This is a genomic window from Brucella tritici, from assembly GCF_902825325.1.
In the GTDB taxonomy this organism is placed as follows: Bacteria; Pseudomonadota; Alphaproteobacteria; order Rhizobiales; family Rhizobiaceae; genus Brucella.
The window spans coordinates 57,672-114,475 of the sequence record NZ_CADEAR010000001.1; the positions used below are offsets into that span (position 1 = coordinate 57,672).

Genomic DNA, 56,804 nt, shown 5'->3' on the forward strand with positions numbered 1-56,804 from the left:
GACGGCTTCCGCCAGTTTCTCGTTCAGAACGGCGTTGGGAATGTTGTAGCCAAACGCAGTCTCGTCGATTTCCCCGGCACGGAAAGTCACGACAGGGCTTCTAACAAGGCGTCGCGTCGCGTCGATAATGCGCATGGAAGCAAGAGCCGCCGCTTCCGGCTCGATATCCGACCAGACGCCCAGTCCCTGCAGCAATCTGATAGCAGGCATCATGAGCGCTGTGGTGCGGCGATCACCCTTGTCGGTCTCCGGTCCCAGCAACACGGTGCGATAGCCTTTTGCGCCGAGCGCCAGCGCGGCCATCATTCCTGCAGGTCCGCTGCCGCTGATGACAATATCAGTGAGAGGCTTGTTCACAACAAGATCGTTCATCGTGTTTCATCCCTGGTCCGACAGTGCGGACCTCGTGCACCGTCTGATGATTCCAGCTGCACTTAAACCGAATTGCAGCCAAAAGGCCATTCTTCCGTGGGATTATGGCGGATTTGCCTCACGCCTTACTTGCTCTTTTGTGCTTATTCAGGGAAAGCTGCTGCAGGATCATGGCTTTTCCTAGAGGAGAAGCTATTCAACGATCTTGAGGGTTGGGGACGTCAGTTTGTTTGGTGTACGCGTTTCCCGTTTGATGAAATGTACTCGCTGCCTTGGGGAATGTCCTGGGCGGGATATGCGCGGCGACAAACTGAAATGGCGGACGGCGTGAAAACCAAACTGACCGGAAAACTCAAAGCCAAGAAAGTCACCGCGCCGCAAGCCAAGGCGTTTTCGGTTCATCTTCTGACGGCATCGGGTTCGTTTCTGGCGTTCCTTTCCATCGTGGCGGCCAGTGACGGGCGCTATACGGCCATGTGGTGGTGGCTGGGGCTGGCGCTTTTCGTCGACGGTATCGACGGTCCTATCGCGCGCAAGCTCGAGGTCAAATATGTTCTGCCAAACTGGTCTGGCGAACTTCTCGACAACATCATCGATTACGTTACCTATGTTCTGATACCGGCCTTCGCGCTTTATCAGAGCGGATTTATGGGGACGTATCTGTCATTCATCTCCGGCGCGATCATCGTGGTTTCGAGCGCGATTTATTATGCTGACACCGGCATGAAGACGAAGGAGAACTTCTTCAAGGGCTTCCCGGTCGTCTGGAACATGGTGGTCTTTACGCTTTTCATAGTCAGGCCGGGAGAGTGGGTCGCCTTTGCAACGGTCGTCGTGTCGGCAATCCTGTCGTTCCTGCCGATCAATTTCCTGCATCCGGTGCGCGTTGTGCGCCTGCGACCACTTAACCTGACGGTTTTCCTGCTCTGGTGTGCCTTTGGTGCGGCTGCCCTCTATTATACTCTGGACGCGCCGCTGTGGGTCCGCGTCGGCATATCCGTGACGGGCCTCTACATCTACTTCATCGGCGCTGTCATGCAGTTTTTCCCGGGATTGGGACGAACTGCCACCGTCATCGCGGCTGAGAAAGCCGCTGCCGCAAAGAAGACTGGAGAAGCATGATGATCAATGCCATTCGCGTCCATCAGACCGGTGGACCTGAAGTCATGAAGTATGAACAGATTGATATAGGTGAGCCTGGTCCGGGTGAGGCGAAGGTGCGCCATGAAGCCGTTGGTCTCAATTTCATCGACGTCTATTTCCGTACCGGGCTTTACAAGGCGGCCCAAATGCCGTTTACGCCCGGCAACGAAGGTGCTGGCACGGTCATAGCGGTTGGTCCGGGCGTGGGGGATGTTCAAGTCGGCGACAGTGTTGCCTATGTGGCAACGCCGGGTTCTTATGCGGACGAGCGCATTCTGCCAGCCGACCGGCTGGTCAAGGTTCCGGATAATGTTGACCTGAAAACCGCCGCCTCCATGATGTTGAAGGGCATGACGGCGCAATATCTTCTGCGGCGTACATTCAAGGTGGAGCCGGGGCAGACGATATTGTTTCACGCGGCCGCTGGCGGGGTCGGGCTGATTGCCGGACAATGGGCGAAACACCTTGGCGCCAAGGTCATCGGTACGGCGGGATCGGAAGAAAAGATCGCGCTGGCCAGAAAGCATGGCTACGACCATGTCATCAACTACCGTACCGAGAACTTTGCCGAAAAGGTGAAGGAACTGACCGACGGAGCGGGGGTTGACGTCGTCTATGATTCCGTTGGGCGCGATACCTATATGGGCTCGCTCGACGTGCTGAAGCCGCTTGGCATGTTTGCCTGCTTCGGGCAATCGTCTGGCGTCATTCCACCGTTCGATCTTGGCATTCTGGCGCAGAAGGGTTCGCTGTTCGCCACACGTCCAACGCTATTCAATTACATCGCCAAGCGGGCGGACCTCGAAAAGACGGCTGCAGAGCTTTTCGATGTAGTCGGAAGCGGAGCCGTCAAGATCGAGATCAACCAGACCTATGCGCTCAAGGATGCGGGCAAGGCACATGAGGATTTGGAGGCCCGCAAGACGACTGGAACCACCATTCTGCTTCCGTGATAAGGCTGATGATTGCAGCGGTGTGCATATGTCCGCCGCTGCTTGCTTTTAGGCTTTTCAAGAGCAGGCTTGCTGGATAAGGTCGCACAAAAATACAATTGGGGAACAATGACAGCGCCTTTAACCGACCGGCCTCTTCTGGATGTCCGCCGGCTCACGAAAGTATTTGGTCAGCTGCGGGCCTGCGATGGTGTCGATCTCACCATCGGGGAAGGCGAAATTCACGCGCTTCTGGGTGAAAACGGCGCCGGAAAATCCACCTTTGTGAAAATGCTGTTCGGCGCATTGCAACCTCTTGAAGGCGAAATTGTCTGGAAGGGGCAGCCGGTCACCATAGATGAACCCGGTGTCGCAAGAAAGCTCGGCATTGGCATGGTTTTTCAGCATTTTTCGCTGTTCGACTCGCTTACTGCCGCTGAAAATATCGCCCTGTCTCTAGACCGTTCGTTGCCGCTTTCAGATGTTGCAAAGCGTGCGCGTGAGGTTGGCAAGATGTACGGTCTTCCGGTTGATCCGCAGGCCCATGTTGGTGATCTGTCGGTTGGCGAACGCCAGCGTATCGAAATTGTACGCTGCCTTCTTCAGAAGCCGGATCTCATCATTCTGGATGAGCCGACTTCGGTGCTGACGCCGCAGGAAGCGGACAAGCTGTTTGAAACGCTGGAACGCCTGAAAGCTGAAGGCAAGTCGATCCTCTATATCAGCCACCGTCTCGAGGAGGTGAAGCGTCTCTGTGACCGCGCAACCGTGTTACGGCATGGCAAGGTCGTCGCGCACTGCGATCCGCGCAAGGAAACTGCTGCATCGCTTGCCCGTATGATGGTTGGTAATGATATCAATGTCGTGGCACGCAGCCCAATTGTGGCAGTAAATGCCGGGAATGATGCGCTTTTTGAAATCCGATCATTGTCGCAACCGCCGCGTGGACCATTTTCGACGGCATTGAGGGATATTTCTCTCTCGGTTGCCGCTGGCGAAGTCGTTGGCATCGCCGGTGTGGCAGGCAACGGGCAAGGTGAGTTTTTCGAAGCTGTTTCAGGGGAAGTGCTACAGTCGATTCCATCGAATGTGCGTATTCGCGGAAAGGATGCGGGCAAGGCCGGTATCAGCGAAAGGCGCATGATGGGCGCGGCTTTCGTGCCGGAAGAGCGGCTTGGTCACGGTGCCGTTCCGACCATGACGCTGACCGACAACCTGTTCTTGTCCCGATACAAAACCGATGCAAAAATGTTTCTGCGTGGCGGCAAGATGAAGCTGATCGTAGAGAGTGCGCTTCGGTCGGCCGCAAAACGCATTATTGAACGGATGGATGTGCGCAAGAGCGCTGAAAATCCGCCTGCCTCTGCCCTTTCCGGCGGAAACCTGCAGAAATTCATTATAGGGCGTGAGCTTGACCGTTCACCGTCGGTCATGGTCGTGAACCAGCCGACATGGGGCGTTGATGCCGGTGCCGCGGCACATATCCGGCAGGCGCTTGTCGATCTTGCGCGCTCCGGTTCGGCGGTTCTCGTCATCAGCCAGGATCTTGATGAGCTTCTTGAAATCAGTGACCGCATTGCCGTGATGAATCATGGCCAGCTTTCCGATCCTCTGCCGATTGCCGATGTAACGCTGGAAAAGATCGGCCTTCTGATGGGCGGTATCTCTGGAGAGGCGGGAGCTGCATGATGCGGATCGAACTCGTCAAACGCCCGCAGCCGTCGAGACTTTTCAGTGCTTTGTCACCATTGCTTGCACTGTCGCTGACGCTGATTTTCGGTGGACTTGCTTTTGCGCTGATGGGCAAAGACCCATTACATGCGCTTTACGTCTTCTTTGTCGAACCGTTATTCGACATCTGGTCATGGCATGAATTGCTCGTGAAGGCCGCACCGCTGATCCTGATCGCGGTTGGTCTCTGCGTCTGTTTTCTATCCAACAACTGGAATATCGGTGCTGAGGGACAGTTTATCGCCGGTGCCATAGCGGGATCGGTCCTGCCTGTCATGTTTCCCGACCTGCAGTCATGGGTGGTTCTGCCCTTGATGATGCTGATGGGGATGGCGGGTGGCGCGGCTTATGCATCCATTCCGGCATTGCTGAAAGTGCGCTTCAATACCAATGAAATCCTGACCAGCCTCATGCTTGTCTATGTCGCGCAACTGTTCCTCGACTGGCTGGTGCGCGGGCCGTGGCGCAACCCGGAAGGATATAATTTCCCGGAAACCCGTCAGTTCAGCGATAGCGCCATTCTGCCGGAAATCTGGAGTGCATCCGGTCGTGCGCATTGGGGCTTCATTTTCGCGCTCGTTGCAGCGATTTTCGTCTGGTTCCTGCTCAAGCACACGCTGAAGGGCTTTGAGGTCAAGGTTATCGGCCAAAGTCCGAGGGCAGGGCGTTTTGCGGGTTTCAGTGCAGGCAAGATGGTGTTCTTCGTCTTTGCGGTTTCGGGTGCTCTTGCCGGCCTCGCGGGCATCGCGGAAACCTCCGGTGCCATTGGCCAGCTTCGTCCGGTCATATCTCCGGGCTACGGTTTTACGGCGATCATTGTCGCATTTCTGGGGCGCCTCAACCCGCTGGGAGCAATAGCAGCCGGTCTGGTGCTGGCGCTTTCCTATCTTGGCGGCGAAGCTGCACAGGTTGCTATCGGCATCTCCGAAAAATCTGCGCGCGTGTTTCAGGGCATGATCCTATTCTTCGTTCTCGCTTGCGATACACTCATCCTTTATCGCATTCGCTTCATATCCGGTCGCCAAGCGGGAAAGGCCTGATCTCATGGATTTGACGCAGGCTATTCTCCTCACGATTGCAACAGCAGCGACGCCACTCCTGATCGCCGCCATTGGCGAGCTTGTCGTGGAACGCTCCGGCGTGCTCAATCTCGGCGTCGAAGGCATGATGCTGATGGGAGCCGTGTCCGGCTTCGCCATTGCACAAATGACTGGCTCCGCTTGGTTGGGCTTGGTTGCTGGCGTTCTGGTCGGTGTGCTTTTCTCCGCCGTTTTTGGCTTTCTGACGCTCATACTCGTCACCAATCAGGTGGCAACCGGGCTGGCACTGACGATCCTTGGCGTCGGGGCATCGGCCTTGCTTGGCGAAAGCTTTGTCGGGCTTCCCGGCGTCCGGCTTGAAGCTATCCATATTCCCTATCTCACCGATCTGCCGCTTGTCGGGCGGTTCCTCTTCGGTCAGGATCCGATCTTCTATATGTCTATCCTGCTGGTTGCCGGTGTGGCATGGTTTCTGTTCCGCACGCGAGCAGGGCTTACATTGCGCGCCATCGGCGACAGCCATGGCTCAGCCCATGCGCTCGGCGTGCATGTGGTGCGCACGCGCTATCTGGCGGTTCTGTTCGGCGGTGCTTGCGCCGGTCTTGCAGGCGCGCAATTGTCGCTCGTCTATGTGCCGCAATGGGTGGAGAACATGACAGCCGGGCGCGGCTGGATCGCTCTTGCTCTTGTCGTTTTTGCTTCGTGGCGACCATGGCGCGTATTGATCGGTGCTTATTTGTTTGGCGCGGTGACCATCGGCCAGCTTCACGCGCAGGCGCTTGGCTTTGGCTTGCCGTCGCAGTTTCTGTCTGCGCTGCCTTATCTTGCGACGATTGTGGTGCTGGTCATCATCTCGCGCAACAAACGCCTGACGATGATGAATACGCCGGCTTCGCTCGGCAAGCCGTTTGTTCCTGACCGATAGAAAGAACGGCTGAGGGGTAGACGTAAACCGTCCCAAGGGTTTTCGTTTTGGTTAGTGGGTAAAAACAAGGAGTGCAGGGAACATGAAAAAGACGCTTATGGCTATGGCCACTGCGGCCAGCTTTATGCTTGGCGGCGCAGCGCATGCAGAAGATAAACTCAAGATCGGGTTCATCTATATCGGACCTCCGGGCGATTTCGGCTGGACCTATCAGCACGATCAGGCCCGCAAGGAGCTTGTCGAGGCGCTTGGCGACAAGATCGAAACCACATTTCTGGAAAGCGTTCCGGAAGGCGCCGATGCCGAACGTTCCATCGAACGTCTGGCACGTGCTGGCAACAAGCTGATCTTCACGACGTCGTTCGGCTATATGGACCCGACCCTTAAGGTCGCCAAGAAGTTCCCGGACGTGAAGTTCGAACACGCAACCGGCTACAAGACCGCCGACAACATGTCCGCCTATAATGCGCGCTTCTATGAAGGCCGTTATGTGCAGGGCGTGATCGCTGCCAAGATGTCGACAAAGGGCGTTGCAGGTTACATCGCATCCGTTCCGGTTCCTGAAGTCGTGCAGGGCATCAACGCATTCATGCTTGGCGCACAGTCGGTCAATCCGGACTTCAAGGTCAAGGTGATCTGGGCTAACTCCTGGTTCGATCCGGGCAAGGAAGCCGATGCAGCCAAGGCCCTGATCGATCAGGGCGTGGACATCATCACACAGCACACCGATTCTACCGCCGCCATTCAGGTGGCGCATGATCGCGGGATCAAGGCTTTCGGTCAGGCTTCGGACATGATCAAGTTCGCGCCCGACACGCAGCTTACCGCTGTCGTGGACGAATGGGGGCCGTATTATATCGATCGCGCCAAGGCTGTTCTCGACGGTACGTGGAAAAGCCAGAACATCTGGTGGGGTATGAAGGAAGGCCTCGTGAAGATGGCGCCTTATACCAACATGCCGGACGACGTGAAGAAACTGGCCGAGGAAACCGAAGCCAAGATCAAGTCGGGCGAACTGAAGCCTTTCACTGGCCCGATCAAGAAGCAGGACGGCTCCGTCTGGCTGAAAGAAGGCGAACAGGCTGACGACAAAACCCTGCTGGGCCTGAATTTCTACGTCGCTGGCGTGGACGACAAACTACCGCAGTAAGCTTCTCCATACTGAAACAGAAAAAGGGCGCTCAAAGCGCCCTTTTTATTTTTTTACAATGGATTAAATCTGCCCGTTAAAGCGATAGCTTAAGGCCATCGTGACTATCCGAGAAGCCGAGCGACTGATAGAAACGCAGCGCGTCGGAACGCGATTTATCCGTCGTCAGTTGTACGAGACCACAGCCGCGCTCACGGCACTGCTCGATTGCCCACCCGATCATCTGGCGGCCTATTCCACCGCCACGAATGTGGCTTGCAATCCGCACACTTTCGATCTGTCCGCGCCACATGCCCATTCGCGACAGGCCGGGTATGAAGCTGATTTGCATGCAGCCGATGATCTCGCCATCATGTTCAACGACAGCCAGAAGCTGATTGGGATCAGCATCGATTGCTGCAAAGGCGTTGCGATAAGAATCCCGCAAGGGGAGGCTCGCATCTTCGCGCTGTGCACCGAGTGCGTCGTCTGCAAGCATGGAGACAATCGCCGCCACGTCAGCCGCTGCGGCTTTTCTGATCGCTATGGCAACTTCCGCCGCCATCAGACCGCCATGCCATGCAGGTCGTAAGCGTCGCTCGCTTCGATCTTCACCGTCACGATGTCGCCGACGCGAAGCGGACGGCGCGACTGGATGTGAACGCTGCCGTCGATTTCCGGAGCATCGTAGCGCGTACGGCCCTTGGCAATCGTGCCGTTTGTCTCATCGATAATGACAGGCAGGCGCTTCCCGACCTTCTTCTTGAGGAGATTGGTCGAAATCTGCTGCTGCTTGGCCATGAAACGATGCCAGCGCGCTTCCTTGATTTCTTCAGGAACCTGCTCAAGGCCGAGATCATTAGCCTTCGCGCCCTTCACCGGCTCATATTTGAAGCAGCCAGCGCGCTCGATTTTGGCTTCGTCGAGCCAGTCGAGAAGCATCTCGAAATCTTCTTCCGTTTCGCCGGGATAGCCGACGATAAAGGTGGAACGCACGGCCAAATCCGGGCAGGTTTCACGCCAGGCCTGAATGCGGCGCGAGGTCTTTTCCTGATGTGCCGGACGGCGCATGTTTTTCAGAACTGCCGGTGAGGCGTGCTGGAAAGGAATATCCAGATAAGGCAGAATCTTGCCTTCAGCCATCAGCGGAATGACTTCGTCGACATGCGGGTAGGGGTATACATAGTGCATACGCACCCATACGCCCATATCGCCCAGCTCGCGCGAGAGGTCGAGGAACTTGGTACGAACCGTGCGGTCCTGCCACATGGCTTCCTGATATTTGATGTCGAGGCCGTAGGCACTCGTATCCTGCGAGATGACGAGGATTTCCTTCACGCCTGCGTTGACCAGCTTTTCCGCTTCACGCAGCACCTGATCGATCGGGCGCGACACCAGATCGCCACGCAGCGCCGGGATGATGCAGAAGGAGCAGCGGTTTGAGCAGCCTTCGGAAATTTTCAGATAGGCGTAGTGGCGCGGGGTAAGCTTCACGCCCTGTGGCGGCACCAGATCGACAAAGGGGTCGTGCGCGGGAGGGGCGGCTTCATGCACCGCGCTCATCACGCTTTCATAAGCCTGGGGGCCGGTGATGGCCAGCACGTTCGGATGGCGCTCACGGATGACATCGGGTTCGGCGCCAAGACAACCAGTTACGATGACCTTCCCGTTCTCGTTGAGTGCAAGGCCGATCGCATCGAGCGATTCATCACGTGCGGAATCGAGAAAGCCGCAGGTATTGACGATGACCAGATCGGCTCCGTCATGCTTCCGGGAGATTTCATAGCCCTCGGAGCGGAGGCTGGTGATGATGCGTTCCGAATCGACAAGCGCCTTCGGGCAGCCGAGTGAAACGAAACTGACGCGCGGTGCGCTCATGGTGATACCTTGCGAATTTCGGAAAATTGGGCGCGCAATATCACGATAAAGGGGCAACGGTAAAGTTGAGATGATAAAAAAAGCCGGAGCGCAAAGCCCCGGCTTTTGTTTACTTGGCGAGTTTGGCTTATTCTGCCTGATCGGCCGGAGCTGCGTTGAGCTGGCCGTAACGCTCTTCGCCGATCTTGGCGAGGAGGTCGAGCTGGGTTTCAAGGAAGTCGATATGACCTTCTTCATCCGCCAGAAGCTCGTCGAAAAGCTGCTTGGAAACGTAGTCGCCGAGCTCATCGCAGATCTCGCGCGACTTCTTGTAGGAAGCACGGGCGTCATATTCACCGGCAAGATCGGCTTCCAGAACTTCCTTGACGTTCTGGCCGATGCGCAGCGGTGCGAGAGTCTGCAGGTTTGGGTGACCTTCGAGGAAGATGATGCGGTCGATGATCTTGTCAGCGTGATGCATCTCTTCGATGGATTCTTCACGCTCTTTCTTGGCAAGACGCGTGAAGCCCCAGTCGTTCAGCAGGCGGTAGTGCAGCCAATACTGGTTGACGGCGCCGAGCTCGAGAAACAGAGCCTCGTTAAGCCGCTCGATGACCTTTGGTTCGCCTTTCATTCCATGAACTCCCGAATTTGTCGCGTAGAGAACGTACACGATCCATGAACTGGACCACGTTTTCGTCCATTTGGTTATGACGAAGATGATACTCTTCAGTCACCCTTATGATCGTTTCCACGACGTTTGGGAAGCAGCCACAGCAACGGCCGCGCTTGGACATGATATTATAGACGGTGCCGGGAACGATAAGCTGCCAGCAATCCTGATCAAGAAGCTCGATAACAACGGCTTCAATGTCTTTATCGGTAATAACGTTGCAGCTGCAAACTAGCATGAGAAACTATCTCCCATGCCTGTAAAGCAGAAACCAGATGCAAAAAGCACCAAATGGAGAGACTTTACCGGCTCACTGCGTATTTCTACTATATTGCTGGCCTGAAAAATGGACAGCTTTATTTCACTTGTGGCGCAAGGCCGAACTGAACCGGTCAATGGTTCCTCCAACTGCAAGGGTTAAAGGCCCGAACATTAAAGGCATTACTTAAGTGGTGTTTATAAAACCCACCAAATTAAGTCAGGTTATGGCCGGTGAGGCTCCAATCTGTCAATTTTTATGTTTTTGAAACGTTCTAAAGATCAATAAGTTAGAATCATTCTAAATATGAGTTAACTACCCATCTTTAAACGATAATTGTCATTTTAGTATAGCCATGGCAGCGTTCCAATGGCGCCGCCATGCCATTATGCGCTATTTCGCCGCACCTTGTGGACAGGCGTTTCTCCCGAGCGTCAGGAGCCAAGAACGGAGCTGAAGCCTTCGAACTGCGGAGGTCCGAGATAGAGCGGCTTGTTGTCTCCAGCATTGCGATGAGCATCGCGGAACTGTTCGGACTTGGTCCAAGCGACAAAATCATCGCGATTGCGCCATACCGTGTGCGAGGCATAAAGCGTGTAGCCTTCCTCTTCGTTGGTCGCACCGCGCAGGAGGTGAAAGCTTTCAAAACCGGGAAGTTCGGACAATTTGGAGTCTCGGTTTTTCCACACAGTCTCAAAATCGGTTTCGCTGCCGACGCGAACCTTGAAGCGATTCATGGCTATGAACATTGCTGATCCTTTTCCATCAGGTTTGGGACTGACTACTTTATATAACTTTTGGCGAGTGCAGCGGTAGGGGCTGCACTCGCCGCGTCACATCTCGGGATCAGAAGGCCGCCGCGGTCAGGTTGGCCGGTCTTCGAAGATGCGACGATCATGAACGAGAGACGAGAACGCCTCTCAAAGGTTTAGAACTGGAACTGTGTCGAGACGAGGAAAGTGCGTCCGCGACCAGAGCCATAGGTGCTGAGAGCAGGAGTATATTCCTTGTCAGTGATGTTCAGCACCTGAAGCGAAAGATCAACCGTGTCAGTGAACTTGTACTTCGCGAAGACGTCCACCAGCGTATAGGGATCGGTGTCGTTTCCTGTGATGCTTCTGCCACTCGAAACATGTTGAACGCGCAGACCGCTCTCAAGCTTGCGTTCGAAGAAGCGTGCACCAGCCGTAACTGTTACGACATCTTCAGGCAGATACTGGTTTGCCCCGAGGCCCGCCGTCTGTTCCGGGAGTTCGGAGGTGGAGTGCGTGTAAGCAATGCCACCAAAGGCGAAGCCGGCATCGTAACGGGCATCAAGTTCGAAGCCTTTCACATCGGAAATGCCATCCACATTGATGAACTGGCTGTTCGTGCTGGAGGCGGTGATGTAGTCCTCAACACGCATCATGTAGTAGTTGGCTTTGATGCGCAGGCCGTCTTCTGCTGTAAATATGCCGTCGCGTGCGATATTGACGCCGAACTCCCATCCGCGCTGCTTTTCAGGGCGTAGATCCGGATTGCCACGCAAACCTGTTGTACCCGCATGGGCCACGCCACCAAGGAAGGTTTCCTGCAAGGTTGGCGAACGCATGGAATGCGCATATGTAATATAAGGCTGCAGCCAGTCGGTCACGTTATAGGCAACTGTGACCTTGGGGCTGAGTTCGCCATCGCTGTTCGAAATGGAGCTGTCTTCGCTCTCAAGCTTGAAATAATCGTAGCGAAGGCCGGTGATGACCTGCAAGGCTTGATAGTTCCAGGTCGCTTCCGAGAAGACCGCGCTGCGATTGGAAGTGGCGTCTGTCGGGTTGACACCAGTAATGTTGCCACCAGCATTGTCGCGATTAATTTCAAAGCCGTTCTTCCACGCGACAGCTACATCACCAAAGGTGAATCGTGACGTGTTTGAGGCGGTCATCCCTGTGGTGTCTGTTGAAATTTGACGCCCGACGTAGCTGCCATTGCCGCCCACCCAGTTCTGCAGCGTGCTGTTGTGGTAGAGGTTGACGTCGAGGTCGATGAGATCGTTGTCGGACGGGTTGTAGTTATATTGTGCGAAGAACGTGCGGTTCTGCAGGAACATATCGTAGATCGTATAGGTTCCCGGACGGTAGCCGTTGGCATATGTTCCGTAGTGGTTGTTGTAGAGGACACCGCCAAGCGTCAGCTTCTGGTCTTCACCAAGACCGAACTCAGCCTTGAACAGACCGGAGGTCAGTTCCTCGCCGGACTTCTCGACAGTCGCGCCGTCGCCGTTTTTGTAATCGCTGGAATCGTGACGGCTGATGGCCGCAACAATCCCGATGGAATTGACGCGGGCAGCACCTGCCAGCATTTCGGAGAAACCGGTGCCATTGCTGCCCCAGGAAGCGCGGCCGAGGACGCCCTTGTCCTTGCCATCCAGAATGACATCATCAACGCCGATCGTGCGGAAATTGACGCTGCCGGCAAGGCCGGTGCCGCCCTCGGTCGTCACGGCGCCGCGCGCCACATCGATTTCTGACAGCAGGTTCGGGTCAATATAGGCATAACCCTGCGCATCGTGCGCGGTGTTGCGATAGCTTTGCGGCACGCCGTCGATCATCATGTTGACGCGGCCGGAGCCTTCGAAACCACGAATATTGACCGCGACACCCGGATTGGACGCATTTTGCAAGGTGAACACGCCAGCCGTGCCACGCAACACATCATCGAGCTTCGCGCCACCGAAACGATTGATCTCTTCGCGGTCGACCCTACCGACCGGTGCCGCCTCTGTCGCCCGGCGAATGGTGATCGTCTTCAACGCAACGCCAGCTTCTTCTTCAGAGGCTTTCTGTTCCTGCGCAAAGGCTTGTGACGTCATCGCCACAAGAATGACAGCAAGCCCCGTGCTCGCCAGAATTGAATGTTTGTGAACCCCACCAGTCGCCCGCATTTCCAATGTTTCCTTCATTAACCAGACGCGCTTCATCGACCCGACGGGTGACGAAGAAACTAGAAAATTCAATTGTTTATGACTTCCCCCTCAAGAGAAGGCCGCGTGCTGGCTGGGAAGACGGTTTCTTCCGGGCTTGCGCTGAAAAAGCGAGATTTAAACTTGACTCGATTATTCCAGTAATGCAGTGATTAATAAACATGACTGTTGATGTCAACAAAACAAATTTGCTGTCATCACCGTGTGGAAAGTCGATGCTGAGGCGAGAAAATGAACAGGCGAATCCATATCGACATGCAGGTGCGGTTACCGCGCGGACCCGTTTCCGACAGAACTGCAAATCGCATTCCTGAAAGCCAGCTCAGCGGCGATTCAACCGGGTCTGTCCCGGCTCAGATAAAACCTCGCTTCGGCGAGAATGCACTTGAGCCGCAACTGAAAACCTATGGCAGTCGCGAACTCTTCGACGGCTCCCGGGAAGTGGGCATAGAGCACGGCGGCTCGCTCTATCGCCTCAAGATCACCCGCCAAGGCAAGCTCATCCTAAACAAGTAGGCAACCATCAGATGACGACTCATTCCAAGCCCTCCCCAGAGCAGATTCTCAAGGCACGGGCTGATAATCCGAAAATGCGTGAACGCGATTTTGCGCAGAGCCTCGGTATATCAGAAGCCGATTTCGTAGCAGCGCATTGCGGACAAGATGCAACGGCACCGATTTCGGCGCGGCGTGTTCGCGCCGATGTCGAAACGCTGTTGAATCGCATTGGGGCCGTCGGCGAAATCATGGCGCTGACGCGCAATGAGAGTGTTGTCCATGAGAAGATCGGGCCTTTTGAAAAGACGATCTGGGGGCCACATGCTTCGCTGGCACTCGGCAAGGAAATCGATCTTCGTATTTTCCCGAAGCATTGGGTTCACGGTTTTGCGGTTTCCAAGCAGGATGGCGAAGCAACGCGCCGCAGCCTGCAGTTCTTCGACGCCACGGGCGAGGCGGTCTTCAAGATTCATCTGCGTCCGGCTTCCAACGTTGAAGCCTACGAGGCGCTCGTCAACGATTTGCTGCTGGACGATCAGTCCCCAGTCATTGAAACCAGCGTTCTCGCGCCAAAAGGACCGAAGGTCGACGTATCGCTTCTCGATATCGACGCATTCCGTGAACGTTGGGGCGCTCTCACCGATGTGCACCAGTTTGTCGGCTTGTTGAAGGATTTCGGCGTGGATCGCCATCAGGCTGTGCATCTTGCCGGTCATGATTTTGCCTGGCGTGTCGATACGTCGTCGGTCGAGGCTATGATGAACCATGCTGTGCAGGAAAAGCTGCCGATCATGTGCTTTGTCGGCAGCCGTGGCTGCATCCAGATTCATACGGGTCCGATCCTCGAGATCAAGATGATGGGCCCATGGCTTAACGTACTGGATCCGACGTTCCATATGCACCTGCGCGTCGATCACATTGCCGACGTCTGGGTGGTGCGCAAGCCTACGAAGGATGGTCATGTGACATCGCTGGAGGCCTATGATGCCAATGGCGAACTGATTGTTCAGTTCTTCGGCGAGCGTCATGAAGGCGAAGCGGAGCTGGCCGACTGGCGCATGATCGCGGAAAATCTTCCGCGTCTGCCGCAGTCGTCTGCGGCATGAGGTGACGGCAATGTCGTTCATTTCCTTGCGCTTCAGGCGCGGAGCTGCTCTGGCTGCCGTGGCATTATCGCTGGCGGCTGGTGGTGCTGCAGGTGCCGAGACTGTCGATCATTTCGGCGACACGTCGCGCATTGTTTCCGTCGGCGGCTCGCTGACGGAAATCGTCTACGCTCTCGGTGCGGAAAAGATGCTCGCCGCGCGTGACCAGACGAGTATCTATCCCGATGCCGTAAAGAAGCTGCCGGATATCGGCTATATGCGCCAGCTTGCGCCCGAAGGCGTGCTCTCGGTCAATCCGACCGGCATTCTGCTCCTTGAGGGCAGCGGTCCGCAGGACACGCTGGATGTTTTGAAAAAAGCATCTGTGCCGATGATCGTCGTGCCGGAAACTTATACCGGCGAAGGCGTCGTCAAGAAAATCGAGATCGTGGGCAAAGCTCTCGGTCTGGAAGATAAGGCCAAGACGCTTGCTGCCGAAGTTTCGCGCGATATTGACGCCGCTGAGAAGGCCGCGTCCGGCCACAGTTCACGCAAGCGTGTGCTTTTCGTGCTGTCGGCTCCTGGCGGGCGCATGATGGCATCTGGCACAGGCACGGCGGCCAACGGCATGATCGAGCTTGCCGGTGGCGAAAACGTCATCACCGAGTATCACGGATATAAGCAGCTGACCGACGAAGCTGTCGAGAAAGCCGCGCCCGACATGATCCTGATGATGGATACGGGTTCGGACGGGATGACGCCGGAATCGCTGTTGAAAAATCCCGTTATTGCCGCGACACCGGCGGGCCGCGACAAGAATGTCGTGTCGATGGAAGCAACCTATCTGTTGGGATTTGGGCCGCGGACCGGCGCTGCCATTCGTGACCTGTCAGCAAAACTCTACGGCGCTTCCTCAGCGCAATAACATGATCAGGCTTGCACGTTTGAAGAACATGCAAGCCTGATTGTAAGGGATATTCGAAATGACCAGCCAAGGTCGCGTAGCGCGCGAACAGCGCTTTGCAGCGCGTCATTCAGATAATGAAGCCACTACCTCCGAACGTGATGTCACGGGGGACCGGGCGGCTCGTGCACGGCTCACCATCCTATTGCTCGCCGTTGCTTTATGCATTGCGGCACTGTTCAGCCTGACAGCAGGTGCTTCGGATGCGTCCGTGCTTTCTGTGCTGCGCGCTCTGACCTCCTCCGGCGCAGCCGAAGGTGCGGATGCATTTCGTCGCGATCATCTGATCATCATGGAAATCCGCCTGCCGCGTATCGTCATGGGCATGTTGATCGGGGCTGGGCTCGCCGTTTCCGGGGCCGTGATGCAGGGCCTGTTTCGCAATCCGCTGGCCGATCCGGCGCTTGTCGGTGTGTCTGCCGGTGCCGGCCTTGGCGCAGTATCGATGATCGTTCTGGGTGGCACTTTTCTTGCACCCGTTATTGCGATCCTCGGTGTCTACGCGTTGCCTCTGGCCGCATTTCTGGGCGGTCTTGCCAGTACTTTGCTGCTCTATCGTGTCGCGACGCGTCGCGGACGCACATCTGTTGCAACCATGCTGCTTGCAGGTATTGCACTTGGTGCCCTGGCGGGCGCTGCGACCGGCGCGCTTATCTATCTGGCCGATGACCGGCAGTTGCGGGATCTGACATTCTGGGGCCTCGGTTCGCTTGCTGGTTCTACCTGGGCAAAGATTGGCGCTGCGGGGCCGGTCATCGCCATCATTCTGGTGGTTTCACCTTTGCTCGCCCGTGGTCTCAATGCACTGGCTTTGGGTGAGGCTGCTGCTGGTCATCTTGGCATTCAGGTGCAGCGCATCAAAAACATTGCTATCGTGACGGTGGCTGCTGCTACCGGCGCAACGGTGGCCGTTGCAGGCGGGATCGGCTTTATCGGCATTGTTGTGCCGCATATGCTGCGCCTCAGCATCGGGCCGGACCATCGTTATCTCCTGCCAGCGTCAGCTCTGTTGGGCGCTACGCTTCTGCTTCTGGCGGATGCGGTAAGTCGCACGATTGTGGCTCCGGCAGAATTGCCGATCGGCATCATCACCGCGCTTTTCGGCGCACCGTTCTTCCTCTGGATATTGCTGCGCCAGCGCGGCCTGCTTGATCTCTGAGGCTATCATGATTGAAACAAAGGCATTGGGCGTAAGCCTGTCGGGCAAGACCATCATCAGTGACATCGCCTTTTCGGCTAAGCCGGGTGAGGTGACCGCCATCGTTGGGCCGAATGGTTCCGGGAAGACCACGCTGTTGCGCGCACTTTCCGGCGATATCGCTTACAAAGGAAACGCCTATCTGGATGGCCAGTCCTTCGCTGAAATCAAGCCGTGGCAGATGGCGGCGCGCCGGGCAGTGCTTCCGCAGGCAAGCGCCTTGTCGTTTCCCTTCACGGTTCGCGAAATCGTAAAGATCGGGCTTACCGGCGGCTATAGCGGCGTTTCTCGTGATGAAGAAAAACGTCTGCCCGATCTCGCCCTGCAAAAGGTTGATCTCGCTGGCTTCGGCGGGCGGCTTTATCAGGAGCTATCCGGTGGAGAACAACAGCGGGTACAGCTTGCCCGCGTTATTTGCCAGGTCTGGAAACCGGTCGTGGATGGGAAGGCGCGCTATCTCTTTCTGGACGAGCCGATTTCAAGTCTCGATATCCGTCACCAGATCGTGGTGATGGAGATTGCGAAGGATTTTGCCGCAGCAGGCGGCGGGGTGATTGCCATCCTGCATGATCTCAACCTGACTGCCATGTTTGCCGACCGTATCGCGGTCATGAACAGGGGCAAGCTCGACGCGATGGGCACGCCGCGCGAAGCATTGACCGACGAGCGGCTCGAACGTGTTTATGAATGCTCGTTGCGCGTGGGCGTTCCGCCGGAAAAGGGTGTTCCTTTCGTATTGCCGCAATCTGCGTATCGCGCAGCCGCAGAATAAAAAAGTCCGGCATAAAGCCGGACCTTTTCGTTTCTGGTCTTGCGGTGAACTATCAGCTCGCTACGCGCTCTTCTTCCATTTCATCGAGACCAAGCAAGTGCCGCACATTCGGGCGCGCCTTGACGAGGTCTGCAATGCTGTACTTCATCAGCACGCCGAAAAAGGCATTGAGCGCTTCGCGGAGCGCTGAATTTAGCGCGCAGCTATCAACGAGCGGGCATTCGGTGGCATCATTTTCGAAGCACTCTGCCATGGCGAAGTTTTCTTCGGTCACACGCACGACGTCGAACAGCGAAATGTCTTTTGCGGCACGTCCGAGGCGCACGCCGCCATTGCGGCCGCGTACAGTTTCTACGAGTTTATGCTCAACCAGTGGCTGAAGAATCTTGAACAAAAACAGTTCAGAGACACCGTAGGCACGCGCAATTTCCGGAATGCGGCTGAGCTTGCCGTCATTGGCAGCGCAGTACATGAGCATACGAACGGCATAATTCGTCTGGCGGGTAAGACGCATCACTGTTCCTTTCAACACGTCTCGGAGCGATTCCATGCCTCGATAGTGAGGACGATGATGCTCCAATCCTTGAGTTCGCAATTCCTAACCGAAAGCGGCGTATTCCCTGTTTCGGTTTGTTTCGGAGTTGCTCCAAAATTCTGGTCTTGTCGCATTTTCGATCCAGAAAGGTTCAAGGCTCAATCGGATCATGCGCTAAAGCGGATATCTGTTTCTTAACCCACTTTAGAATCATTCTTAAAATATATGAAGTCTTTTCTCACCTTTAAAGGGGAAAAGTTGTTACCGGCATCAATTAACTGCGAGTTCCTCCCAGATCCGCTGCGACAGCCCATTTCGGCTTACTGGCAGACGTCTATCCATTCGGCGCGGACCAATTCAGCCATTTTGTGCGGAGCAATGCGTACGGCGCTGTTGGTCGCCCCGGCGGCAGGCACGACTTCCTCGAAACTCTTCAATGATACATCGCAGTAAACGGGCAGGGCGCTTGGCAGACCGAATGGACATACACCGCCGACCGGATGGCTGGTTTCAGCAAGAACGGTTTCGGCATCCAGCATGCGCGGCTTGGTTCCAAACTGATCCTTGAACTTGCGATTATCGATACGCGCATCGCCACGCGTAACGATGAGTATCGTCTGGTCCTTGGCCGAAAAAGAAAGTGTCTTGGCAATCTGCCCTGGTTCAACACCATGGGCTTCGGCGGCAAGAACGACTGTGGCGGTGCTCGTCGGCAGTTCGATCACTTCGATTTCAGGCGCTTTTGCTGCAAAAAATGCCTTTACGGAATCCAGACTCATAGCTTCCCATCTTTTTATTTTGATTATTATACTCATGTTTAAGCTGCAATATGGCGAAGGACAAGCCCGGTCGCTTCCTTGCGGCGTTTTGACAATAAATTTCTATCAGATCGAGGTCTCGAACTGCAACAATGCAGAAAAACGGTGGGCAAGGCAGATGAGGTGGAAGGGGCTCATAACACGGCAGCCTTTGGCCGCGTGTTATGAGCAGGTATTGAGACTGGCTTCAGAGATCGACCGGACGGCCTGAGGCTTCTTCCTCCAGGGTTACCGCCACATCGGCATTGGCAGAAAGTCTCACCTTGTCGCCTTCGACGTCGGCAACAAAACCGAGTTCGATATAATGATGGTGGTCGCTGTGCAGGCCGGAATTATCGGTTTTTTTCAGCTTGATGCGGTTATCTTCAATGTGGTCGACTGTGCCAACATGCACGCCATCGGCGCCGATGACTTCCATGTCTTCCTGGATTTTGTGTTGCATGGGGATTCCTCCGTGTTGAATCATGCCGGAACGGCAATCTGCGATTGAGGCTGCTTGAGAGAATCTAGCGCGGTTTCTACCGCTGGCCATGGCGCTGGCATTGAAAGTTGCATTTTGGACGGCCGGATCAAGTTCCTGAGATCAAGTCCTGCTGCTAATTTCGTTTGCCGGGACAGAATGCTGGCAAATGAAACAGTGCACGTTGACGCGAGAAGAAAAACTGCTAAGAAGTCACTCGCTGAGCGATTGGGCGCAAATCGATAGCTTGCTTCGGTTTGCTGCTTTTCCACAATGCGGAAAAGCATAGATAAAACAATTGCCTGGAGGGGTGGCCGAGCGGTTTAAGGCACCGGTCTTGAAAACCGGCGTGCAGGAGACTGTACCGTGGGTTCGAATCCCACCCCCTCCGCCATAACTTACTAAAATTATTATGCAAATTTAGTTGACAAAAAACGAGCTTATCAGGATCGGCCTGCAACAAATTTGTTTACAGCTGCAACAATGACGCAACAATTTTCTTGTTGCAAACGCCGCTTCTGAAGACGCTATGCGAATCATGACAGTGAACGGCCTGTATGTGCCGATATGTCGAGTCTAAAAAGACTAATCTGAGACAACAATTATCAACACGCTAAATTGCAAATCGACATTTGGTGCAGCGAGGACAGCGAATAATATTTGTGGAATCGAAAATACCCCGGTAAATGAAATTTGGGCATAGTTATTGGGGAAGGTGTTATGGGGCGCAAAGTAAAAATATCTGCGTCGGCGCTAAACGTTCGGTTACATCCTCATTCAGCGGACATCTATAAACGATGGATAAAGTCAATTTATTCGAAACGGTTAATCGCCCAAGTTTATGGAGACAGGTATGGGATGATTTCCAGCATTGACCGTTCGGGGGAAGCGAATAACATTGTAACTGGAGCCATTACTACATTCATTAAATTTGATGGCGACGGGAATTGGTTTAACGCTGCTGACATGGCTGAAGCCACAGAACAGGATATCTCCGAAATCCATATTCCCCAGAATCTGTTTCCCAATGCTGCGTCGTTTTATTTCTATTTTGATGTGCAAGAACACAAGATCTATTTTCAAACCTATTCAAAGGGCAAAACAATTACACCGGGGTCGGCTCTAAGGTTTTTTAGAGGTTTTGCCGAAAGGTCGGATATCGCTGATGAGTTCGGGGTGGCAAAGATAAACATTGTCCAAGACAAATATTCTCTTAAGGAAATGTTTTCTATAAAAAGAATTAAAGAAATAAACATTACAATCGCTAAGCCAAATACAGATATATTTGATGATGATTTTGAAATTAATATCGAGAAACATTTGGAGCAAACCGGAAGCCGTGAGATTTCAGTTTCTTATAAGTCGGAGGGTAACGGGTCGATCAAACCCGATGATGACATTAAGAAGATCAGCCAGGTCGCCCTTGAGAATGGAACCGTCGAGGTGGTGGGCAGAGATGAAAGGGGGGCTGTTCGTCTGAATAGTGAAGACTTCCCGAAGGAGTTGCACGACCGTTACGATCCAGATGAACAAAGCGAGCGGTCGGCCTTTTTCGCTCTAATTCCGGCTCGCAGAAACGCGGGCGCTTGATCATGATTAAGTGGTTTAAGCCATGGGTGACCTTGTTCAAGTGGCTGAATCGATATCGTCGTGCCTACGGTGGCTTCCGAGCTATGTTCGCATCGCCTTTTTTTGGGGTCGCGATAATAATCACAGGATTAAGCTATTCGTTGTGGATTGAGCCTAAATGGATTGAAAAAGCAGAAAATCTTATTCCAAGCCTTCTTGGATTCAGTCTCGGTACATACGCAATAATCTTCAGCATAGTGGGTGGGCGAATAAAAGGCGCTTTAAGGCAAGTGCAAGCTCCACACGGCGTGAGCTATCTAGAGGCAATCAACTCTATTTTTTTTCACTTTATATTTGTTCAAGTCTGCTGTTTAGCTTGGGCTTTTTTGTACCAAGGAACTTGGTTAATCGATTTTGTTGTATTGATAGAACCGAGTCTCCCGTTCGCACGGAATGGATTTATTTACGTCAGTTTGATGGGTTCATTTATGGGCTGCTTCTTGCTGGTTTATTCTATTCTCTTGATGGTAGCAGCGGCTATGGCCGTTTATCGATTGGCAATTCTCAAAGACCCATTGGAGTATGAGAAACGATAGAATACATGACTTACTTCATCTCGGTCAGTTGCCTAAAGTGCTAGTTTACAATAGTCGTTTCCTGTTTTGAATGCTCACATCGTCCACTGCAGACGTAAAAAATACTAAGTGAGTAGCTACAAAGTACGGCTAGCAGTATTAATGATACCCTTCGCTACAGTGATCACGGATAGAGGTGCACTAAGATTGAGTGGTAGACTGCGTCAGACTTTTGTTCGCACCTTGTCATCCGGCGTTCTAGTGAAAAGTTCCTTCAATTTTCTCATGAGCTCTGCTTGAGCGGTCGCGTCATCCATTGCGTCAGCTTCGATGGTATTGTCTGCATTCAATTCTGATTGCCAAAGTGCGATGATTGCATGGTCTTCCAACCCGGGCCGAACGTGGACTGCCAAACGGTTAAATTTCTCTTCGCGAATTTGTTCAATGACCCACCAACGAAGGCCGACGTCATCAATGCGCGCCAGCAGGAATTGCATCGCATCCTCACGTGCAGCAGGGCGACGAAGATCACGCATCAGGCGTTTAATTGATGGCTGCGTGTTGTAGCGCTCGCGGTGGGGTTTCGGCGAGGTGGAGTAACCGCGCTCATAATCTGATATCGGCCAATCAGTATCGGTATCGGATTGCTGTGGCGTCGCTGGCCGCATGACAGGTGTACGGATTGATAGCAGCGCTGCAATGAATATCCAGCCAATCAGGAGGGGATGCTTCTTCTGACGTCGCGCCTGACGTGCGCGAGTCAGAGCAATTTCTGCGCAGCTCTTTTGAGGTCGTTTTGTCTTTTTCATCGCTATCTCCCGATTTTCGGCAACGGAAGAATTATGGGAGGAAAAGCCACCGGCGGCTCGTTTCAGAGCGGTTTTTGCAAGCCGTCAACATTCTAACGCACAGAAACAGGGCAAAGAATGCGAAGATTGGTGTCGCATGATGGTGAGGTCATCGAATTTTCGGACTGTTCGGCTCGAAACTCTGTTGCTCAGGATTGAGCAGCCGATCCCGCTGACGGCGCAATTGATCGCGTTCGCTGACCAGGGCCTGCATTGACTGGGTGGTATTGGAAAGTTTTGTTTCCGCAGCCATGCGGCGGCGGGTTTCATTCTGCAAATGCTTCTGGGTATGGGCTGCGCGTTCGCGCTCCCGGTCAATGAGGGGCTGCACTTCTTTCCAAAGGGCCTTGTGAAGTGCGGATATGCGCAACGCGTCCCAAAAACTGCGAAGCCTGCTGGCGAGGGAGCGGACCTTCCGCATTTCGGCGTTGGCACTGGCAACAAGCCTATCGGATTGATGCCGCGCATCCTGCACAATGGTTTTTGCATGCTGCCGGGCATGGGCCATGGTCTTCTGTGCTACCATTTCGCGCTGCTGACGATTTTGGTCGGCTGCTTGCGCGGCCTTCATCGCTGTTGCTGCCATAGCGTTCGCCTGCTGCACGCTTTTGGCTGCAGCCTTTTCTGCCTTCCATGCGGCCCGGGAAAGGCGACGTCGCGCCGGACCAAGGCGGGTCAGTCCATGCACCAGGCCGACATTCGTTGAATATGAATCCTGCCATGCACGCATTGCTTCCACATAGGCTTTATCACCCATGGCATTGGCAGCCTTCTTTTCCTGCCCGTTTTCAATTGCAGCTTCCACCACTGCTTTCTTGGCTACCTTACCGGGGTGCAACCGATCAGCGTGGCCGCAGGAATGCAGACCATATGCGTGCAGATGCACATGCGCCTCGTCCACGTGCATGATGACGGTTTCCAGCGTGCCACCGCGCGCTTCCAGATCATGCCGCAGCCATTTCACCGAATCCCGTGCCCACGCTTCCACGGCAGCCTTGACGTTAGGATCATTGCGACATTCCTCGGGTGTCGCTGGATGTGACAACACGCATGTGAACAGCGAGCAGGTGTCTTTGCGCACGGCGCGCGTCTTGCCATTCGCCAGCGATTCCCGGGCCTGCTCGATCATTGTATCGTGACGGCGCATGAGTTCATCAAAACCGCAGCCATAGACGGTCACGGGATTTTTAGGATTTTCAACGTGCAGCGAGGCTTCCGGTGAGCGCCGCGCTTCGGAAATAATTTCCGCAATAGTGAGCTTTCCGCTGCGGCCACCTGTTCGGGAATAAGTTTCGATATGAGCGAACTGGAAGCCCATTTACGTTACAGTTTCGATCCAACGCTGGCTGCAAGCTGGCGTTCGGTTTCCTGAACCAATTCCCAAACCGCCTGAAGGTCGGCGCGGATTTGCATAAGTCTGGAATCCAGTTCTCTGCCGTTTGGCCAGCCGCGCTGCTGTAATTGTTCAAAGCCACGCGCAGCCGAGCGCAGCTCATCCATGAGGTGGTTATAGCGGGCATGATTGAGGGGAAATTGGTCGGTTGGAATTTCAAGCAGATTCATGGTCCAGACTCCTGTCATAACGGTTAGACAAGAATCGTCACCCATCGGCGCGAATGAAACAAGGGGAAGATATAGTGACCGACTACATCTATTCGCTTCACGCCTTCAGCTGCTCATAGATATCGGCTCTCCGAGGGCCTCGGCAGGGGCCGTTTTTGTAACGGAATTATCCGTTACATTTCCATTGCATCGCGCCAGATATGTAATCATTCCGCATCTGTTCAACAAATGTTGAGACAGGCAGATCATATGGGATCAGGTCGTCCAGATCATCGTCCGTGAGTTCTTCGAAACGCTCGCGATAAATGCCGTATTCTTCCAGCAGGAGAAGATCATCCTTACGGCGCTGTTCCCATGCTTCTTGCTGTTCCCGGCCTTTCTCAAGCAGCTTATGGGGATCAGCGACGTCGATTGACCATTCATGGAACGTCTTCGGAGCGTGTTCCTGCAGGATTTGCGTTACACGGTCACGGACGACATCCAAATCGTGTTCCGGCCTGATAAAGCCGAGCAGCTTGAACAGCTTCTGACGTCGCTCATGAGAGGTGCGCACAAATTCTGAAATGAACTGTCTGGGAATTATCGTAAGAGTGTCAAGTTTAGACGACCGGACGCCTGCGTCGTCCAGGTCTTCACACTCCACGCCTTGTTCGGCAAGCAGCTTCATATGGAAGGCGCGACGCCCATTGATGGCTTCCAGACCATCCCTGCCGTTCCTAGTCATCGGATAGCTGCTGAAATTGCTCACCACGACGAAAGGCTCGGCCAAGAGCATGGCTCGCGACTGGGGAAGCGTTTTGCAGAGGATTTGATTTTCGATTTCTTCTTTCTCGTTGCCGCGCTCATATCGCGCAGCCATGACACGACGCTGCTGACGTTCGGCTTCTTCGGCGTCCGCCAGAATGTCGGCCTGAATCTCTTCCGCCGATCCCGGTACAGGCTTGCGCTTTGAGACCTGACAACGGACAAGCGACTTGGCCTTGCTGTCAAAACGGACCTTCTGACCGTTATCCTTGAGTTTCATGCGCCATTCACGGAAAAGGCCCAGAGGGCGGACCATCTGCTTCTTATGCAGGGTTTCTGCAATGAATGCGGTGCTCGTGCCGTCAAGCCCCGCAATCTCGTTGTACTTACAGACGTACTTGATAATTTCCTTGGTGTCCTTGACGCGTCCTGCATCGTGCAGCATCTGACCGTCGAAATGGCTTCGGGTCGTATCGAGCCATTTTGACCAGCCTTGCGGGCCGAATGCTTTTCGTGGCGCAGACACAATGTTGGCATGCAGATTGATGGAACGATCTTCGTCCACCGTGAATTCAATCGAGCATAAAATCACATCGATTTCGGCATTCGTGCTGATTGCGAAGTAGCGGCCCAGTTGCTTGTTAAAGGCCGCAAGGCGCTCGGGGAACTGATCGAGATGAAATCGAGGTCCTGACGTCACAACCATATAACGGGCATAGCGGCGAATTTTTGGATTCTCTTTCAGGAACAGGTCAAATTGCTGGAGCAACGGCTGCCGATTGCGCTGGGCGACTTCAGGAATGATGTTGACGTTGCGATATTTAGACAGGCCGAAAATGGCACCGGAAATCAGGCCGACCATGGAAATGGTGTTTTCGCCTGACAGGTACGGATTGAAGCCGGATTTCTCCAGCTTATAGGCGATGCGTTCGGATTGCTTGGCAATCTGGGCGTCGGCCAGTAACCGTTCCACGAAATCAATACCCGCGAGCCTGTTGAGCGCATTGTTGTGCAGCACCTCGTCATGGGTGCGCACAAGAACATTGTCGTTGGAGACGTCGGGCGAACAAGCAGTAACTGAATTCGCGAGACCAGACGTGGGTTTGTCAATATTTTTGGTTAGGGGAGTAGAAAAGCCCTGTTTGCTGAATACGGGGGTATTCAGCGCCGCGATCACCGCAGCATTTGAGGGAGCTTTACAAGATCATGGCCGTTAAGCATCATTGAATGGTTCCTAAAAAACTCCGTGTAGGGTTCCTGCCCTTTGACCACGGAGTTTTATTTTGGCTGTCATTTTTTGATGCTGTCAAATCGTATACTCCGCCGTTGCCAAACACTTTGCTGCTCGGCTGTTGTTTCGCATACGAAATGATAGTCAAATGCGCCGATAAAGTCACTCGGCTGAAAGGAGTGGATGGCTAAATAGCGGCTCAAACCTATGCCTGTAATTTTGATTTGGCATATCCGGTATGGGTTGAAACCGGTCTAGCAGGTCTGGACGGGCTACGCGGTGGAAGCGGACGTCATCGATTTCGCGAGTTTAGCATATTTGCGTGGGTTACCTGCAACAACGGTAAAGATGCTGAGGTAGACTCATTGCATTGATTTCCCTTATGCCTATCATCTGCCGAGTATTATGGTGGGGTTTACATGAAATTTGATCTGAGAAGGCGCGTAGCGGAGCTGCTGTCCTCTAATCCGGGGAAGCGGTATAAAGCGCGCGATATCGCAATCTGGATCACAGAGACATATCCAGAGGCTTCTGCGGCGAAAATGAAGAAGAGCGCATCTCTGGAGAATCACTCGCAGCTTTTGAACCAGATTGTCGCTGAAATCGGCGCTAACAGGCCGGGCTGGCAGCGAAATATGCCTCAATTGCGCACGACTGAAGGCGTTCGGCCCCGCCAATATTATTGGACAGAGAAGACCGAGAAGCAGGAAGTCGAGGAGGTAGAGGCCGGGGGTATTGAACAGGTTGAAGTAGACATCGACATCTTGGCAAAAAACGATACACCGAAACTAGTCGAGAAAATAACTCCGAGGCGGAGCGAACACGATCTGTACCCGATGTTAATTGATTTCATTGAGGCTGAACATAGCGTACGAGGCTATAGGATTGATGAGAAAAAGTCCTCGAATGCACATGGCTCCGGGGGCAACAAATGGCTCTTTCCAGATGTTGTCGGAATGGAAAACCTGACGACGGGGCTTCACTCAGAAGTAGTGACAGCAGTCAGGGAAAGCCGGGATCGACAACTACGGCTCTGGTCGTTTGAAGTTAAGCTCCTGATTAACAGGTCGAACGCCCGAGAGACATACTTTCAAGCGGTTTCTAATTCATCATGGGCAAATTTCGGCTACTTGGTTGCTGCTGATTTTGAAGGGTCTGAAACTCTTAAGGAATTGCGAATCCTGTACGCTATGCATGGGATTGGACTCATACGGCTGGATCAAGATAATCCCGTTGAAAGTGAAATCCTCGTTCCCGCACGCGAAAAGCTAGATATTGAATGGCCGATGTGTAGCCGTCTCGCCGTCGAGAACAGAGATTTTCGGGACTTCACTACGAAGGTCCGACAGTTTTTTCAAACGGGAGATATGTAACCGATCTATTCTCGGAAATCTTAAATCTAGCAATACAGCAGACAGAGGGGGATGGTGGCAATCCCACTGCACTCATTGGTTGTGCAGGGCATCTCGCTGATCCAGCGGGCTCGCTTTTCTTATTGTGAGGCAGAGGTAGCCTCGCTATGCCCAACGTCGATTTTTCTGAAGCACTTCAACCAACGCCCCGACCGAGCTGCGCATCTCGTCCGGGGCAGGTTTTCGTTGCACCAGAAAAACAGGACATTGGGACCCGCCGCTCGGTGACGTCGTTTCGCCCAACGATTTTGTCCTACGGCCATCTCCGGCTCGCCAAGGCGGAGCCAGAGAAATAAATCATATGTCGGGCTAGACGATGTCAACCCGCTGCCGATGTCTCCGTCCCAGCAACCGATTCCGTTGAAGGAAATAGTCGCGCTCGCTGTTCCGCTGGCGTTGGATTCAGATACCGCATCAGGACGGCAACCGTTTTGTGACCTGATTGGCGCATGAGGGTTTTCAGGTCCACGCCTCGCGATGCCATCAATGACAGGGCCTCGTGGCGTAGATCATGGATGCGTAGGTCGGGACATTTGGCGGTTACACGAATGTCATTCCGCCAGACGTTCTTTGCTGTCCATTCCGAAAACCTAAAAACAAGGCTGTCATCAGACTCCCGATCAATGTGTTTCATAAGCTCTTCATAGGAGCGGTCGGAAAGGGCGACGTAACGACGGCTGCCGTTCTTACTATCAGGGATTACGACAAAATTTTCCTGTTCCCGCAGCCATCCGCATCGAAGGGACATGGCTTCGCCCAAGCGCATGCCTGTGTCAAGCAGCAGGGGGAAGAGAACCTTCCACTGGCGACCAACAGGCCCTTCAATCGCGGCAATGGCCTCATTGATGGCTGTTTCTTCTCCTGGACGTAATCTGCGCTCGCGATGACCATTTGGTTGCGGAATACCCCGCTTACGCCTTCTCAGGCTGGCAATCGGATTTGCGACGTCAACTGACTTCTCATGAATCAACCATTCAAAGACTGCGCTGATCGTATTCAAATTGTTTCTGATGGTGGAAGCGCTACGGCCTTCGTCTTCGCGGCCGTCGCGGAAATCCGCAAAATCAGGAACTGACAATTCGCGCAGCTTCTTCTTCGCGAAATTCTGACGCGCCAGCATATTGAGCATCGCGGCTTCTTGAGACGCTCCTTTCTTTTCTGGTGTTACCTCATCACGGTAGGTTTCTATCGCATCTTTAAACTGCTTGTCAGGCCAGCCCAGCGGGCCAAACTGTTTTGGAGTCAAGCGAGGGTCTTTCCAGGTGCCAAGGCGCATAGCTGCTTCTGTTGACTCAAGCCACAGGCGAGCATCAGACTTCTTGGTGAAGGTCTGATTGATCGATCTGGCCTTGGCAGGTCCCTGAAAAGTATCAGGAAGGCGCGCTGTCGCGGTCCATCGTCCATTACGCTTTACAAGGCTTGCCATCGCTGTTTTTACCCACGTTTGCAACAATTATGCAACATTGTGGATATAAATGATAAAAAAGTCAAGATAATCAGTATTATCACACCGGTCTTGAAAACCGGCGTGCAGGAGACTGTACCGTGGGTTCGAATCCCACCCCCTCCGCCATTGTTTTTCACATATTGCTCATGATGCTTCTTCTTCGATCACATTCTGTGCGACCTGCTCAATACCGCCGTTGAAGCGTTCTGCGGCGAGAAGTCCGAGCCATACGGCGATCAGGCAAAGCACGACCGAAAAGCCGATATTGAATAGAGCTTTTCCGGGTTGGCCAGCGCGTAGAAGATCCATTGTCTGCAGGCTGAAAGACGAGAAAGTGGTGAAACCGCCGCACACGCCAACCATAAAGGCGATGCGCCAGATTTCCGGTACAGGAAAACGGCCCTGTTCCAGCGTCAATGCGCCGAAGAACGAAATTGCGAAAGAGCCGACAATATTGATGACGATGGTTCCCCAGGGAAGCTCACGGCTTATAGGTAACATCAACACGGCCAACCAGTATCGCGCGACGCTTCCGATCGCTCCGCCGAGCGCCACCATCAGGGTTGCTTGCATTGTTCTGTGTCCATTCAATAATGGATAGAGCTTCGGTCAGTTACCTTTGGAAGCTTGACATGGTATCCCGCTTCGAGAGGTCTTGCGACGCACTCTTCTCCTGTTTCAATTCAAGCAGGAGTCATCAGCCAATTGGTGGCAGTTTCGGGAGAACCCCATTCCCATCATGCACGGCAGGTGCCGCTGTGCGTTTATACAGAATAGTGACGGCAGCCGTCAATCTGAGGGGCCACGATCAGCGCCGCATCTATTATAAGCGGTCGTCAGGAGAGGGCGCCCCTTTGCTTCGTCCCAGGCGCCGTCTTGCGGCATCGCTCGCCCGATAGATGAATGATGCGGGCTCTGGCAAGGTACGTCGCATGAAGGCGACCTTACGCAGATAGTTGTCGATTTTCCAGGTTGCCCATGTACCGCCGCGGAAATAGGCAACGTCGCCAGCCCGCAAAGTGCGGGTCCCGCCATCTGCGTCGGTAACGTGTACTTCGCCTTCCAGAATATAGACGGTTTCATCCCAGCCGAAATACCAGCGGAATGTGCCCGCAGTGCAATCCCAGATCGCGGTGTAGGCGGCACGATCTTTGCTTGCCGATTGCTCGCGGGCTCGCGCCTGCGGATTACCTTCAAGTATCCAATCGGGATTGATTGGCGCGGACTTGAGTTCCATCTCCATGGCATTGTCGGAGGTCACAGCTGGTCCGGCAGGTGCGACGAAGACTCGCGGCATTGTCCGAGCTATAGCAAGGACGGCACTTGCAAACATGAATTTCCAAGCCATGGTTTTCCCCGATAGATAGGCGCATTTCAGGATAGCGGCTATTTGTCAGAAATAGGTTAAACTATTGAGGAAAATTGCTCTTTCCGGGGAGCTAATTCGTTACTTTGGGGCGGCAGAGTTTCCACATCAGTGGGGCAGCGAAAATCGCGATCGCACCAAAGCCAGCAAAGAACGGCCCATATCCGAAATGCTGCGCCAGAAAGCCAGATGCGACGCCACCCGCCATGCTGACAAGAGCATCCATGCACTGGAACAAGGTGAAGTCCACACCTGCTTGTTTTGGATCTGACCAATGCATGAATTGGGCATAAAGAGCGACAAAACCGAGTGCTACCACACCTGACGAGCTAATCACTGCAACGGCAATGAGTGCAATGCCTGCGTTCTTGTCAGCTGAATGCAGAGCAAAGAACAGGAAACAGAACGCCTGAAGCAACAGAGCCGCCGCCAGAATGCTGCGAACGCCGAAAGCGCGAACCAGCCCGCCGCCTGCCAATGCAGCAGCAAGGCCCAAAAACATGCTGCCGGCTCCGTTCAGGATACCGACGGTGGTGAGATCCAGACCTGCATCGATGAGAAATGGTCCGAGCATTGCCAGACCAGTCTTTTGCGCAATCACGTAGACTGCTGCAGCTGCGAGACCGCGTCTGATCTCCGGTCGCCGCCACGCGGCCAGCAGGGAAGGGGTGTGCGAACGGTCTTCTGCTGTGTCCCGCCCGCGTGACAAGAAAGCGAAAGGCAAACCAAGCATCACCAGAACTGCTGCCATCGTCCAGATCGCAATATGCCATCCAAACCTGTCGACAAGGATGAGAAAGGCGCCGGCACCGATGGCCGACCCCAGATAGGCACCACCCACCTGAGCCGCATTGCCCCAACCGTAGTTTTCCGGCGACAGGCTTTGAACGGCATAGCCGTCGCAGGCTATGTCGACGGTGGCTGTGGCAAAGGCCACAACCGCTAGAATACCGAGCAGCAGATAGACTTGACCCGGATCGATGAAGCCGATGACAAGCAGGCAGAGAACGGACAGGAATCCGCCGCCCAGAATGATGGTGGCGGTTCGGGTTCTACCTGCTGGCGGCAGCCGGAAACGTTCCACTGTGGGTGCCCAGAGAAATTTGAGCGCCCAAGGCAGAATGATAAGCGAAACAAGGCCGATTTGGTCGAGCGATACGCCGTTGTCGCGCATGATCGCCGGTAAGCCCGTCCACGTCATGCCGCCAATTACGCTTTGGGCAATATAAAGCCCGCTGATCGTCGCGAACACGGCGACCGGCGATGGTGCTTTGTCGATCCGTTCCATCTTGTTCATTAGAAGCGGTAACGCAGACTACCGAAAACCTGACGGCCATCCTGCTGATAGCAATAGCCCGAGGTGCAGACCGGATCGCGATTGTCGAAGATATTCTTGGCATTGACCTGCAGCAGAACGCCTTCAAGCTTCGGATTCTGATAGCCGAAATCGTAGGAAACGGCGGCGTCGACCATGATGCGTGAATCGTTCTTGAAGCTGTTCTGGTCGTCGCCGTAACTTGAGCTGACGTAGCGAACGCCGGAACCAAGACCAAGACCCGCGAGAACGCCATTTTCGATCTTGTAATTGCCCCAAAGCGACAGCACGTCATTCGGTGTGCCGGAAAGTTCGTTTCCAACGGTGCCTTCGGCTCCCTTGTCGATCTTGACCCGCAGGTGTGTATAGGAGGCGATAACACCGATGCCATTATCGAGCGTGGCATTGGCTTCAAGCTCGAACCCGCGTGAGTTCAGGTCGAGCTGGCGCTGTTTGTTGATGCCCGAAGACGCATCGAGCACGATGCCATCCTTTTGGTCGATATCGAAGAGGGCAGCGCTGATAACGGCATTGTAGCCGGGAATCTCGTATTTGACGCCGATCTCTTTCTGCCGACCTATGGTCGGATTTGCGACGCGCTTGTCGTCACTCATAACATCGTCATAGACGAAACCGATATTGGGCGAGAACGAGGTCGAATAGTTGACATAGGGAATGAAACCCCATTCGGTCTTGTAAGCGACACCAATACGGCCGGAGAATGCGCTGTCGTCCTGTTTGCTGTCGGTGTAGTCAGCGTCCGTGGTCGTAGACTTCACCCAGTCATAGCGGCCGCTGCCGAACAGGGTCAGGTTGTCCCATTCGATCTGGTCGTGTGCATAGACGCCGACCTGATTCATCTTCTGCGCGCCGTTGAACGGCACATCCATGGCGCGAATATCTTCGACGGACACATAGGAGAGGCCGCTATAAGCCTTGTAATCCGACCACGCATAATCAATGCCAGTAATTGCCTTGTGGGTTAGAGGGCCGGTTTCGAAATCGAATTGCGCCATCGTATCGACGACGAAGTTCTTCATGCGCTCCTTGTAGTGGCCCCAATAGCGGGCAAGGTCGGCGCTGCCTTCCTGCGGATAATGACCGCTATATTCGAGGTCGGCGTCCACATCGCTATAGCGGACATTCTGACGAACCGTCAGCAGATCGTTGAAGCGATGCTCGAACTCGTAGCCGATGCGACCCTGCTTTTGCACGAAGTCATTATAGTTTGGATCGCCTTCGTAAAGGTTGGAAACCTCGCCATAGGACGGATTGTAGAATGCTGCGGTACCACCGGTGACAGAGCGGGAGAATTCGCTGAGGAATGTGAAACGCGTATCTTCATCCGGCTTTATCGTGAAGGCTGGCGCGATGAAATATTTGTCGTCTGGATAGCCGGGCAGTTCCGTATCGCTTATGCGACCTAAGCCAGTAACGCGATAGAGAAGCGTTTTGTCTTCATTGGCAGGACCGGATACGTCGAAAGCCGCCTGATAGCGATTGTGATTGCCGAATAGCAGTTCGACTTCACGGAACTCTTCATCCTTCGGGCGCTTGGTGACAACGTTGACGATGCCGCCGGGACCGCTCACACCGTAAAGAGAGGAGGCAGGTCCTTTCAGGACGGTTATGCCCTCAATACCGTAAGGTTCGGTTTTCAGCCAGGCGGACGGGCCATTGATGATGCGCAAGCCATCCCTGAACATGCCGGTATAATAGGCGGGGAAACCGCGCAGATAGAACGCGTCGTAACGTGTGTCGAAACCGAAATTGTTCGGGTTGGCGCTTGCCGTATAGCTCAACGCATCATTGAGTGTGACTGGTTTCTGATCTTCTAACTGGCGCTGCGTGATGACCGAAATGGATTGGGGGATCTTGACGATGTCCGTGTCGATCTTGGTGCCTTCTCGATCCTTTTTGGCAACGTAACCGTCCTGCACGAGCGTGTCGTTACTTTGTGACTGGATCGTAACCGTATCGAGAACGAGTGGTTGTGCGCTATCCTGAGCAAGCGAAATCGCAGTCGATGCCAGAAGGGTGGAGCAGGTCAAAGCAAGATTCAGCCGACCGTGATAGGAATTGAAGCGCATACGTTTCCCTCTGATTATAGGCTTATACGCCGTGAGAGCCCCGTTCCAACGACGTAAATAGGAGTTAGAGACTCCACTATAAAATGGAGTGTAAAAGTCAACAATAATTAGTGGGCAATCTATCGCGAAATGGGGGGGCAATCCGATCGTTGCGATCAATCTGCAACAGTTTGCCCCGCATGGCCGCAACTCTGTCTGGTGAGGGCATAATTGCTAGCGAACAGAGGTTGTGGTGCATGCTCGACACTGATTCCGGTTTGTTCTGCCGGTAAACGTCAAAGAAGCGTTCTCCGGCAACTTAAACCGCAATGTAGCCATTTAGCGTCAGCCAAAAGTGTAGGATAGGCAGCCAAGTCAGCCACGAAAATTAGGACCATTTGGTCGAGAGCCGGGTTCCCGCGCAAACCTATTCTAAATTAAATCTATAATATCTATAGACATTGAAAACTAATTCCAGCTGCCGTAAGAATTTAAAAGACCCCTATCGTTTCAAAATCGGTATAACCATATGAAAAGACGAGATTTTATCAAGCTTTCGCTTGCGGTTGCACTGGCGGGTACGTTTCAGGTTACTTCCCATGCGCAGACGAACAATTCGACAAAACTGGTCGTCGCGGATCAGAGCGAGTTCGTGCGTAATCTGCTGGATGCAAGCGGAGAGAGAAGCAAGCTCCAGTTTGACATCGAGTTTCCAAATTTTGCCGGTGGTCCAGCGATCTACGAGGCAATCCGCGCCGGTGCGCTGGATATCGCCTATGTCGGCGACACGCCGCCCATTCAGGCACGCGCTGCAGGAACGCTTCTGCCTATTATCGGTACTTTCACCCGAGAACTGGCCACATATCGGCTGACGACCAGACCCGGTCTCGTCATCAACAAGCTCTCCGAACTGAAGGGCAAGAAGGTCAGTTATATTGAGGGCTCGGGGCGGCAGGTGTACCTGACCGAGGCGCTCAACCGTGCCGGACTCAGCCTGAAGGATGTGGAACTCGTCAATCTCCGCGTCGCAGATCTTCCCGATGCCGTTCGTTCCAGCACGGTCGATGTGGCGGTGCTGCAGGAGCCGCACATAACGCGGTTGGTGAAACAGGTCGGTGCATCTCCGGTCCTCGATCCGGAAGAACGTCGTCTTCTTCCCAGCACTTCCTATTTTTATGCCCGTCCCGATGTTCTTGCCGACCCGGAAAAATCCGCAGCAATCCGCGAATTCCTGGCGGCATTTGTCAGGGCAGCGAAATGGAGCAATGAAAACGAGGAAAGCTGGGCCAAGTTCTACTACACAGATTTCCAGCGCGTCGATCCGGCCGATACGGCAGCGATCCTAGCGGCACAGTCTCCGCTTGTCCTGCAAACGTCTGCAGAGGCAATCCCTCATCATCAGAAGCTGATCGATATTCTTTATCAGGCAGGTTCGATCAAGGAGCGTTTCGACGCCAGGCAATCCTTTGTGGATACCTATGACGACGTGATCGCTGCAGAGCGTTGAGCGCAAGATATCAGCGAGGAGGTCCCATGACTGATATGATAGCCAATGTATTCGTCCCCAAGCCCGGCAGGCTACGCTCCGGCAAGGGCGAAACCCGGTCAAGCCGACGGCATGGCGGTCAGTTGGCGCCCAGGCGACTGCCCGGCGGCATGCGGCTTCTTGGACCGATAATCGTGCTGCTCTTATGGGAAGCCACTTCGCGTCTAGGGCTGGTTTCGCCGAGTACACTTGCCGCTCCCTCGACCGCATTTGTCACCGGCTATCAGATGTTTGCCGATGGCACACTGCTACCGCATCTTCTCGCCTCTGCCGCACGTGCCTATTCCGGTCTGTTTCTGGGCGTGCTCGCTGGTGTCGCGTTGGCGCTTCTCTCCGGTCTCACCCGCAGCGGTGAAGCGCTGATCGACGGGCTGGTTCAGATCAAACGGGCTGTTCCCACGCTTGCACTTATTCCTCTGGTCATCATCTGGCTTGGCATCGGCGAAGCGATGAAGGTCTTCCTGATTTTTACTGCCGTCCTGGTGCCGGTCTATATCAATACCCATGCAGCGCTTCGCGGTATCGACATCGCCTATATCGAGCTTGCCCGCACGCTTGGCCTTACCCGCAGCGAATTCATTCGCAAGGTCGCACTTCCAGGGGCATTGCCCGGCTTTTTTGTGGCTCTGCGACTGGCCGTTGCTCTTTGCTGGACAGCCCTGGTGGTGCTGGAACTCATCAATACCCAGACGGGCATCGGCTATCTCATGAACCGGGCCCGTGACTGGGGGCAGACTGATATCATCGTCGTCGGCATCATCATTTATGCCGTGCTTGGTCTCGTATCGGATGCGGTTGTTCGCTTTGTCGAAGCGCGAGCTCTGTCCTATCGGAGGTCGCTCGGTTCATGAACACTCACATCAAGACACCTCCGGCAGTCGTTCTGCGGAATATCTCGCGCGGCTTTCGCGGCAAAACCGTCCTCGAACATATTTCGCTGGAAATCCCGCAGGGGCAGTTCGTTTCGCTGCTGGGTGAATCTGGTTCGGGCAAGACAACGCTCCTGCGCGCATTGGCCGGTCTTGATGATGATGCGGAAACTGAAGGCCATTTCGTGGTTCCGGTCAGCATGTCGGTTCTCTTTCAGGATTCACGGCTGCTGCCATGGATGAAAGTGCTGGACAATGTCACCTTGGGACTGCGCCGTCCCGATCCGGCGGAAGCCGCCCGTGCCATGCTGGAAGCAGTCGGTCTGGGCGACAAGGCCGACGTATGGCCAGCCACCTTGTCGGGCGGGCAGAAACAGCGGGCGTCGCTGGCACGTTCGCTTCTGCGCGAACCGGAACTGTTGCTGGCTGATGAACCCTTCGGCGCACTCGATGCACTGACGCGCATGCGCATGCATGCCTTGCTGTTCCGGCTGATCGAGACAAGGAGGCCAACCGTCATTCTGGTGACGCATGATGTCGATGAAGCCTTGCTGCTCTCGGACCGCATTCTGGTCCTGAAAGATGGGCGTATCGCCGAAGATCACGCAGTTGATCTGCCGCATCCGCGCCGTACCCGCCTCGATAAATTCACTGCTCTCCGACAGAGGCTACTGCAAAGTCTCGGTGTGGAAGGCAATGCTCTTTAAAGGAACTCGTCATGTCGAGAAAACTGCACCTGAACCTGTTTCTCATGTCTCGTGGCCATCATGAGGGCGCGTGGCGGCATCCGTCGTCTTCGCAAAAATCCCTGACCGATCTCGAACTTTATATCGAAGCGGCCCGGATCGCCGAAGCGGCCAAATTCGATGCGGTCTTTCTGGCGGATACGCTTGTTGCCCCCAACAGCAGCGGGCTCGCGGCTTCCGGGGCACTCGAACCGATAGTGTTGCTGTCGCTTCTCGCCGGAAAAACGCAACGCATTGGTCTTATCGGCACGGCTTCCACGACCTATAGCTTGCCCTATACGCTGGCACGCCAGTTTGCGACGCTGGATCATCTTTCCCAAGGGCGCGCTGGTTGGAATATCGTCACATCCTGGGCTGCCGAGGCTGGAGCCAATTACGGCCTGCAGCAGAATGTCGACCATGCCGACCGCTACAAGATTGCGGAGGAGTTTGTCGAGGCCGTTGACGCGCTGTGGCGCAGTTTTCCGGCCGATGCCGTTCAAGACGATAGGGAAAGTGGGCAATATCTCGACCCTTCGCGGATAAAGCCAGTCAATTTCACTGGACGCCATTATCGGACTGCTGGACCGCTCAATGTGCCGGAAGGGCCGCAGGGCAGACCTGTCTATATTCAGGCGGGCCAATCGGATGCCGGTCGTGGTTTTGCCGCCAAATGGGCGGAGGCAATTTTCACCGCTCACATGACCAAGGAATCGGCGCGTGACTTCTACACGGATGTAAAGGGCAGGGCTGCGGCCTACGGACGGCAGAACGACGATATCGCCATTCTGCCTGGCCTGAGCGCTGCAGTTGGATCAACTGAAGCAGAAGCGGAACGTGTATGGGAAGAGCTTGATGCCTTGACCAGTACCGATGTCGGCCTCTCACGGCTGTCGGCTCGCTTCGGTGGTCACGACTTTTCTACCGTACCTCTGGATCGTCCATTGAAGGCTGGAGATTTCCCCGATCCGGAAGCCGTGCAGGCATCAAAAAGCCGCGTCATCGGCTATATCGAGATGTCTTTGCGCGAGGGCCTCACATTGCGGCAGCTGTTGCGCAAACTCGCCGGTGCGCGTGGCCATTTCGCGACGGTTGGCACGCCGGAACAGATCGCGGACACAATCGAAGACTGGTTCAGTTCGGGCGCTGCGGACGGCTTCAACGTGATGCCGCCAATCATCACCAGCCAGTTCGAGCTTTTCACGACGGAGGTGGTCCCGATTTTGCAGAAGCGCGGTCTTTTCAGGGAAGAATACGAGGGTTCGACGCTTCGCTCGCATCTGGGTCTGAAGCCGGTAGGCCCAAGAGAACTGCTGGCCAAGTCGGCTTGAGCCGTGCCGCCGTCAGTATTTTCGGCGTTAAAGCAAGCATATCCGCAGAGATAGCGCAGTTTTCTAAATTTCTTTCGAACTATGGAAAGAACAATCTCGGTCGGCATTTCCACGCATGCTAGAAATTGTCGAGTTCGGTTTATGAGAGGATCTGGCGTGGTATCAACGGTGACATATCTACGCGACAGCGCGTCCCGCTATATTGATGAACCGGAAGATATTGAGGTTTCTCCCGGTGAACTGAAAGCTGCAATGCGCCAACTTGCCGGTGGTGTCAGCGTCGTCACCGCAGGTTATGACGATGGCCGCACGGGCGCGACAGTGACATCGGCCACTGCTCTTTCAGTTGAGCCACCGACGATCATCGTAAACATCAATCGCGGTTCGTCGGTCTGGTCGGCGATTAGTCGCCACAACCATTTCTGCGTGAATGTTTTGTCCTCCGGCCAGCAGTCGATTGCTGATCGTTTTGCCGGCAAGGGCGGCATCAAGGGGACTGCCCGGTATGCAGGTGCCGAATGGTATTCGCTTGAAAGCGGAGCGCTGGCGCTGACAGGCGCTCTGGCGTCGGTCGATTGTGCGGTGGAAGACGTCATCGAGCGTCATACCCATGCAATCGTGATCGGGCGTGTTCTGAAGATCGTCACCGGTTCCGGTGAACCGCTCCTGTATCACAATGGCAGCTATCGGCTTCTGGACGTCGTATCAGGCGCTTAACCGGGCCCAGGTCGGCGCGGAACTGTCGTCTTCCAGTCCACCGTTGCGGGTAAATTGTTCAAGCGTCATCGTATCGAGAACGCCTGCTATTGCTTCGCGCACGAGCAGCATGGAGCGGCGTACCTGGCAGGCGCGGTGATCCTCGCAGTCGTCGCAAGGCTCATACGCTGTGCGGCTGGCACAACGGATCGGCGCCAGAGGTCCGTCCAGAACACGGACGACTTGTCCGATGGTGATTTCGGACGCGGGCTTCGACAGGCTATAGCCGCCTCCGGGACCCTTTTTGGAGCGCAGAATGCCATTATTGCGCAATTCCAGCAGGATTGCGTCGAGAAATTTCTTCGAAATATTATTCCGTGCGGCAATTTCAGCGACGAAGGCGCTTTCACCCGGCTCAAGCGCGGCGAGATGAGCCAGAGCCTTCAAACCGTATTTACCCTTCTTGGTAAGCATGCGCACTCCGCCGATGTTTCGCCGGGATGCTTTTGCATGAAATCGAGAGAATTGATAGTCTATTGCAATTGGCCGAGTGTCGCAGGAGCGCGAGCGTTTCAACCGATTTCGCGCGATGCAACAGGTGTATGATAGTAAAGCGGGAAGATCAGGCCGTAAGGAATGGTCACGACATCCGCCATTTGGTCGTCGGTTGGGCGATCATCACTCAACTCTTCGCGGCCCGAATAGCTGGTGTCCATGTCAGCTTCCGACAGCAGGAAGATAAACGCGCTCCAAAGCAGAAACGGGAGCAGGGCGATGGCGATATAAACGTAGCTCGTATCCATGCCGTGATGGTGGGCTACGGGGCCTTGTTCATCAAGGAACAGACTTCTCAAGTTTGATGGCTTTGAGGTCGGATTTTGCTTTTGTGGATCGCCACCGGAATTTTCTCCGGTGACGAAATCTCATGCGCCGACTATGCCGTCACTATGGGCAGGCAGCTCGAAGAGGCGGGCGCCATTGTCGGTTCCCTTTTCTTCGTAACCGATAATTTTGAACCATTTCACGATATCGGAACGGTCGAGCCAGCTTCGCGAATGAATAGGCAGATCGCCCGCCAAAGCCTGAATCTGCCGGATGTGCTGTTTGCAGAAGCGCACCGTATTTCGGTTGAAGAACTCTTCCTTCGCAGCAAAAAGCGTGTCAGTGGCGCCATCTCCCTCGTGCCAGGCGATGATTGCGACAACCTTGTCGTTCTGTAGTAAAGCGTGCGCCCGGCCTTCCCGCAAGTTCATCATCAGATTGTCATAGGCGGCCTTGGTATCTTTGCCGGCTGCGATGTACTCGATTGCCATCCGTCTTGAAAGGTCGTGAAAAACGCTCTCAAGATCACCGACAGTCGCTGTGCGTGCCTTCATTTTTCCGACCTCCCTTCGTTTCACTTCCGTCGCGTAGAAATCGCGACGCACCATAATGGCCACTTCCGGCCGTCGCTTTCAACGTGAAAAGTCCTTGCCGGTTCCGGCTAGGCGAAGTGAATTCTGCAGTGAGAGGGGCTCGAAACCGCAGGTCTGGGAAAATAGGCAGTGAACTAAGCCGGCATTCACGCGATTGTGAAAACCGTGCTCGAAGTGGTATCACGGGGCCTGATTTTCGTCGTTCTTCGGGCCTTTCCGAATTGCGCTAAGGCTCTAGTTTTATAATGAACTCCGGTTGGTTATGCACAACTAGGGTACAAGTTATTTGAACTATTCTGGAGGTATGTGTATCCAGCGTATATGTTTCTCGTCTGCGTATCGTGGAATTTTCTCGGAAACACCTCAAAAAGTCTTACCCACCAAATCGGCAGGAAACGACAATGACCGACCTTCCCGGATATCCGAGTCGGCGCAGTTTTCTGAAAGCCTCCGCGGCAAGCGTGATGCTTTCAGGGCTCGCTGTCTCAGCCAAAGCGGAGCCACAAACTCCCCCGGTTCCGCTTGAAGAATATGAACGTCAATATTTCAATGAAGTTGAATGGGCTTTCATTCTCGCCGCGACGGCGCGACTGATCCCGTCCGAGGGGGATGGCCCCGGCGCCATCGAAGCCCGTGTTCCCGTATTCATCGATCTCCAGCTTGCCGGCGATTTCGGTCGTGCGGATGACTGGTACATGGTCGGTCCCCACGATCCTTCGGCCGATCCGACGCGCGGCTGGCAGACACCCCTCAATCCGGCACAGATTTACCGGCAGGGCATTCCTGCCTTCAATGCGTGGTGCGAACAAAAGCATGGCGCAGCTTTCTCTGCCCTGACGGCTGAACAGCAGGACGCCGCTTTGACCTCGTTGCAGAAGGGGGAGGTCGGCCTACAGCCTGAACTGCGCGACTTCTTTACGCTTCTCTTGCAGAACACCAAGGAAGGCTATTTCGCCGATCCGATGTATGGCGGCAATCACGGCATGCAGGCGTGGAGCTATATCGGCTTCCCCGGTGCGCGCGGCAGCTACAAGGAATGGGTTGAACGCTATAATGTTCGCTATCCACTAGGCCCGATTTCGATCAAGGGCGAGAGGGCTTAACAATGGCACGTCAGGAAAAGAAAAAAGACGTGGTCGTCGTCGGCCTCGGCTGGACAGGCGCCATTCTGTCCATGGAACTGGCTCAGGAAGGGCTTGAAATCGTCGCGCTTGAGCGCGGCCACGACCAGAACACGGTCCCCGATTTCAAATATCCCAACATGATTGACGAGCTGAAATATGGCGTGCGCCTCAAGCTGATGCAGCGCGCCAGTCAGCAGACAGTCACGATCCGGCGCAACGAGAACGAAATTGCATTGCCTTATCGCAGCTTCGGCTCGTTCCTGCCGGGCAATGGCGTCGGCGGAGCGGGTACGCACTGGAACGGGCTGAACTGGCGTCCGCAGCCGGAAGAGCTGCGCCTGCGCTCCTATGTAAGGGAACGCTGGGGCGAGCAGATCATTCCGGAAGACATGCTCCTGGGCGATTATCCAATCCATTACGACGAGCTGGAACCGTTCTTCGACCGCTTCGAGCGCATTGCCGGCATTTCCGGCAAGGCTGGCAATCTCAAGGGCAAGACCGTCGAAGGCGGCAATCCGTTCGAGGGATGGCGTTCAAACGACTATCCGATGCCGCCAATGCACACGACCTGGGACGGACGGAAATTTGGAGATGCCGCCCAAAGCATGGGGTATCACCCGTTCCCGTCGCCGGGTGGTATCGCGTCGACGGCCTATGTCAACGAATATGGCATGCAGATGGGGCCGTGCAATCATTGCGGTTTCTGCGAGCGTTTCGGCTGCTACCAGTATTCCAAGTCTTCGCCGCAGACGGCAATTCTCGATGCACTGAAACGCATGCCGAACTTCTCCTATCGCACGGAGTCGGAAGTTCTGCGCGTCGAAATGGCGCCGGATGGCAAGACGGCTACAGGCGTTACCTATTTCGACGAGGCGACGCAGGAAGAGGTGTTCCAGCCCGCCGATATCGTTATTCTTGCGTCCTTCTCGCTCAACAATGTGCATCTGGCGCTGCTTTCCGGCATCGGCCAGCCATACGACCCGGCGACGGGCGAAGGTGTGACCGGGCGTAATTATGCCTATCAGATGAATGGCGGCGTGACGCTCTTCTTCAAGGATGAAGAGTTCAATCCGTTCATCGGCACCGGCGCGAACGGCATGTGCATCGACGATTTCGGTGTCAATCAGATCGATTTCGGACGGGAAGGCTTCATCGGCGGTTCGTACTGGCGCGCAGGCCAGACCAACGGCCAGCCGATCCGCAGTATGCCGCTTCCGTCGGGCACTCCAGCTTGGGGTGGGGCATGGAAAAAAGCCATCGCCGACTGGTACGGCCACGCCATGTCCATCGGCAGCCATGGTTCGCATATGTCCTACCGGACCAACCATCTCGATCTGGACCCGACCTACAAGGACCGTCACGGTCGCCCGCTTATGCGCATGACCTTCAACTGGAATCCGAACGATATCCGGATGACCCAGTACATGAAGACCAAGATGGAAGAGCTGGCGAAGACGATGAATCCGGACCTGCTGCAGTCGTCGTTCAAGAAGGAAGGCGCTCAATACGACGTGCGCCCATACCAGACGACGCACAATACGGGTGGCCATATCATGTCGGAAAATCCGCGTGAGGGCGTGGTCAACCGTTACTCGCAGGCCTGGGACAAGCACAATGTGTTCATGACCGGCGCAGGCAATTTCGTGCAGAACACGCAGTACAATCCGACAGGCCTGCTCGGCGGGCTTGCCTATTCGACTGCGCATGCGATCCGCACGCAATATCTGTCCAATCCGCGTCCGCTGATCTGAGGAGAATGGTGATGAAAACTTTTCTTCGCATAATCGGCGTTCTGGTCGTCATCGGGATTATCGCGCTGCTGGCCTTCATCTTCGTGCCGGTACAACTGACCAAGCCGACCAAGGAACTGGCCGCAGACTGGAAGCCCGCCGAAGGGCAGGGCCAGTATGTCATGTATGCCTCCGACTGCATGGCCTGCCATACGGCGGAAGGCGGCAAGCCCTTTGCCGGTGGTCGCCCGATTGCAAGCCCGATGGGCACAATTTGGACGACCAACATCACTCCTGACAAGGAGACCGGCATTGGAAACTGGACACTCGATCAGTTTCGCGCCGCTCTTTATGACGGCATTCGTGCCGACGGCTCGCATCTCTATCCGGCAATGCCATATGAAAACTATCGCAAGCTGACGGAAGAAGATGTCCGCGCGCTGTATGATTATTTCATGCATCAGGTAGAGCCGGTAAACAATGTCGTTCAGGAAACCAAGCTCGGCTTCCCGTTCAACATGCGTTTCGGCATTCGCGCCTGGAACTGGCTGGCTCTTGGCCAGGAAGCGGGCTTCAAGGCCGCTGGCAAATCGGAAGCAGAGGATCGCGGACAATATCTGGTCGAGGGACCGGCGCATTGCGCCGCCTGCCATAGCCCGCGCAATCCGCTGATGGCGCAAAGTGGCACACAGGTCGGTGACAAGGACTTCCTCACCGGCGGTGTTGTCGATGGCTGGAATGCACCGTCCCTGCGCGGTGCCAATTCCGCTCCGCAGAAATGGAGCATCGAGGAACTGGCGACCTACCTTGCGACGGGCCGCAATTCATACTCCACGGCCAATGGCGAAATGGGCCTTGCGGTCGAACATTCGTTGCAGCATCTCACCGACGCCGACAATCTGGCGATTGCCGCCTTCCTCAAGGGGATCGACGGTGCAGCCGTCGAAGTGCCGCAGGGTTTTGCTTTAAAGGCGTCGATGGCATTGCCAGCGGCTCCGGCGGATGCCGCCGGTGAAGCAACGACAAAGATGCTGACGGAAGCTTCTCCGGATATGCCTCTTGGTGCGCGTCTCTACATCGACAATTGTGCCGCGTGTCACTTCGTGACGGGCAAGGGCGCGCCGGAAATCTTCCCAGAGCTTGCCGGGAATGATCTTGTGACGGGTTCGGAAACGAAGCCGCTGATCTCGATCATCCTGCACGGCGCCGAGGTTCCGTCCACGGCGAAGCGTCCGATGCGTCTGGTGATGCAGGGTTATGCCGACCGCCTGTCGGATGACGAAGTTGCCGAACTGGCGACATTCGTGCGCTCGGCATGGGGGAACAGCGCAGGACCGGTAAAGGCGGCAGATGTCGCAGCGGTCCGTGGCAGCCAGACCCACTGAGAATAAAGTAACGGCGGAACACAAGTTCCGCCGTTTCTATCTATGCGGCTTCGATGTCGCGCATGGGCGGGTTTCCATAGAAGCGGCTATATTCACGGCTGAATTGCGAAGGGCTTTGATAGCCGACGCGATGACCCGCCGTACCGGCATCCAGCCGCTCGACCAGCATCAGCCTGCGTGCCTCGTTCAGACGCAACTGCTTTTGATATTGAACCGGCGTCATAGCCGTAATCGCCTTGAAATGATGATGAAATGACGACGCACTCATATTGACGTGTTCGGCAAGCTGTTCGATCCGCAATGGCGCTGCGAAGTTCTGCCGAAGCCACCCGATGGCGCGGGCTATCCGGTTAGCCTGGCTGTCGGCGGTTGCGATGTTGATCAGGCGCTCGCCGCCTGGACCTGTCAGAAGGCGATAGAGAATTTCCTGTTCGATGAGGGGTGCCATCACCGGAATATCCTCCGGGTTGTCGAGGAGGCGCAGCAGGCGCAAGGCTGCATCCAGCAATCCCGCTGGTGCAGCATTGACGGTGATGCCCCATTGATCGCCGTCGGTCATCATATGCCTGCGAACGTCGGCGCGCCCTATCAGGTCGGTGAGCTTTTCGCTGTCGATAGCGAGAGCCAGACAAAGATGCGGCGCTTCCGGGCTTGCTTCCACCACCCGCCATGTGACAGGCAGGTCGAGTGACGTCACCAGATATTCGCCCTTGGTGTAGTTGATCGTCTCGGAACCGAGACGCAGGGATTTCGCGCCCTGCAGAACCATGGCGAGACAGGGCCGATAGCTGCTATGGCAGGGTATGCTTGGCGTTGTCCGCCTGCTGATCCCCAGACCTTCGATTGGCGTGCGATATTCACCGTCCTGTCCGGTGAAACGCTCAGCCAGAGCGGCAAGCTCTTTATAGGTGTCTGTCAGTGAGGTCATAGGTTATCCGCTTGAGATGAGATAGAATACAGAAATTATTGATCAGACAGGCATGCATCAGCAATCATGAAGCAGGCAGTTTTGCAGGATCGTGCAAGAAGCTTGCAGGATCGGTCTACCGCTTCTGCCCTTGCTTCCCGCATATTCCGCTTACTTCCCTAATCCAATAAATGGAGTCTATCATGGCCATAGCAAGAGGTTACGCTGCTACGGATGCAGATGAACCGTTGGTTCCGTTCACTTTTGAACGACGTGAACCCAATGTGGATGACGTGGTCATCTCGATCCAGTATTGCGGTGTCTGCCATTCCGATATCCATACCGTCCGCAATGAATGGAAGAATGCCGTTTATCCAATCGTTCCGGGGCATGAAATCGCGGGCGTTGTCACTGCTGTCGGTGATGCGGTTACCAAGTTCAAGGTCGGCGACAAGGTCGGCGTTGGCTGCTTCGTGGATTCCTGTGTCGGATGCGCCAGCCGTGATGTCGACAACGAGCAGTATCTTCCGGGCCTCATCCAGACCTACAATACATTCGATGCGGAGGGAAAAGAGCGGACGCAGGGCGGATATTCCGACCATATCGTCGTCAAGGAAGGCTATGTCCTTTCCATGCCCGACAATCTTCCACTCGATGCGGCAGCGCCGCTGCTTTGCGCAGGCATTACGCTCTACTCGCCATTGCGCCACTGGAATGCGGGCCCCGGCAAGCATGTCGCCATCGTCGGCATGGGTGGGCTTGGGCATATGGGCGTCAAGCTCGCCAACGCCATGGGCGCGCATGTGACCGTTCTGAGCCAGTCGCTTTCAAAGAAGGAAGATGGCCTCAAACTTGGTGCCCACGAATATTATGCAACCAGCGACGCAACCACGTTCGAGAAGCTGGCAGGATCGTTCGATCTCATCATCTGCACGGTTGGCGTTGCCATCGACTGGAATGCCTATCTTGCCCTGCTCAAGGTAAATGGCACTATGGTTGTCGTCGGCGTTCCTGAAAACATGGTGCCGGTGCATGCGTTCTCGCTCATTCCCGGTCGCAAGTCGCTTGCGGGATCGATGATCGGTTCGATCAAGGAAACGCAGGAAATGCTGGACTTCTGCGGTCAGCACAACATCGTTTCGGAAATCGAGAAGATCACTATTCAGGACATCAACGAAGCCTATGAGCGCGTTCTGAAAAGCGACGTGCGCTACCGCTTCGTCATCGATATGGCTTCGCTGGCAGCTTAAACCGATAAACTGCGCGGCTCCTTCCTGGTGCTGCGCAGGCCATTTTTATTCAGCCTTGGTTACATCGTTATCAGCACCGGAGATCGAGATTGTCGGTTCGGTGGAGCCGTCGGCAAGTGACCAGGTCACCTGATGGTTCGCGCCGCTGACGTCGAATTGCGAAGGCCCGTCGACCTTTACATTGACGATATTCGCTGCGCCGGAAACCTCCAGAATTGAAGGGTCCGTTCCTTCCTTCAAGGTGGCGGATACCTGATTGTTCGACACTTCAACAATCAGATTTTGCGTTGCTCCGCCCGACACCGTGTTGTCAGTTCCCGATATCGAGAGCTTCTGGGCGTTCTCAAAGGTCACGGTATGGGAAACGCCATGAACGGTGACATGGCCGCATTCTCCCTTGAGCTTGACGTTATTTTCCGCACCGTAGATTCCGACATCGCCGGAGGTGCAGGTGATTTCCCTGCCGAGGCCCACGCCTTCGATTGTCTGTTCGTCTGCGAACGACGATTGCGCCGCAAGAAGTGTCAGGCTGCCTGCCAGCAATGCAATTTTCAACATCTCGACCTCTTTTACCAAAACCCCGCGCGCTGATTATTAACCATAGCTCATCTGTTCTGTATAGATATGGCATCCAATGGGACGATGCCTGTCTGATGGGAGCATATTGCTTATCGCTTATTTTCAAGAGCTGAATTACACTTGGTTTCATCGTGGGCATGCGGTGGGGGAAAGGCAGCTTTGGGACTCGACCAGAACACTTTGTTTTTTGCGACTGGTATCTGCTCGCTGGCAGTAGGCCTTACGATTCTCAGCGTCTGGTATCAGAATTCGCGGGACAAGTTTTTGCTTTGGGGCTGCCTTGGCATGATCCTGCTCGGCACGGGAGCAGTGCTTTATTATGCGGGGCCTTTGTCGCTGGCTACGGCCTCGATTGTTGCTTTCAGTCTGGAAAGTATAGGTTTCATATTTCTGATTATTGGTTCTCGGCAGATTTCCGGACGTCCGATACAACGCAGCTTTCTGGTCGTTCTGGCGGTTGCCGTCATATGCGCAACGACGCTTCCTATTCTGGCCGGGCAGACGGGTACCGGCACGGCGATCTTCAATCTGACTTCGGCTCTGCTGCTCCTGCTGACGGCGAAAGAATATTTCCGTGTCTATCGGGAAGCGCCGGTCCCTGTCATAGGCATGATCGCTCTATATACCCTGACGGCGATTTCGTTTTTTCTGTGCGGCGCTGTCATCCTGCATGAACAACAGTGGGTCATGACTACGATCCCAAGCAATTGGGCTGAAGATATCAATGCCATTACCGCCATCATAGGCATTACGGGCATTGGCGCGCTGTCACTGAATTTCACCCAGTCGCGCATTGCCCGCCGTCATGCCAATGAGGCACGCACCGACAGCCTGACCGGATTGCTGAACCGGCGCGCGCTTTACGACGTGCTGGACGATAATGAACTGCAACTCGGGGATTCAGTCGTGATCTTCGATCTCGATGCATTCAAATCCATCAATGATACGCATGGACACATTGTGGGCGATCAGGTGCTGGGCACCTTCTCCGACGTTCTGCGTAGCCATGTCAAAGGCGCGGCCCTCATCTCCCGCATAGGCGGCGAGGAGTTTGTTCTGATCCTGAGGCAGAAACACAATAGCGATGTTCTCGCTCTGGCCGACGCAATCCGCAAAGCCTTTGCGGCGATTGCATTCGAGGCCCCGGCGGGGGACTTCTCAACGACGACCAGTGCGGGGATCGCTTTCTGCACGCCGGGAGACGATGATTTCCAGACTGTTTTCCGCAGAGCCGATGCCGCGCTTTATCGCGCCAAACATATGGGCCGCAACAAGGTTTGCACGGAACTGCACAGCGTCGCCTGAGCTCTTCCGCATGAAAAGGGCCTGAAATCAGGCCCTTTTCGCTTTTTATTCCGTCACGAGATCACGTACCAAAGCGTTCTTCGCTAAGCGCCGCCGCCATCAGGGCCTTGGTATAGTCCTCGCGCGGGTGATCGAAGACCTGTTCGGTATCGCCCTGTTCGACGATCTTTCCGTTCTTCATCACGATCACATAGTCCGAGACCGCACGCACGACCGCCATGTCGTGGCTGATGAAGAGATAGGACAGGCCGTGGTCTTTCTGAAGGTCGCGCAGCAGGGTAACGATCTGCTTCTGCACTGAGCGATCCAGCGCACTCGTCGGCTCATCGAGGACGATCACGCGCGGTTTCAGGATCATCGTACGCGCAATGGCGATGCGCTGGCGCTGGCCGCCGGAAAATTCGTGCGGATAGCGATTGCGCATGGCCGGGTCCATGCCGACTTCCCGCAATGCTTCCTGCGCACGACGATCACGCTCTTTCGCCGAAAGGTTCGGTTCGTGGATGAGAAGCCCTTCGGTGATGATGCGTCCCACGGTCATGCGCGGGCTGAGCGAGCCGAAAGGATCCTGAAAAACGAGCTGCAATTCGCGGCGCTTCGGGCGCATCGCCTGCGATTCTGTCGGCAATTCCTTGCCGAGATAGGCGATACGGCCTTCTGACGGGAGAAGACGCAGAATGGCGCGACCGAGCGTTGACTTGCCCGAACCGGATTCTCCCACGATACCGATGGTCTGGCCTTCCTTCAGCGTCAGCGAGACATTGTTGACGGCTGTGAGATAGTTCGCAGCGCCGAGCCATGGCTTGTTGATGAGGAAGTTGACCTTCACATTGTCGGCGCGAACCAGCACCGGCGCGTCTTCACGGGGAGGCGCCTTTTCGCCTTCCGGCTCCGCATCGAGCAGCATCTTCGTATAGGGATGCTCAGGCGCAGTGAAAAGTTTTTCCGTATCGTTGGTTTCAACCACTTCGCCGGAACGCATCACATAGACCCGGTCGGCAAAGCGCCGCACGATGCCGAGATCATGCGTGATGAAGACCACCGCCATGCCCAGTCGCTTCTGCAGATCGGCCAGCAGGTCGAGAATCTGCGCCTGAATGGTGACGTCGAGAGCGGTGGTTGGTTCGTCGGCAATCAGGATGTCCGGTTCGTTGGCGAGCGCCATGGCGATCATGACGCGCTGGCGCTGTCCGCCCGACAGTTCATAGGGGTAGCTGTCGATACGGCGCTCCGGTTCTGGAATACCAACCAGCTTGAGCAGTTCAAGAATACGGGGGCGCGCCTGCTTCTTGTTCATGCCGCGATGATAGCGAAGCGGTTCGGCAAGCTGGTCGCCAATGCGGTAAAGCGGATCGAGCGACGTCATCGGCTCCTGAAAGATCATGGTGATCTTTGCACCGCGGATATTGTTCAGCTTCTTTTCGGACATGCCGATCAGATCCTGACCGCGATAGAGCGCCTGCCCGGTCGCCTTGCCGTTCTGGGCCAGAAGCCCCATCATCGCCATTGTCGTCTGGCTCTTGCCGGAGCCGGACTCGCCGACGATGGCGATGGTTTCACCGGCTTTGACATCGAGATTGATACCGCGCACTGCCTGCACCGGCCCGTCATGCGTGTCGAAAGTGACCTTCAGGTCGCGCACGCTCAGAATGTTTTCACTCGTCATCTCAGCGGTCCTTTGGGTCAAGGCTGTCGCGCAGGCCGTCGCCAAGGAAGTTCAGCGCAAACAGGATGATGGTCAGCGTTGCGGCAGGCCAGATCAATTGCCAGCTTGCACCGCGCATGTTCTGGGCGCCTTCGGAAATCAGCAGCCCCAGAGAGGTGAGGGGGTCCTGAACGCCGAGACCGAGGAAGGAGAGGAGACTTTCGAGCAGGATTGCCTTCGGTACCAGAAGCGTCACGAAAACGATGACCGGGCCGAGCGCATTCGGAATGATGTGGCGGGTGATGACGCCGCGCCGCGTCGCGCCAAGCGCTTCTGCCGCCTGAACAAATTCCTGACGTTTGAGGCTTAATGTCTGTCCGCGCACGATGCGCGCCATATCCAGCCATTCCGTCGCGCCGATGGCGATGAAGATGATGAAAATGGATCGCCCGAAGAAGACGAGCATCAGTATGACGAAGAAGATGAAGGGCAGCGAATAGAGAATATCCACCAGCCGCATCATCACGTTATCGACACGTCCGCCCAGATAACCGGAGATGGCACCGAAGGACACGCCCAGTATCAGAGACATCGCCGAAGCAAGCAGGCCGATGGCAAGCGACATGCGCACGCCGATGAAGATACGCGTCATCAGATCGCGGCCAAGATTATCAGTGCCGAGCAGGAAGTAATTGCGCGTCACGTTGAGGGTCAGCTTGCCCGACAGCCCATCGGAAGCGATGTCAATCTTCGGATTGCTGAACAGGTCCGAGCGCTGGAAATAACGCAGCACACGTTCATCCGTCGGGCGCTGTGCGGTGAAATCGACAACGACATTGTTGCCGCTCAGTTCCGGTTCGCCGGCAGCTTTCAATCGCGCGCGGGCAAGTTCGCGGTCAAGGCCCGGCAGGATGGTATCCGCACGCGGATAGGCTTCCAGGCTTGGGGCCACCCGCACGAACTGCGGATAAATCTTGTCGTAAGGATGCGGGCTCAGCATCGGGCCGAATATGCCCAGAAATGCCATCAGGAGAAGGACGATAGCGCTTGCCACCGCAGCCCTGTTCTTGCGCAGGCGCAACCATGCGTCCTGCCAGAGCGAGCGGCTTGGAACTTCCAGCCGGGCTGTTTCCGTCGGTACAGAAAGATCAGTCATAGCGAACCCTCGGATCAAGCCATGCATAAAGAAGGTCGACAATCAGGTTGAACACCACGACGAAGACCGAAATGACAACAACGGTTCCCATGACGAGGGTGTAATCGCGGCTGAGCGCGCCCTGCACGAAATAGCGACCGATGCCGGGAATGCCGAAAATCGTCTCGACGACGACCGAACCCGTGAGCAGGGCTGCAGCCGTCGGGCCGAGATAGGAGACGGCGGGAAGCATGGCGGCGCGCAATGCATGCACGCCCACAACCACACGCGATGGCAGGCCATAGGCGCGCGCGGTGCGCACGTGATTGGCGCGCAAAGCTTCGATGGTCGCTCCGCGTACGAGACGCGCAATGACGCCGACCTGCGGCAATGCAAGTGTCAGAACCGGTAATATCCAGTAGGTTACATTGGCCGACGACCAGCCGCCTGCCGGAACCCAGCCGAGGATGACACCGAACAAGAGGCTGAGGAGAGGGGCCACGACGAAGTTCGGTGTGGTGATGCCGAATGTGGCCAGTGCGACAACGAAATAGTCGACGGCTGAATTCTGCTTCAGCGCTGCCAGTGTGCCGAGAAACGTTCCGATAATTGCCGCAAGCGTCAGTCCGAGCGTGCCGAGCATGATCGAAACGGGCAGGCCGGAAGCGAAAAGGTCGTTCACGGTGAAATCGCGTCGCGTGAAGCTTGGTCCAAGATCGCCGTGCAGAAGATTGCCCAGATAAATCAGATACTGCTGCCACAGCGGCGCATCCATATTATAGGCCTTCTTGAGGTTCTCCAGGATCAGTGGATCAATCGGCCTTTCAAGGTCGAAAGGTCCGCCGGGCGCAAGCCGGATCAGAAAGAATGTCAGCGTGATGATGATAAATATCGTGGGTATCGCACTACCCAATCGTCGGAGCGTATAGCCCAGCATGTTCTCTTCCCTTCTTTACCGGATCGCTTTCAAACGATCCGGTAAATCCCACTAAGGGCGTGTTTCATTTTTGTTTTTAATTCTTTGTCGATAGCCAACGCGTGCCGTGCGAATTCATGAGGTTGTCTTCGTAACCCTGAACGCGGTCGGCAACGAGAGCGGTGGACGAATAGTACATCAGGGGCACGACAGCCCCGTCGCCGAGCAGTATCTTCTCTGCTTCAGCGAGGATTTTTGCCCGCTCTTTAAGATCGGTCGTAGTTGCGGATTTCGCCATCAGCGCGTCGTAATCCTTGTTCGACCATTCGGCATAATTGAAGTAATTGCCGGTGGTATAAAGCTCCAGGAACGAATTCGGATCGTTGTAATCGCCGATCCAACCGTCGCGGGTGATGTCGAACATCCCCTTTTCCTGAAGGTAGTTATAAAAGGTGGCGCCTTCGACCTCGTTGAGGGTCGCCTTGATGCCGATATTGCCCAGCATGTTGGCAAGCGCTGCCATGGTATTCTTGTGGTTTTCAGAGGTGTTGTAACGCAGGGTCACAGAAAGGCTGCCCGGCTGGACACCGGCTTCCTGCAGCAGTTCCTTGGCCTTGTCCTCGCGGTCCAGCACATCCTCGTCGGCGAAATCCAGCTTCGGCGCATCCTTGACGTAATTCGCAATGCCGGGCGGCACCATCGAACTAGCTGGCAGCATCACACCGCGCCAGACCTCATTGGCGAGGAACTCGCGATCGACGGCCATCGATATGGCCCGACGCACGCGCGGATCGCGCAGCTTGCTCGAGGGCTCGCCTTTGATGTCGACATAATAGATGCCGAGATAGGGAGCGAGGCGGAACTGGCTGCTGAGGTTCTTCTTCACATAATCCATCTGTTCGGCAGGAACATCGGAACAGATGTCGACCTCTTTCGCCTCGAAGCGACGCATGCAGCTTGCCCGGTCTTCAAACGGTATCCAGTTGACCGCATCGATCTTCACATTGGAAGCGTCCCAGTAATTCGGGTTCTTCTTCATGGAGATCTTGTCATTGGGAGTGAAACCGACAAGCGTGTAGGCGCCATTGGTCACCATATTGCCGGGCAGGGTGAACTTGTCGCCGAACTTCTCGACAGCCTTCCTGTTGACCGGAAATCCCGTCTGGTGCGTGAGAAGCTCAAGGAAATAAGGGGCAGGGTTCTTGAGGCTTATCTGAAGGGTCTTGTCGTCAAGCGCCTTCACGCCAAGCTGATCGACTGGTATCTTGCCGGTGGCAACTTCCTCGGCATTCCTGATGGCATAGAGGACGCTGGCGTAACCGGCAGCCGTCTTCGGGTCCATGATGCGGCGGAAGGAAAACTCGAAATCGCCCGCGGTGACGGGGTCGCCATTCGACCATTTGGCATTTTCGCGCATATGGAATGTGTAGGTGAGACCGTCTTCGGAAATATCCCACGATGCAGCCGCGCCGGGGATAGCCTCGCCCTTCTCGTTCTGCGCGAGCAAACCTTCATAAAGGTCGCGCAGGACACGGTTTTCCGAAACGGTGGTCGTGTGGTGCTGGTCCAGCGTGGCGGGGTCGGTATCGTTACCCCGGTTGAGCACTGTTTCTGCCGATGCAGCGCCGCTGAGTGCCATCAGGCAAATGCCTGTCATCAGGAATCCGCGAACCATTGTAAAAACTCCCATATACTTTTTAGAAAACGTTTGCCCCGACAAAAGAGGGCCCTCCGGAACAGCCGGAAGAAAAAGGGCCGCGCCGAGAAGCGCAGCCCGAGCTGAAAATTTATTGTTTAAACGAAAGCCAGCGCGTCTTGTGGCTATCCATCAGGTTGTCGTTCCAACCGTCGATCTTGTCCGAAACAAGGGCGCGCGACGAATAATAGAGGATCGGGATATTGCTCATCTCATCAAGCTTCAGCTGTTCGGCTTCTGCCAGTGTCTTGGCACGCTCGTTGAGATCGAGGATCTTTTCGGCCTTCGCCATCAGCGCATCGTAATCGGCGTTCTTCACCTTGGAATAGTTGAAGCTCACGTTGCTCTGGCTGATGAACAGGAAGTTCTGCGGATCGTTATAGTCACCGATCCAGCCTGCACGGGCGATGTCAAATGGACCGTCGTCGCGCATGAAGTTGAAGTAGGTCGCACCTTCAGTTTCGTTGAGCGAAGCCTTGACGCCGATATTGCCGAGCTGATCGGCGATGGCAGCCATGGTGTTCTTGTTGTTTTCCGAGGTGTTGTAGAGCAGTTCGATCGAAAGCGTATTCGGCTCTACGCCTGCTTCCTTCAGCAGTTCCTTGGCCTTGTCTTCGCGCTCCAGCATATCGTCGGAATAGTTGAGCTTCGGCGCATCCTTCACATAATTGGCGATGCCCGGAGGAACCATCGAATAGCCCGGCAGCATGGTGCCTTGCCAGACCTGATCGGCAATGAAATCACGGTCGATGGCCATGGAAATCGCCTGGCGGACGCGCGGGTCCTTCAGCTTGCTGTCAGCGGTCTTGCCCTTTACCGGCAGATAATAGACGCCGAGATAAGGCGCCATGCGGAATTCCTTGGAAAGGTTCTTCTTCACATAGTCCATCTGCTCGGCCGGAACGTCGGAGCAGATCTGCACTTCCTTCGCCTCGAAACGGCGCATGCAGCTTGCGCGATCCTCGAACGGTATCCAGTTGACCGTATCGATCTTCACCTGATCCGCTTCGTAATAATACGGATTCTTCTTCATCACGATCTTGTCGTTCGGGGTGAAGCTTTCCAGCATATAAGCGCCGTTCGTCACCATCTTGCCGGGCGTGGTGAACTTGTCACCATTCGCCTCGACGCTTTTCTGGTTCATCGGGAAGCCGGTCTGGTGGGTCAGAAGCTCAAGGAAATACGGAGCAGGGGCGTTCAACGTGACCTTGAGAGTGTGGTCATCGACGGCTTCGACGCCGAGCTGGTCGGTCGGCTTCTTGCCTCCGGCAATGTCTTCGGCGTTCTTGATGATGAACAGCATGCTGGCATAACCGGCGGCCGTCTTCGGGTCCATCAGGCGGCGGAAGGTGAACTGGAAGTCACCGGCGGTGACCGGATCGCCGTTCGACCATTTTGCGTCATCGCGCAGATGGAAGGTGTAGACGGTGCCATCTTCGGAAACATCCCAGGATTTCGCTACACCCGGCACTGCTTCGCCATTTGCGTTCTGAATAGTCAGGCCGTCATACAAGTCGCGCATGACATTACCTTCAGCCACCGTCGAGGTGCGATGATGGTCCAGTGTCGCGGGATCGGTGTCGTTGCCGCGATTGAGAACGACTTCAGCCGAAGCTGCTCCGGCCAGCGCCAGAAGACACACACCTGTCAGTAGAAATTTACGATACATTTGAGAACCCCTCCTTTGAAATTTTTGAAATGTCCCGCATCTTATGGATAAGCACGCCACTTGCAAGAGAACTTATCAACGCTTTGACTTAATTAACATATTCACAATTTCTTGAGCAATTTATATGGTGGTTTTCTGGTACGGAAACACGCATTTTCATCGAATTTACAAGCTCGAATTGCCGTCCATATGTGCCAGAAAAATGCCGTAAATTCCGGCATTTGCGACGTTTGAATGTCAGCTGAATTGACGTCGGGCTTCACCCGATTCGCTGAAAGTTACATACGCGGCTTTTGGCGCGCGTTTCTGTGTATGAATTGTGCTGTGAAGTCGCAATTGTAGGCCTGGAGTGCGAGCTTCAACGAGAAGCGCCGCTGGGTCGCGTTCTCAAGCAGTAAGAGGGCGTTCGGCGCGCTTCAGCAAGCGCACCGCTCGTTTGCCCAGGGAGGATCGGACTGAATGCCTGCGTTGCCGTCTCAGGGATGCCCAACAGGAATCTGGTTCAACAGCGCGAACAGAATGGCCGAGAGGATTGCGGCAGCAGGAACCGTTACCACCCAGGCAGCTGCAATCGTCAGTGCGTGGGAGCGGCGAACCAGCTTGCGACGGCGGCGCTCCTCAACCGGGATAGAATCCAACGGCAGGGCCTGGCGCGCCTTCTTCAATCGTCGTTCAGTGTCCCATTCGCGGAAGAAACCAACGCCAAAGATCGCTCCAATGGCGATGTGGGTCGAACTGACCGGCAATCCCAGCCAGCTGGCCAGAATGACGGTGATTGCGGCTGACAGTGACACGCAATAAGCACGCATCGGGTTCAGCTTGGTGATCTGATTGCCAACCATTCGAATGAGCTTAGGGCCAAACAGACACAAGCCGAATGAAATGCCACATGCGCCGATCAGCATAACCCAGAGCGGAATCTCAACGCCGTCGTTTAACGCGCCGGTCTGCGATGTCTGGACAATTGCCGCGAGCGGCCCGACGGCATTTGCCACATCATTTGCACCATGGGCAAAGCTGAGCAATGCCGCCGAAACAACGAGAGGAATGCTGAACAGGATCTTGAGTGACTTATTGCGGTTTTCGAGCCCGTATGACTGGCGGCGGATGACCGGGATCAAGATCAACCAACTTCCGACGCCAACAGCCAATCCACAGATCAGAGCTACCTCAATCGATACGTCGATCAGCTGTTTCAGCCCCTTCATGATCAGATATGTCGCGAAGGTCCCCGCCATGAGACCAACAAGGATTGGCACCCATACGCGAGCGGCAGCAATCTTATCTGCACGATAGACAATGCGGGCTTTAATCAACCAGAGAAAACCAGCCGCTATGATCGCACCCAGCACTGGCGAGATAACCCAGCTTGCCGCAATCGCCGCCATTTGAGAC

The 56,804-nt window shown here is 55.0% G+C and carries 54 protein-coding genes, 1 tRNA gene and 1 riboswitch (2 of these 56 cut by a window edge); of the genes, 25 read left to right on the top strand and 30 right to left on the bottom strand.

Going from position 1 to position 56,804, the window contains the following annotated elements; translation table 11 throughout:
* Positions 1–372, bottom strand: the 5' end (the start) of a protein-coding gene (locus HWX93_RS00260) for a UbiH/UbiF family hydroxylase (protein ID WP_176036064.1). It extends 873 nt beyond the left edge of the window; the window shows 372 of its 1,245 coding nt (coding positions 1–372); it begins with the start codon at positions 370–372; its stop codon lies beyond the left edge, outside the window.
* Between the two features lie 315 nt (positions 373–687).
* Between HWX93_RS00260 and pcsA the strand changes: the two genes are divergently transcribed.
* The 6 genes from pcsA (at position 688) to HWX93_RS00290 (ending at position 7,293) form a co-directional block, all read left to right on the top strand.
* On the top strand, positions 688–1,494 hold the full coding sequence (pcsA, locus tag HWX93_RS00265; protein WP_109986598.1) for a phosphatidylcholine synthase: 807 nt from the start codon (positions 688–690) through the stop codon (positions 1,492–1,494).
* Positions 1,494–2,468: a quinone oxidoreductase family protein gene (locus HWX93_RS00270; protein ID WP_176036065.1), complete on the top strand. Its 975-nt coding sequence runs from the start codon at positions 1,494–1,496 to the stop codon at positions 2,466–2,468. Before pcsA ends, HWX93_RS00270 begins: the two co-directional genes overlap by 1 nt.
* 108 nt (positions 2,469–2,576) lie before the next feature.
* Positions 2,577–4,136, top strand: coding sequence for an ABC transporter ATP-binding protein (locus HWX93_RS00275; RefSeq protein WP_176036066.1), 1,560 nt, complete (start codon positions 2,577–2,579; stop codon positions 4,134–4,136).
* Positions 4,136–5,218 (top strand): ABC transporter permease, encoded by a 1,083-nt coding sequence (locus tag HWX93_RS00280; RefSeq protein WP_176036345.1) that lies wholly within the window; start codon positions 4,136–4,138, stop codon positions 5,216–5,218. The genes HWX93_RS00275 and HWX93_RS00280 overlap by 1 nt, the downstream gene beginning before the upstream one ends.
* 4 nt (positions 5,219–5,222) lie before the next feature.
* On the top strand, positions 5,223–6,143 hold the full coding sequence (locus HWX93_RS00285; RefSeq protein ID WP_176036067.1) for an ABC transporter permease: 921 nt from the start codon (positions 5,223–5,225) through the stop codon (positions 6,141–6,143).
* An 82-nt stretch (positions 6,144–6,225) separates the two neighbouring features.
* On the top strand, positions 6,226–7,293 hold the full coding sequence (locus HWX93_RS00290) for a BMP family ABC transporter substrate-binding protein (protein ID WP_061345366.1): 1,068 nt from the start codon (positions 6,226–6,228) through the stop codon (positions 7,291–7,293).
* 76 nt (positions 7,294–7,369) lie between these two features.
* On the opposite strand, the gene HWX93_RS00295 is transcribed toward HWX93_RS00290, so the two are convergent.
* From HWX93_RS00295 to HWX93_RS00320, 6 genes are all read right to left on the bottom strand, one after another.
* Positions 7,370–7,837 (bottom strand): GNAT family N-acetyltransferase, encoded by a 468-nt coding sequence (locus tag HWX93_RS00295; protein WP_176036068.1) that lies wholly within the window; start codon positions 7,835–7,837, stop codon positions 7,370–7,372.
* Positions 7,837–9,150: a 30S ribosomal protein S12 methylthiotransferase RimO gene (rimO, locus tag HWX93_RS00300; protein ID WP_176036069.1), complete on the bottom strand. Its 1,314-nt coding sequence runs from the start codon at positions 9,148–9,150 to the stop codon at positions 7,837–7,839. The genes HWX93_RS00295 and rimO overlap by 1 nt, the downstream gene beginning before the upstream one ends.
* 127 nt (positions 9,151–9,277) lie before the next feature.
* The gene (gene bfr / locus HWX93_RS00305; RefSeq protein WP_176036070.1) at positions 9,278–9,763 is read right to left on the bottom strand and encodes a bacterioferritin; all 486 of its coding nucleotides are present in this window, start codon (positions 9,761–9,763) and stop codon (positions 9,278–9,280) included.
* Complete coding sequence (locus tag HWX93_RS00310; protein WP_109986605.1) at positions 9,729–10,040, bottom strand: (2Fe-2S)-binding protein; 312 nt, start codon at positions 10,038–10,040, stop codon at positions 9,729–9,731. Before HWX93_RS00310 ends, bfr begins: the two co-directional genes overlap by 35 nt.
* A gap of 455 nt (positions 10,041–10,495) precedes the next feature.
* Complete coding sequence (locus tag HWX93_RS00315) at positions 10,496–10,810, bottom strand: antibiotic biosynthesis monooxygenase family protein (protein ID WP_151557906.1); 315 nt, start codon at positions 10,808–10,810, stop codon at positions 10,496–10,498.
* Between the two features lie 179 nt (positions 10,811–10,989).
* Positions 10,990–12,978, bottom strand: a complete 1,989-nt coding sequence (locus HWX93_RS00320; protein ID WP_235969032.1) for a TonB-dependent receptor domain-containing protein — start codon at positions 12,976–12,978, stop codon at positions 10,990–10,992.
* A gap of 396 nt (positions 12,979–13,374) precedes the next feature.
* On the opposite strand from HWX93_RS00320, the gene hemP reads away from it, so the two are divergent.
* The 5 genes from hemP to HWX93_RS00345 are packed head-to-tail and all read left to right on the top strand — an operon-like array spanning position 13,375 to position 17,534.
* Positions 13,375–13,533 (top strand): hemin uptake protein HemP, encoded by a 159-nt coding sequence (gene hemP, locus HWX93_RS22940; RefSeq protein WP_306461002.1) that lies wholly within the window; start codon positions 13,375–13,377, stop codon positions 13,531–13,533.
* 11 nt (positions 13,534–13,544) lie between these two features.
* Positions 13,545–14,621 (top strand): hemin-degrading factor, encoded by a 1,077-nt coding sequence (locus tag HWX93_RS00330; protein WP_109986609.1) that lies wholly within the window; start codon positions 13,545–13,547, stop codon positions 14,619–14,621.
* 10 nt (positions 14,622–14,631) lie between these two features.
* Positions 14,632–15,525, top strand: a complete 894-nt coding sequence (locus tag HWX93_RS00335; RefSeq protein ID WP_176036072.1) for a heme/hemin ABC transporter substrate-binding protein — start codon at positions 14,632–14,634, stop codon at positions 15,523–15,525.
* A gap of 58 nt (positions 15,526–15,583) precedes the next feature.
* On the top strand, positions 15,584–16,723 hold the full coding sequence (locus HWX93_RS00340; protein WP_176036073.1) for a FecCD family ABC transporter permease: 1,140 nt from the start codon (positions 15,584–15,586) through the stop codon (positions 16,721–16,723).
* Positions 16,724–16,730: 7 nt separating this feature from the next.
* Positions 16,731–17,534, top strand: coding sequence for a heme ABC transporter ATP-binding protein (locus HWX93_RS00345; protein WP_176036074.1), 804 nt, complete (start codon positions 16,731–16,733; stop codon positions 17,532–17,534).
* A 52-nt stretch (positions 17,535–17,586) separates the two neighbouring features.
* Here the strand turns inward: HWX93_RS00345 and rirA are convergent, their stop codons facing one another.
* From rirA to HWX93_RS00360, 3 genes are all read right to left on the bottom strand, one after another.
* The gene (gene rirA / locus HWX93_RS00350) at positions 17,587–18,048 is read right to left on the bottom strand and encodes an iron-responsive transcriptional regulator RirA (protein ID WP_176036075.1); all 462 of its coding nucleotides are present in this window, start codon (positions 18,046–18,048) and stop codon (positions 17,587–17,589) included.
* A gap of 341 nt (positions 18,049–18,389) precedes the next feature.
* Entirely contained in the window at positions 18,390–18,848 is a 459-nt protein-coding gene (locus HWX93_RS00355; RefSeq protein ID WP_176036076.1) for a YbaK/EbsC family protein, read from the bottom strand.
* A 226-nt stretch (positions 18,849–19,074) separates the two neighbouring features.
* Positions 19,075–19,329 carry a DUF2171 domain-containing protein gene (locus HWX93_RS00360; RefSeq protein ID WP_109986615.1) on the bottom strand — a complete coding sequence of 85 codons (255 nt, stop codon included), beginning with the start codon at positions 19,327–19,329 and terminating at the stop codon, positions 19,075–19,077.
* A gap of 322 nt (positions 19,330–19,651) precedes the next feature.
* On the opposite strand from HWX93_RS00360, the gene HWX93_RS00365 reads away from it, so the two are divergent.
* The 3 genes from HWX93_RS00365 (at position 19,652) to HWX93_RS00375 (ending at position 21,512) form a co-directional block, all read left to right on the top strand.
* Positions 19,652–19,741: transfer RNA gene (locus tag HWX93_RS00365), tRNA-Ser, on the top strand.
* Positions 19,742–20,067: 326 nt separating this feature from the next.
* Positions 20,068–20,937: a DUF4747 family protein gene (locus HWX93_RS00370; protein WP_176036077.1), complete on the top strand. Its 870-nt coding sequence runs from the start codon at positions 20,068–20,070 to the stop codon at positions 20,935–20,937.
* Between the two features lie 2 nt (positions 20,938–20,939).
* Positions 20,940–21,512, top strand: a complete 573-nt coding sequence (locus HWX93_RS00375) for a hypothetical protein (RefSeq protein WP_176036078.1) — start codon at positions 20,940–20,942, stop codon at positions 21,510–21,512.
* 203 nt (positions 21,513–21,715) lie between these two features.
* On the opposite strand, the gene HWX93_RS00380 is transcribed toward HWX93_RS00375, so the two are convergent.
* The 4 genes from HWX93_RS00380 to HWX93_RS00395 form a co-directional block, all read right to left on the bottom strand.
* Entirely contained in the window at positions 21,716–22,300 is a 585-nt protein-coding gene (locus HWX93_RS00380) for a hypothetical protein (RefSeq protein ID WP_176036079.1), read from the bottom strand.
* 148 nt (positions 22,301–22,448) lie between these two features.
* On the bottom strand, positions 22,449–23,657 hold the full coding sequence (locus HWX93_RS00385; protein ID WP_176036080.1) for a hypothetical protein: 1,209 nt from the start codon (positions 23,655–23,657) through the stop codon (positions 22,449–22,451).
* 5 nt (positions 23,658–23,662) lie between these two features.
* The gene (locus tag HWX93_RS00390) at positions 23,663–23,902 is read right to left on the bottom strand and encodes a hypothetical protein (protein ID WP_151652561.1); all 240 of its coding nucleotides are present in this window, start codon (positions 23,900–23,902) and stop codon (positions 23,663–23,665) included.
* Positions 23,903–24,068: 166 nt separating this feature from the next.
* Positions 24,069–25,682, bottom strand: a complete 1,614-nt coding sequence (locus HWX93_RS00395; RefSeq protein ID WP_176036081.1) for a hypothetical protein — start codon at positions 25,680–25,682, stop codon at positions 24,069–24,071.
* Positions 25,683–26,296: 614 nt separating this feature from the next.
* On the opposite strand from HWX93_RS00395, the gene HWX93_RS00400 reads away from it, so the two are divergent.
* Positions 26,297–27,250, top strand: a complete 954-nt coding sequence (locus HWX93_RS00400; protein WP_176036082.1) for a COG2958 family protein — start codon at positions 26,297–26,299, stop codon at positions 27,248–27,250.
* Between the two features lie 358 nt (positions 27,251–27,608).
* Here HWX93_RS00400 and HWX93_RS00405 read toward each other — a convergent pair whose 3' ends face one another.
* The 5 genes from HWX93_RS00405 to HWX93_RS00425 all read right to left on the bottom strand — a co-directional run bounded on the left by HWX93_RS00405 (position 27,609) and on the right by HWX93_RS00425 (position 33,507).
* Complete coding sequence (locus tag HWX93_RS00405) at positions 27,609–28,715, bottom strand: tyrosine-type recombinase/integrase (RefSeq protein WP_176036083.1); 1,107 nt, start codon at positions 28,713–28,715, stop codon at positions 27,609–27,611.
* 165 nt (positions 28,716–28,880) lie between these two features.
* Complete coding sequence (crcB, locus tag HWX93_RS00410) at positions 28,881–29,309, bottom strand: fluoride efflux transporter CrcB (RefSeq protein ID WP_109989978.1); 429 nt, start codon at positions 29,307–29,309, stop codon at positions 28,881–28,883.
* A 108-nt stretch (positions 29,310–29,417) separates the two neighbouring features.
* A riboswitch (Fluoride riboswitch) is annotated at positions 29,418–29,481 on the bottom strand.
* A 78-nt stretch (positions 29,482–29,559) separates the two neighbouring features.
* Positions 29,560–30,084 carry a cupin domain-containing protein gene (locus tag HWX93_RS00415; protein WP_176036084.1) on the bottom strand — a complete coding sequence of 175 codons (525 nt, stop codon included), beginning with the start codon at positions 30,082–30,084 and terminating at the stop codon, positions 29,560–29,562.
* A gap of 91 nt (positions 30,085–30,175) precedes the next feature.
* Complete coding sequence (locus tag HWX93_RS00420; protein ID WP_176036085.1) at positions 30,176–31,399, bottom strand: MFS transporter; 1,224 nt, start codon at positions 31,397–31,399, stop codon at positions 30,176–30,178.
* Positions 31,399–33,507 (bottom strand): TonB-dependent siderophore receptor, encoded by a 2,109-nt coding sequence (locus HWX93_RS00425; protein ID WP_176036086.1) that lies wholly within the window; start codon positions 33,505–33,507, stop codon positions 31,399–31,401. Before HWX93_RS00425 ends, HWX93_RS00420 begins: the two co-directional genes overlap by 1 nt.
* A gap of 508 nt (positions 33,508–34,015) precedes the next feature.
* Here HWX93_RS00425 and HWX93_RS00430 point away from each other — a divergent pair.
* The 5 genes from HWX93_RS00430 (at position 34,016) to HWX93_RS00450 (ending at position 38,674) form a co-directional block, all read left to right on the top strand.
* Positions 34,016–34,993: an ABC transporter substrate-binding protein gene (locus HWX93_RS00430; RefSeq protein WP_176036087.1), complete on the top strand. Its 978-nt coding sequence runs from the start codon at positions 34,016–34,018 to the stop codon at positions 34,991–34,993.
* 26 nt (positions 34,994–35,019) lie between these two features.
* A complete protein-coding gene (locus tag HWX93_RS00435) occupies positions 35,020–35,883 on the top strand; it encodes an ABC transporter permease (RefSeq protein WP_176036088.1) in 864 nt (287 codons plus the stop codon).
* Entirely contained in the window at positions 35,880–36,608 is a 729-nt protein-coding gene (locus tag HWX93_RS00440; protein WP_176036089.1) for an ABC transporter ATP-binding protein, read from the top strand. The genes HWX93_RS00435 and HWX93_RS00440 overlap by 4 nt, the downstream gene beginning before the upstream one ends.
* A gap of 11 nt (positions 36,609–36,619) precedes the next feature.
* Positions 36,620–37,957, top strand: a complete 1,338-nt coding sequence (locus HWX93_RS00445) for an LLM class flavin-dependent oxidoreductase (RefSeq protein WP_176036090.1) — start codon at positions 36,620–36,622, stop codon at positions 37,955–37,957.
* Between the two features lie 156 nt (positions 37,958–38,113).
* Positions 38,114–38,674: a flavin reductase family protein gene (locus HWX93_RS00450; RefSeq protein WP_176036346.1), complete on the top strand. Its 561-nt coding sequence runs from the start codon at positions 38,114–38,116 to the stop codon at positions 38,672–38,674.
* Here HWX93_RS00450 and HWX93_RS00455 read toward each other — a convergent pair.
* From HWX93_RS00455 to HWX93_RS00465, 3 genes are all read right to left on the bottom strand, one after another.
* Positions 38,663–39,127: an RrF2 family transcriptional regulator gene (locus tag HWX93_RS00455; RefSeq protein WP_109989393.1), complete on the bottom strand. Its 465-nt coding sequence runs from the start codon at positions 39,125–39,127 to the stop codon at positions 38,663–38,665. The two genes, HWX93_RS00450 and HWX93_RS00455, sit on opposite strands and share 12 nt — an antisense overlap.
* Before the next feature lie 98 nt (positions 39,128–39,225).
* Positions 39,226–39,507 (bottom strand): hypothetical protein, encoded by a 282-nt coding sequence (locus tag HWX93_RS00460; RefSeq protein ID WP_235969033.1) that lies wholly within the window; start codon positions 39,505–39,507, stop codon positions 39,226–39,228.
* 69 nt (positions 39,508–39,576) lie between these two features.
* Positions 39,577–40,029 (bottom strand): hypothetical protein, encoded by a 453-nt coding sequence (locus HWX93_RS00465; protein ID WP_109989422.1) that lies wholly within the window; start codon positions 40,027–40,029, stop codon positions 39,577–39,579.
* 440 nt (positions 40,030–40,469) lie between these two features.
* On the opposite strand from HWX93_RS00465, the gene HWX93_RS00470 reads away from it, so the two are divergent.
* From HWX93_RS00470 to HWX93_RS00480, 3 genes are read left to right on the top strand one after another with little or no spacing between them, the layout of a single operon-like run.
* Positions 40,470–41,171: a gluconate 2-dehydrogenase subunit 3 family protein gene (locus HWX93_RS00470; RefSeq protein WP_109989395.1), complete on the top strand. Its 702-nt coding sequence runs from the start codon at positions 40,470–40,472 to the stop codon at positions 41,169–41,171.
* A 2-nt stretch (positions 41,172–41,173) separates the two neighbouring features.
* Positions 41,174–42,943: a GMC family oxidoreductase gene (locus tag HWX93_RS00475; protein ID WP_176036091.1), complete on the top strand. Its 1,770-nt coding sequence runs from the start codon at positions 41,174–41,176 to the stop codon at positions 42,941–42,943.
* Between the two features lie 11 nt (positions 42,944–42,954).
* A complete protein-coding gene (locus HWX93_RS00480; RefSeq protein WP_176036092.1) occupies positions 42,955–44,307 on the top strand; it encodes a cytochrome c in 1,353 nt (450 codons plus the stop codon).
* Between the two features lie 40 nt (positions 44,308–44,347).
* Here HWX93_RS00480 and HWX93_RS00485 read toward each other — a convergent pair whose 3' ends face one another.
* Positions 44,348–45,235, bottom strand: a complete 888-nt coding sequence (locus HWX93_RS00485; protein ID WP_176036093.1) for an AraC family transcriptional regulator — start codon at positions 45,233–45,235, stop codon at positions 44,348–44,350.
* Between the two features lie 182 nt (positions 45,236–45,417).
* On the opposite strand from HWX93_RS00485, the gene HWX93_RS00490 reads away from it, so the two are divergent.
* Positions 45,418–46,464, top strand: coding sequence for an NAD(P)-dependent alcohol dehydrogenase (locus tag HWX93_RS00490; protein ID WP_176036094.1), 1,047 nt, complete (start codon positions 45,418–45,420; stop codon positions 46,462–46,464).
* Positions 46,465–46,509: 45 nt separating this feature from the next.
* Here HWX93_RS00490 and HWX93_RS00495 read toward each other — a convergent pair whose 3' ends face one another.
* Positions 46,510–47,022: a DUF3060 domain-containing protein gene (locus HWX93_RS00495; protein ID WP_176036095.1), complete on the bottom strand. Its 513-nt coding sequence runs from the start codon at positions 47,020–47,022 to the stop codon at positions 46,510–46,512.
* Positions 47,023–47,202: 180 nt separating this feature from the next.
* On the opposite strand from HWX93_RS00495, the gene HWX93_RS00500 reads away from it, so the two are divergent.
* Entirely contained in the window at positions 47,203–48,348 is a 1,146-nt protein-coding gene (locus HWX93_RS00500; protein ID WP_176036096.1) for a sensor domain-containing diguanylate cyclase, read from the top strand.
* A gap of 61 nt (positions 48,349–48,409) precedes the next feature.
* Here the strand turns inward: HWX93_RS00500 and HWX93_RS00505 are convergent, their stop codons facing one another.
* The 6 genes from HWX93_RS00505 to HWX93_RS00530 form a co-directional block, all read right to left on the bottom strand.
* Positions 48,410–50,014: an ABC transporter ATP-binding protein gene (locus HWX93_RS00505; protein ID WP_109989402.1), complete on the bottom strand. Its 1,605-nt coding sequence runs from the start codon at positions 50,012–50,014 to the stop codon at positions 48,410–48,412.
* A gap of 1 nt (position 50,015) precedes the next feature.
* Positions 50,016–51,149, bottom strand: a complete 1,134-nt coding sequence (locus HWX93_RS00510) for an ABC transporter permease (protein ID WP_176036097.1) — start codon at positions 51,147–51,149, stop codon at positions 50,016–50,018.
* On the bottom strand, positions 51,142–52,065 hold the full coding sequence (locus HWX93_RS00515; RefSeq protein ID WP_109989404.1) for an ABC transporter permease: 924 nt from the start codon (positions 52,063–52,065) through the stop codon (positions 51,142–51,144). The genes HWX93_RS00510 and HWX93_RS00515 overlap by 8 nt, the downstream gene beginning before the upstream one ends.
* Positions 52,066–52,141: 76 nt before the next feature.
* Positions 52,142–53,719 carry a peptide ABC transporter substrate-binding protein gene (locus tag HWX93_RS00520; protein WP_109989405.1) on the bottom strand — a complete coding sequence of 526 codons (1,578 nt, stop codon included), beginning with the start codon at positions 53,717–53,719 and terminating at the stop codon, positions 52,142–52,144.
* A 112-nt stretch (positions 53,720–53,831) separates the two neighbouring features.
* Positions 53,832–55,409, bottom strand: coding sequence for a peptide ABC transporter substrate-binding protein (locus HWX93_RS00525; RefSeq protein ID WP_109989406.1), 1,578 nt, complete (start codon positions 55,407–55,409; stop codon positions 53,832–53,834).
* Between the two features lie 476 nt (positions 55,410–55,885).
* Positions 55,886–56,804: the 3' portion of an inorganic phosphate transporter gene (locus HWX93_RS00530; RefSeq protein WP_109989407.1), read on the bottom strand. 572 nt of this gene lie beyond the right edge of the window; only the last 919 of its 1,491 coding nucleotides appear in the window; the start codon falls outside the window, past its right edge; it ends in the stop codon at positions 55,886–55,888.

Bases quoted from the DNA above. Each gene is read 5' to 3' on its own strand.
- HWX93_RS00390 (WP_151652561.1), bottom strand. From the start codon at position 23,902: ATGAATCTGCTTGAAATTCCAACCGACCAATTTCCCCTCAATCATGCC.
- HWX93_RS00445 (WP_176036090.1), top strand. From the start codon at position 36,620: ATGTCGAGAAAACTGCACCTGAACCTGTTTCTCATGTCTCGTGGCCAT.
- HWX93_RS00330 (WP_109986609.1), top strand. From the start codon at position 13,545: ATGACGACTCATTCCAAGCCCTCCCCAGAGCAGATTCTCAAGGCACGG.
- HWX93_RS00355 (WP_176036076.1), bottom strand. From the start codon at position 18,848: ATGAGTCTGGATTCCGTAAAGGCATTTTTTGCAGCAAAAGCGCCTGAA.
- HWX93_RS00415 (WP_176036084.1), bottom strand. From the start codon at position 30,084: ATGGCTTGGAAATTCATGTTTGCAAGTGCCGTCCTTGCTATAGCTCGG.
- HWX93_RS00275 (WP_176036066.1), top strand. From the start codon at position 2,577: ATGACAGCGCCTTTAACCGACCGGCCTCTTCTGGATGTCCGCCGGCTC.
- HWX93_RS00370 (WP_176036077.1), top strand. From the start codon at position 20,068: ATGGGGCGCAAAGTAAAAATATCTGCGTCGGCGCTAAACGTTCGGTTA.
- HWX93_RS00270 (WP_176036065.1), top strand. From the start codon at position 1,494: ATGATCAATGCCATTCGCGTCCATCAGACCGGTGGACCTGAAGTCATG.
- HWX93_RS00320 (WP_235969032.1), bottom strand. From the start codon at position 12,978: ATGCGGGCGACTGGTGGGGTTCACAAACATTCAATTCTGGCGAGCACG.
- HWX93_RS00335 (WP_176036072.1), top strand. From the start codon at position 14,632: ATGTCGTTCATTTCCTTGCGCTTCAGGCGCGGAGCTGCTCTGGCTGCC.
- bfr (WP_176036070.1), bottom strand. From the start codon at position 9,763: ATGAAAGGCGAACCAAAGGTCATCGAGCGGCTTAACGAGGCTCTGTTT.
- HWX93_RS00440 (WP_176036089.1), top strand. From the start codon at position 35,880: ATGAACACTCACATCAAGACACCTCCGGCAGTCGTTCTGCGGAATATC.
- HWX93_RS00345 (WP_176036074.1), top strand. From the start codon at position 16,731: ATGATTGAAACAAAGGCATTGGGCGTAAGCCTGTCGGGCAAGACCATC.
- HWX93_RS00405 (WP_176036083.1), bottom strand. From the start codon at position 28,715: ATGGCAAGCCTTGTAAAGCGTAATGGACGATGGACCGCGACAGCGCGC.
- HWX93_RS00285 (WP_176036067.1), top strand. From the start codon at position 5,223: ATGGATTTGACGCAGGCTATTCTCCTCACGATTGCAACAGCAGCGACG.
- HWX93_RS00455 (WP_109989393.1), bottom strand. From the start codon at position 39,127: ATGCTTACCAAGAAGGGTAAATACGGTTTGAAGGCTCTGGCTCATCTC.
- HWX93_RS00375 (WP_176036078.1), top strand. From the start codon at position 20,940: ATGATTAAGTGGTTTAAGCCATGGGTGACCTTGTTCAAGTGGCTGAAT.
- HWX93_RS00315 (WP_151557906.1), bottom strand. From the start codon at position 10,810: ATGTTCATAGCCATGAATCGCTTCAAGGTTCGCGTCGGCAGCGAAACC.
- HWX93_RS00525 (WP_109989406.1), bottom strand. From the start codon at position 55,409: ATGTATCGTAAATTTCTACTGACAGGTGTGTGTCTTCTGGCGCTGGCC.
- HWX93_RS00510 (WP_176036097.1), bottom strand. From the start codon at position 51,149: ATGACTGATCTTTCTGTACCGACGGAAACAGCCCGGCTGGAAGTTCCA.
- HWX93_RS00470 (WP_109989395.1), top strand. From the start codon at position 40,470: ATGACCGACCTTCCCGGATATCCGAGTCGGCGCAGTTTTCTGAAAGCC.
- rimO (WP_176036069.1), bottom strand. From the start codon at position 9,150: ATGAGCGCACCGCGCGTCAGTTTCGTTTCACTCGGCTGCCCGAAGGCG.
- HWX93_RS00505 (WP_109989402.1), bottom strand. From the start codon at position 50,014: ATGACGAGTGAAAACATTCTGAGCGTGCGCGACCTGAAGGTCACTTTC.
- HWX93_RS00380 (WP_176036079.1), bottom strand. From the start codon at position 22,300: ATGAAAAAGACAAAACGACCTCAAAAGAGCTGCGCAGAAATTGCTCTG.
- HWX93_RS00295 (WP_176036068.1), bottom strand. From the start codon at position 7,837: ATGGCGGCGGAAGTTGCCATAGCGATCAGAAAAGCCGCAGCGGCTGAC.
- HWX93_RS00465 (WP_109989422.1), bottom strand. From the start codon at position 40,029: ATGAAGGCACGCACAGCGACTGTCGGTGATCTTGAGAGCGTTTTTCAC.
- HWX93_RS00420 (WP_176036085.1), bottom strand. From the start codon at position 31,399: ATGAACAAGATGGAACGGATCGACAAAGCACCATCGCCGGTCGCCGTG.
- HWX93_RS00495 (WP_176036095.1), bottom strand. From the start codon at position 47,022: ATGTTGAAAATTGCATTGCTGGCAGGCAGCCTGACACTTCTTGCGGCG.
- HWX93_RS00430 (WP_176036087.1), top strand. From the start codon at position 34,016: ATGAAAAGACGAGATTTTATCAAGCTTTCGCTTGCGGTTGCACTGGCG.
- HWX93_RS00385 (WP_176036080.1), bottom strand. From the start codon at position 23,657: ATGGGCTTCCAGTTCGCTCATATCGAAACTTATTCCCGAACAGGTGGC.
- HWX93_RS00490 (WP_176036094.1), top strand. From the start codon at position 45,418: ATGGCCATAGCAAGAGGTTACGCTGCTACGGATGCAGATGAACCGTTG.
- HWX93_RS00425 (WP_176036086.1), bottom strand. From the start codon at position 33,507: ATGCGCTTCAATTCCTATCACGGTCGGCTGAATCTTGCTTTGACCTGC.
- HWX93_RS00340 (WP_176036073.1), top strand. From the start codon at position 15,584: ATGACCAGCCAAGGTCGCGTAGCGCGCGAACAGCGCTTTGCAGCGCGT.
- HWX93_RS00480 (WP_176036092.1), top strand. From the start codon at position 42,955: ATGAAAACTTTTCTTCGCATAATCGGCGTTCTGGTCGTCATCGGGATT.
- pcsA (WP_109986598.1), top strand. From the start codon at position 688: ATGGCGGACGGCGTGAAAACCAAACTGACCGGAAAACTCAAAGCCAAG.
- HWX93_RS00400 (WP_176036082.1), top strand. From the start codon at position 26,297: ATGAAATTTGATCTGAGAAGGCGCGTAGCGGAGCTGCTGTCCTCTAAT.
- crcB (WP_109989978.1), bottom strand. From the start codon at position 29,309: ATGCAAGCAACCCTGATGGTGGCGCTCGGCGGAGCGATCGGAAGCGTC.
- HWX93_RS00515 (WP_109989404.1), bottom strand. From the start codon at position 52,065: ATGCTGGGCTATACGCTCCGACGATTGGGTAGTGCGATACCCACGATA.
- HWX93_RS00360 (WP_109986615.1), bottom strand. From the start codon at position 19,329: ATGCAACACAAAATCCAGGAAGACATGGAAGTCATCGGCGCCGATGGC.
- HWX93_RS00310 (WP_109986605.1), bottom strand. From the start codon at position 10,040: ATGCTAGTTTGCAGCTGCAACGTTATTACCGATAAAGACATTGAAGCC.
- HWX93_RS00435 (WP_176036088.1), top strand. From the start codon at position 35,020: ATGACTGATATGATAGCCAATGTATTCGTCCCCAAGCCCGGCAGGCTA.
- HWX93_RS00280 (WP_176036345.1), top strand. From the start codon at position 4,136: ATGCGGATCGAACTCGTCAAACGCCCGCAGCCGTCGAGACTTTTCAGT.
- HWX93_RS00475 (WP_176036091.1), top strand. From the start codon at position 41,174: ATGGCACGTCAGGAAAAGAAAAAAGACGTGGTCGTCGTCGGCCTCGGC.
- HWX93_RS00485 (WP_176036093.1), bottom strand. From the start codon at position 45,235: ATGACCTCACTGACAGACACCTATAAAGAGCTTGCCGCTCTGGCTGAG.
- rirA (WP_176036075.1), bottom strand. From the start codon at position 18,048: ATGCGTCTTACCCGCCAGACGAATTATGCCGTTCGTATGCTCATGTAC.
- HWX93_RS00520 (WP_109989405.1), bottom strand. From the start codon at position 53,719: ATGGTTCGCGGATTCCTGATGACAGGCATTTGCCTGATGGCACTCAGC.
- HWX93_RS00290 (WP_061345366.1), top strand. From the start codon at position 6,226: ATGAAAAAGACGCTTATGGCTATGGCCACTGCGGCCAGCTTTATGCTT.